The sequence below is a fragment of the Arsenicibacter sp. R0_47 genome (genome assembly GCF_057652235.1).
Genome location: NZ_JBYFCJ010000006.1, coordinates 271,503 through 329,173, shown reverse-complemented (window position 1 = coordinate 329,173; position 57,671 = coordinate 271,503). Strand labels below are relative to the sequence as shown.

44 protein-coding genes (1 of these 44 only partly in view) are annotated in these 57,671 nt (G+C 51.8%); 16 read left to right on the top strand and 28 right to left on the bottom strand.

The genetic code is table 11. The features are described 5' to 3' along the window. From AC23NW_RS14385 to AC23NW_RS14375, 3 genes are all read right to left on the bottom strand, one after another. On the bottom strand, positions 1-2,651 hold the 5' portion of the coding sequence (locus AC23NW_RS14385) for a SusC/RagA family TonB-linked outer membrane protein (RefSeq protein WP_487450350.1). 427 nt of this gene lie to the left of the window's left edge; only the first 2,651 of its 3,078 coding nucleotides appear in the window; its start codon is at positions 2,649-2,651; the stop codon falls past the left edge of the window. A 199-nt stretch (positions 2,652-2,850) separates the two neighbouring features. After that, positions 2,851-3,594, bottom strand: coding sequence for a LytR/AlgR family response regulator transcription factor (locus AC23NW_RS14380; protein ID WP_487450348.1), 744 nt, complete (start codon positions 3,592-3,594; stop codon positions 2,851-2,853). 21 nt (positions 3,595-3,615) lie between these two features. Beyond that, positions 3,616-4,644 (bottom strand): sensor histidine kinase, encoded by a 1,029-nt coding sequence (locus AC23NW_RS14375; protein WP_487450346.1) that lies wholly within the window; start codon positions 4,642-4,644, stop codon positions 3,616-3,618. 350 nt (positions 4,645-4,994) lie between these two features. Between AC23NW_RS14375 and AC23NW_RS14370 the strand changes: the two genes are divergently transcribed. After that, the gene (locus AC23NW_RS14370) at positions 4,995-5,744 is read left to right on the top strand and encodes an outer membrane beta-barrel protein (RefSeq protein WP_293845909.1); all 750 of its coding nucleotides are present in this window, start codon (positions 4,995-4,997) and stop codon (positions 5,742-5,744) included. A gap of 514 nt (positions 5,745-6,258) precedes the next feature. Then, complete coding sequence (locus tag AC23NW_RS14365; protein WP_487450344.1) at positions 6,259-8,712, top strand: outer membrane beta-barrel protein; 2,454 nt, start codon at positions 6,259-6,261, stop codon at positions 8,710-8,712. Between the two features lie 166 nt (positions 8,713-8,878). On the opposite strand, the gene AC23NW_RS14360 is transcribed toward AC23NW_RS14365, so the two are convergent. Beyond that, positions 8,879-10,066, bottom strand: coding sequence for a phosphoglycerate kinase (locus AC23NW_RS14360; protein WP_487450342.1), 1,188 nt, complete (start codon positions 10,064-10,066; stop codon positions 8,879-8,881). Positions 10,067-10,166: 100 nt separating this feature from the next. Here AC23NW_RS14360 and AC23NW_RS14355 point away from each other — a divergent pair, with 100 nt between their 5' ends. Further along, a complete protein-coding gene (locus tag AC23NW_RS14355; RefSeq protein ID WP_487450341.1) occupies positions 10,167-10,748 on the top strand; it encodes a Uma2 family endonuclease in 582 nt (193 codons plus the stop codon). Here AC23NW_RS14355 and AC23NW_RS14350 read toward each other — a convergent pair whose 3' ends face one another. The 9 genes from AC23NW_RS14350 to AC23NW_RS14310 all read right to left on the bottom strand — a co-directional run bounded on the left by AC23NW_RS14350 (position 10,749) and on the right by AC23NW_RS14310 (position 21,795). Next, positions 10,749-12,440 carry an NAD(P)-binding protein gene (locus tag AC23NW_RS14350; RefSeq protein ID WP_487450340.1) on the bottom strand — a complete coding sequence of 564 codons (1,692 nt, stop codon included), beginning with the start codon at positions 12,438-12,440 and terminating at the stop codon, positions 10,749-10,751. It lies immediately after the preceding gene. A gap of 13 nt (positions 12,441-12,453) precedes the next feature. Then, a complete protein-coding gene (locus AC23NW_RS14345; protein WP_487450338.1) occupies positions 12,454-13,980 on the bottom strand; it encodes a polyamine aminopropyltransferase in 1,527 nt (508 codons plus the stop codon). After that, positions 13,973-14,191, bottom strand: coding sequence for a DUF350 domain-containing protein (locus AC23NW_RS14340; RefSeq protein ID WP_293843131.1), 219 nt, complete (start codon positions 14,189-14,191; stop codon positions 13,973-13,975). Before AC23NW_RS14340 ends, AC23NW_RS14345 begins: the two co-directional genes overlap by 8 nt. Before the next feature lie 14 nt (positions 14,192-14,205). Next, on the bottom strand, positions 14,206-14,424 hold the full coding sequence (locus tag AC23NW_RS14335; protein ID WP_487450336.1) for a hypothetical protein: 219 nt from the start codon (positions 14,422-14,424) through the stop codon (positions 14,206-14,208). Positions 14,425-14,435: 11 nt separating this feature from the next. Beyond that, positions 14,436-15,746 (bottom strand): DUF4178 domain-containing protein, encoded by a 1,311-nt coding sequence (locus AC23NW_RS14330; RefSeq protein ID WP_487450334.1) that lies wholly within the window; start codon positions 15,744-15,746, stop codon positions 14,436-14,438. Between the two features lie 6 nt (positions 15,747-15,752). After that, positions 15,753-16,106 carry an S-adenosylmethionine decarboxylase family protein gene (locus AC23NW_RS14325; protein ID WP_487450333.1) on the bottom strand — a complete coding sequence of 118 codons (354 nt, stop codon included), beginning with the start codon at positions 16,104-16,106 and terminating at the stop codon, positions 15,753-15,755. Between the two features lie 126 nt (positions 16,107-16,232). Next, a complete protein-coding gene (infB, locus tag AC23NW_RS14320) occupies positions 16,233-19,769 on the bottom strand; it encodes a translation initiation factor IF-2 (protein ID WP_487450331.1) in 3,537 nt (1,178 codons plus the stop codon). Positions 19,770-19,949: 180 nt separating this feature from the next. After that, positions 19,950-21,194, bottom strand: coding sequence for a transcription termination factor NusA (gene nusA, locus AC23NW_RS14315; protein ID WP_487450329.1), 1,245 nt, complete (start codon positions 21,192-21,194; stop codon positions 19,950-19,952). A 79-nt stretch (positions 21,195-21,273) separates the two neighbouring features. Continuing rightward, on the bottom strand, positions 21,274-21,795 hold the full coding sequence (locus AC23NW_RS14310; RefSeq protein WP_487450328.1) for a ribosome maturation factor RimP: 522 nt from the start codon (positions 21,793-21,795) through the stop codon (positions 21,274-21,276). Between the two features lie 242 nt (positions 21,796-22,037). Here AC23NW_RS14310 and AC23NW_RS14305 point away from each other — a divergent pair, with 242 nt between their 5' ends. Continuing rightward, positions 22,038-23,147, top strand: a complete 1,110-nt coding sequence (locus tag AC23NW_RS14305) for an endonuclease/exonuclease/phosphatase family protein (RefSeq protein WP_487450326.1) — start codon at positions 22,038-22,040, stop codon at positions 23,145-23,147. Positions 23,148-23,197: 50 nt separating this feature from the next. Here the strand turns inward: AC23NW_RS14305 and AC23NW_RS14300 are convergent, their stop codons facing one another. The 3 genes from AC23NW_RS14300 to AC23NW_RS14290 all read right to left on the bottom strand — a co-directional run bounded on the left by AC23NW_RS14300 (position 23,198) and on the right by AC23NW_RS14290 (position 24,310). After that, positions 23,198-23,608, bottom strand: coding sequence for a molybdenum cofactor biosynthesis protein MoaE (locus AC23NW_RS14300; RefSeq protein ID WP_487450324.1), 411 nt, complete (start codon positions 23,606-23,608; stop codon positions 23,198-23,200). Positions 23,609-23,639: 31 nt separating this feature from the next. After that, complete coding sequence (locus tag AC23NW_RS14295) at positions 23,640-23,888, bottom strand: MoaD/ThiS family protein (protein ID WP_293838890.1); 249 nt, start codon at positions 23,886-23,888, stop codon at positions 23,640-23,642. 140 nt (positions 23,889-24,028) lie between these two features. Then, the gene (locus tag AC23NW_RS14290; protein ID WP_293838887.1) at positions 24,029-24,310 is read right to left on the bottom strand and encodes a hypothetical protein; all 282 of its coding nucleotides are present in this window, start codon (positions 24,308-24,310) and stop codon (positions 24,029-24,031) included. 111 nt (positions 24,311-24,421) lie between these two features. Between AC23NW_RS14290 and AC23NW_RS14285 the strand changes: the two genes are divergently transcribed. Further along, positions 24,422-24,895, top strand: coding sequence for a hypothetical protein (locus AC23NW_RS14285; protein ID WP_487450322.1), 474 nt, complete (start codon positions 24,422-24,424; stop codon positions 24,893-24,895). A gap of 106 nt (positions 24,896-25,001) precedes the next feature. Here the strand turns inward: AC23NW_RS14285 and AC23NW_RS14280 are convergent, their stop codons facing one another. Further along, a complete protein-coding gene (locus AC23NW_RS14280; protein ID WP_487450321.1) occupies positions 25,002-27,521 on the bottom strand; it encodes a S9 family peptidase in 2,520 nt (839 codons plus the stop codon). A 178-nt stretch (positions 27,522-27,699) separates the two neighbouring features. Here AC23NW_RS14280 and AC23NW_RS14275 point away from each other — a divergent pair, with 178 nt between their 5' ends. From AC23NW_RS14275 to AC23NW_RS14265, 3 genes are all read left to right on the top strand, one after another. Continuing rightward, entirely contained in the window at positions 27,700-28,572 is an 873-nt protein-coding gene (locus tag AC23NW_RS14275) for a PE-PGRS family protein (protein WP_487450319.1), read from the top strand. A 72-nt stretch (positions 28,573-28,644) separates the two neighbouring features. Next, entirely contained in the window at positions 28,645-30,120 is a 1,476-nt protein-coding gene (crtD, locus tag AC23NW_RS14270) for a 1-hydroxycarotenoid 3,4-desaturase CrtD (protein ID WP_487450318.1), read from the top strand. Positions 30,121-30,147: 27 nt separating this feature from the next. After that, entirely contained in the window at positions 30,148-31,329 is a 1,182-nt protein-coding gene (locus AC23NW_RS14265) for a cation:proton antiporter (protein ID WP_487450316.1), read from the top strand. Here the strand turns inward: AC23NW_RS14265 and AC23NW_RS14260 are convergent. Then, the gene (locus tag AC23NW_RS14260) at positions 31,323-31,649 is read right to left on the bottom strand and encodes a hypothetical protein (RefSeq protein ID WP_487450315.1); all 327 of its coding nucleotides are present in this window, start codon (positions 31,647-31,649) and stop codon (positions 31,323-31,325) included. The genes AC23NW_RS14265 and AC23NW_RS14260 overlap by 7 nt on opposite strands. A 235-nt stretch (positions 31,650-31,884) precedes the next feature. Here AC23NW_RS14260 and AC23NW_RS14255 point away from each other — a divergent pair, with 235 nt between their 5' ends. Beyond that, positions 31,885-33,351, top strand: a complete 1,467-nt coding sequence (locus AC23NW_RS14255) for an amidohydrolase (RefSeq protein ID WP_487450314.1) — start codon at positions 31,885-31,887, stop codon at positions 33,349-33,351. A gap of 114 nt (positions 33,352-33,465) precedes the next feature. On the opposite strand, the gene AC23NW_RS14250 is transcribed toward AC23NW_RS14255, so the two are convergent. After that, positions 33,466-33,630 carry a lmo0937 family membrane protein gene (locus tag AC23NW_RS14250; RefSeq protein WP_143092598.1) on the bottom strand — a complete coding sequence of 55 codons (165 nt, stop codon included), beginning with the start codon at positions 33,628-33,630 and terminating at the stop codon, positions 33,466-33,468. A 325-nt stretch (positions 33,631-33,955) separates the two neighbouring features. Here AC23NW_RS14250 and recG point away from each other — a divergent pair, with 325 nt between their 5' ends. Together recG and AC23NW_RS14240 are read left to right on the top strand one after the other, a co-directional pair. Continuing rightward, positions 33,956-36,130, top strand: a complete 2,175-nt coding sequence (gene recG, locus AC23NW_RS14245) for an ATP-dependent DNA helicase RecG (RefSeq protein ID WP_487450313.1) — start codon at positions 33,956-33,958, stop codon at positions 36,128-36,130. Positions 36,131-36,434: 304 nt separating this feature from the next. Then, the gene (locus AC23NW_RS14240; RefSeq protein ID WP_487450312.1) at positions 36,435-37,232 is read left to right on the top strand and encodes a transposase; all 798 of its coding nucleotides are present in this window, start codon (positions 36,435-36,437) and stop codon (positions 37,230-37,232) included. A gap of 121 nt (positions 37,233-37,353) precedes the next feature. Here AC23NW_RS14240 and dacB read toward each other — a convergent pair whose 3' ends face one another. Next, positions 37,354-38,913: a D-alanyl-D-alanine carboxypeptidase/D-alanyl-D-alanine endopeptidase gene (gene dacB / locus AC23NW_RS14235; RefSeq protein WP_487450311.1), complete on the bottom strand. Its 1,560-nt coding sequence runs from the start codon at positions 38,911-38,913 to the stop codon at positions 37,354-37,356. 142 nt (positions 38,914-39,055) lie between these two features. Between dacB and AC23NW_RS14230 the strand changes: the two genes are divergently transcribed. From AC23NW_RS14230 to AC23NW_RS14215, 4 genes are all read left to right on the top strand, one after another. Continuing rightward, positions 39,056-40,495 (top strand): MBL fold metallo-hydrolase RNA specificity domain-containing protein, encoded by a 1,440-nt coding sequence (locus AC23NW_RS14230; protein WP_487450310.1) that lies wholly within the window; start codon positions 39,056-39,058, stop codon positions 40,493-40,495. Between the two features lie 51 nt (positions 40,496-40,546). Beyond that, positions 40,547-41,500, top strand: coding sequence for an acetyl-CoA carboxylase carboxyltransferase subunit alpha (locus tag AC23NW_RS14225; protein ID WP_293845478.1), 954 nt, complete (start codon positions 40,547-40,549; stop codon positions 41,498-41,500). A gap of 163 nt (positions 41,501-41,663) precedes the next feature. Next, the gene (locus tag AC23NW_RS14220) at positions 41,664-42,311 is read left to right on the top strand and encodes an HAD family hydrolase (protein ID WP_487450309.1); all 648 of its coding nucleotides are present in this window, start codon (positions 41,664-41,666) and stop codon (positions 42,309-42,311) included. Positions 42,312-42,409: 98 nt separating this feature from the next. Further along, entirely contained in the window at positions 42,410-43,567 is a 1,158-nt protein-coding gene (locus AC23NW_RS14215; protein WP_487450308.1) for a site-2 protease family protein, read from the top strand. 2 nt (positions 43,568-43,569) lie between these two features. Here AC23NW_RS14215 and radC read toward each other — a convergent pair whose 3' ends face one another. The 3 genes from radC to AC23NW_RS14200 form a co-directional block, all read right to left on the bottom strand. Continuing rightward, positions 43,570-44,265: a RadC family protein gene (gene radC / locus AC23NW_RS14210; protein ID WP_293845469.1), complete on the bottom strand. Its 696-nt coding sequence runs from the start codon at positions 44,263-44,265 to the stop codon at positions 43,570-43,572. 124 nt (positions 44,266-44,389) lie between these two features. Next, positions 44,390-44,650 (bottom strand): 30S ribosomal protein S20, encoded by a 261-nt coding sequence (gene rpsT, locus AC23NW_RS14205; RefSeq protein ID WP_071502482.1) that lies wholly within the window; start codon positions 44,648-44,650, stop codon positions 44,390-44,392. Positions 44,651-44,830: 180 nt separating this feature from the next. After that, complete coding sequence (locus AC23NW_RS14200) at positions 44,831-45,229, bottom strand: Dabb family protein (RefSeq protein WP_487450306.1); 399 nt, start codon at positions 45,227-45,229, stop codon at positions 44,831-44,833. A gap of 90 nt (positions 45,230-45,319) precedes the next feature. Between AC23NW_RS14200 and AC23NW_RS14195 the strand changes: the two genes are divergently transcribed. Next, on the top strand, positions 45,320-46,330 hold the full coding sequence (locus AC23NW_RS14195) for a zinc dependent phospholipase C family protein (RefSeq protein WP_487450305.1): 1,011 nt from the start codon (positions 45,320-45,322) through the stop codon (positions 46,328-46,330). A gap of 56 nt (positions 46,331-46,386) precedes the next feature. Here the strand turns inward: AC23NW_RS14195 and AC23NW_RS14190 are convergent, their stop codons facing one another. The 5 genes from AC23NW_RS14190 to AC23NW_RS14170 form a co-directional block, all read right to left on the bottom strand. Next, on the bottom strand, positions 46,387-47,445 hold the full coding sequence (locus AC23NW_RS14190) for a peptidoglycan DD-metalloendopeptidase family protein (RefSeq protein ID WP_487450303.1): 1,059 nt from the start codon (positions 47,443-47,445) through the stop codon (positions 46,387-46,389). Between the two features lie 86 nt (positions 47,446-47,531). After that, the gene (trxB, locus tag AC23NW_RS14185) at positions 47,532-48,485 is read right to left on the bottom strand and encodes a thioredoxin-disulfide reductase (protein WP_293839142.1); all 954 of its coding nucleotides are present in this window, start codon (positions 48,483-48,485) and stop codon (positions 47,532-47,534) included. Between the two features lie 220 nt (positions 48,486-48,705). After that, complete coding sequence (locus AC23NW_RS14180) at positions 48,706-50,595, bottom strand: OmpA family protein (protein WP_487450302.1); 1,890 nt, start codon at positions 50,593-50,595, stop codon at positions 48,706-48,708. An 89-nt stretch (positions 50,596-50,684) separates the two neighbouring features. Further along, entirely contained in the window at positions 50,685-51,308 is a 624-nt protein-coding gene (locus AC23NW_RS14175; protein ID WP_293839148.1) for a 7-carboxy-7-deazaguanine synthase QueE, read from the bottom strand. An 80-nt stretch (positions 51,309-51,388) separates the two neighbouring features. After that, a complete protein-coding gene (locus AC23NW_RS14170) occupies positions 51,389-57,553 on the bottom strand; it encodes a fibronectin type III domain-containing protein (protein ID WP_487450300.1) in 6,165 nt (2,054 codons plus the stop codon). Positions 57,554-57,671: the final 118 nt, after the last annotated feature.

The following is a 57,671-nucleotide window of genomic DNA, read 5'->3' as shown; positions in this document are numbered from 1 at the left end:
CCAACCACGGCGTTGAAGAACACGCTCAGGTCAAAACCTTTGTAGCTGAAGGTGTTGGTGATACCACCCTGCCATTTCGGCATCGGATTACCGACAATCACACGCTGCGCCTGGCTGTATACGCTGGTCGTTGTGCGGTCAAGTGAACCATCGGTGTTCTGCGTGTTTTTGTACCAGAGGGCATTACCGTTTGCCGGATCAACACCGGCATACTCTGCCGTGAAGAACACGCCCAGCGGCTGGCCTTCAACGGCGCGGCTCATGTTGTTCAGACCACCTTCGATGATCTGGGTTTGCAGGTCCTTGATTTTGTTGCGGTTGGCAGCAAAGTTGAGGCTGGTTTTCCATTTGAACGCTCCGACGATGTTGTCGGTATTCAGCACCACTTCAATCCCCTTGTTTTCCAGTTTACCCACGTTGCGGTACTGGGTAGCAAAACCGGACGTACCCGGTACGTTTACGTTCAGAAGGAGACCCGTTGTCTGTTTGTTGTAGTAATCCAGCTCACCATTGATCCGGTTGTTCAGGATACCAAAATCAAGCCCGATATCGGCCTGGTCGGTTGTTTCCCAGCTCAGGTTGGGGTTGGCCAGCTGGGACGGGCGCTGGCCCGGCAGTGCACCGTAGCTGGCGTCACCGATGAACAGACCCAGTTGCGGGAAGTTACCGATCTCGGCGTTACCGGTCCGGCCATAGCTGGCCCGCAGTTTCAGGAAGCTGAACGTTCCGTTATTTTTCAGGAAATCTTCTTCCGTAATCACCCAGCCTACCGAGGCTGCCGGGAAGAAACCATACCGGTTTTCACGGCCGAACCGCGACGAGCCATCGACACGGGCGCTTGCACCAATCAGATACCGGTCGGCAAATTTGTAATTGGCACGGGCAAAGTACGACAGGAAGCGGTAGTCGGTCTGCGATGAGCTGCCCGATGAATATTTTGCCGCACTGGCAATCATCCGGTAAGCATCCGACGGGAAGTCACGGCCTTCGATGAAGTTGGTCTTGCTCTGCGACTGCTGATACGACAAGCCCAGCGTACCGTCGATGACACTCTTGCCAAACGACTTGTTGTAGCTGAAGAAGTTGTTGGTGTTGTAGTTCTCAACCCGTACATAGCGGTTCTGGCCAAGCCCTTGCGGGGCACCGAAGTTGCGCTGCGTTTTGCTGTTATAATACAGTTCTTCCTGCTGATTCAGCACGTCAACACCCAGTTCAGTGCGGAACGAAAGGCCCCGCGCAATTTCCAGCTGGCCGTAAATGCTGCTGATGTTCCGGTAAACAGTGGTGTTATAGTAAGCGTTACCAATGTTAATCAACGGGTTATAGTATACCGGAATGCTGATGTCGCCGGGAGGTGTACCGACCGGTAAGCCTGTTTCCGGGTCAGTAGACGGTGTCATCGGCGGCAGGGCTACCATCTGCATCGGGTTGTCAAACTGACGGTCACCCGAAATCCGCTGGTTCAGGGTGCGGCTGTTGCCGGTGTTGAAGCCAATCCGGAACTTGTCAGATACGCGGTGGTCGAGGTTAATGCGGCCCGACATCCGGCCCAGCTGGTTACCGACCAGAATCCCTTTCTGGTCCAGAATCTGGCCCGAGATGTAGAACGATGTTTTTTCGTTGCCACCGTTCAGGTTCAGGTCATACTGCTGGAACGGGGCGTCCTGATAGGCCAGATCGCCCCAGTTAGTGCTTACCTGATTAGCTGTACCGAACGTACCAAGGCTCTGTGACTCAAAGAAGCTCTTCATGTAGGACGTGTACGAATCCGGATCGTTGACGTTAATACCTTCGATACGGTCAGAATTACCAGCCGCTTTCAGGTAGAAATCAACGTATTGCTGGGTATTCAGAAACTCCAGCTTACGGCTTGGCGTGCTGGCACCGTACTGCGCACCGAAGGTCACGTTTGTACGGCCGGCCTTACCGCGTTTGGTCGTGATCAGCACAACCCCGTTGGCGGCCCGTGATCCGTAAATAGCGGCGGCCGAGGCATCTTTCAGGATTTCAATCGATTCAATGTCCTGCGGGTTGATGTCCGACAGCGGGTTTGTCGCACCGCCTGACAGGGCCAGGTTATCGGTGGTTACCGGAATCCCGTCGATGACGTACAGCGGCTGGTTCGACGCGGATACCGACGACTGGCCCCGGACGCGGATCTGAATCCCTTGACCCAGTTTACCCGAACCGGCGTTTACCTGAACCCCGGCCGCTTTACCCTGAATGGCCTGGTCGAACGTTGCCACCGGCATATCCTGAATTTCGGATGTCCGGACCTTGGCGATGTTGCCCGTTACGTCGCGCTTGATCTGCGAACCGAAGCCGGTTACGATCACCTCAGACAGGTTACGCACACTGGTTTGCAGGGTTATGTCGAGTGTTGTGCGGGAGCCCACAATTTCCTCAACCGTGTTGAAGCCGATAAAGCTGAACACAAGGGTTGATGTGGACGGAACAGCGATCCGGTAATTGCCCGAAGCGTCGGAAACAACTCCCCGTGATTGTCCTTTTACTGCAACTGAAACTCCCGGTAAACTACTGCCATCTTCAGCCGATGTAATACGGCCGGTAACGGTTTGATTCTGGGCATATGCCACCGAAGTAATCAGCCACGCAGCGATGATGAAGTAGAATCGTAAAATAACTTTCATCTTTACACGTGATTTTTAGGTTAAAAATTCAGGTAAAAATAAAGTTGTATTTTAATAAATAATTAATCTATAGTATTATTCTGTTTTTATTACAGTTATTACTTAATAATGTTTAATAAAATAATTGCCAAAGCAATTATTGGAGTCGTTCAGCGTGAAGTAGTTACCCGTAAATAAAGGGTAAAGTTAATTGTATACGTTATAGGTCAATTCGTTTATAAAAATCGTCACGGAATGTATCTCCGACCGGAATGATTGTTTTGCCGATATAGATTCGGTTTCGTTCGATAGAGTCGATTTTTTTCAGGGCAATGATGTAGGATTTATGGACGCGCATAAAACTATCCGGTGGTAACTTTTCATCCATATTTTTCATTGTTTGTAAAGCCAGAATACGTCCGGTTGTTGTGTAAATAGACAGGTAGTCTTTCAGCCCTTCGATATACAAAATATCCGGCAGGTTAATACGCTGCAACTTGTATTCGGTTTTAACAAAAATAAAGTCCGGTTGTATAGCGGGACTCTGGCCCGTTGCGGTATCCGGAAGCACCGGATTGAGAGCGGCTCCGGCCATTTGGGCAGCTTTCTGTACGGCTTTCAGGAACCGGTCAAACGAAATAGGTTTCAGCAGGTAATCGGCAACATTGTATTCGTAGCCTTCGATGGCATAATCGGCATAGGCTGTCGTCAGGATAATCTGGCAGCGATGCGGGGTCAGGCCGCTTCCGGCGAGTTTCAGAAACTGCATACCGGTCAGTTCCGGCATCTGAATATCGAGCAGAATCAGGTCGACTTCGTTGCGTTGCAGCCTGGTGAGCGCCTCAATCGGGCTGGTAGTAGCATCAGCCAGGGTTAGAAAAGGTACTTTCGACACATAATCAGTCAGAATCATGTGTGCCAGGGGTTCGTCATCGACAATCAGCGTGCGTAGCGGATTAGCCATCAGGGTAATATTAAAAATGAATTAAAGCTGGATGGTAAGATGACAGACATACGCTCCGTTTTCCTCATTAACGCGGAGGGTGTGCCGGTCAGGATACAGCAACGCTAACCGACGCTGTACATTTTGCAAACCTATACCACCAACGCCGTCTTTTTCGCGCTGTGCAATTTTATTTTTGGTAATAAACGTCAGCTGCCCCTGCTTTACCGATAACAGGATTGTCAGCGGCTGACCGGCGTTGGTAAGATCGCCGTGCTTAAAGGCATTTTCCACAAAGGTAATCAGCAGCAGCGGCTCGATGCGGTACAGATCAAGGTTACCATCGGCCTGAAAATGTACCTGCGCATTGGCGACGCGGATTTTTTCCAGGTCAATCAGGTTTGTCAGGTAGTTCACCTCCTTCGACAAGGCGACGGTCCGCGACTGGCCGTCGGGGCTGCTGCTTTCATAGAGCATGTACCGCATGAGTTCGGATAATTTAAGAACAGCTCCCGGCGCTTCCGGCGATTTGGTGTAGGTAAGGGCATAAATGTTGTTGAGCGTATTAAACAGAAAATGCGGATTCACCTGTGATTTTAAAAACGCCAGTTCGGCCGTATTGCGTTCAGAAACCAGACTGCTGCGTTCAGTCTGATAGGTAAACCAGTCTTCTATGAGTTTTACCAGCCAGCCCAGGCCCAATGTTGGTAGGGCAAAATAGAAATTGTCTTCAATATAGTAGGTCAGTGTGGTGTCTTCAGAATAATTCCGGGCATTGAACAGCAGGGGCGACATTATTTCTTCGAGTGTATACCGGGTGACGATAAAGCTGATGACGGCAAGCACTGTACCAATCAGCAGATAACTGTATTTACGGGTTGGTAAAAACCGGTTCAGTATCCAGACGTGATACATATATACACTGATCCAGCGGGCAAAGGTAAACGTAACGGTAAAGTAGGAAAGCCGTCCCGGACTGCTCGCAATGGTAAATAACTGAACAAAAAAGGCCAGTAGGTACAGGCTGTTCCGGATGAATGTGGCCGATAACCGTGGGAAAACGATGTTCATGACTGTCGGAGTTTGTTGCAAACTTAACCGGCACAAAATACCTGTCCCAAAAATCTTCGACAAACGCCCTGCTTTGGCCGACCAACTGTAAGTATGGAAAATATCCGCTTCTTAGCGGGTTGACCGATGTATCACGAGGCTTGACGAGGTATTCAGCAGATTGGTCGAATTGATGCGGCAGAGGTGGTCCGGAGGTTGCAGTTTTGATCCGTCGTTCAGGGCAGGCCCCTGTCAGGCAGGCTGACAGAAAAAAATAAAAAAAAATCTGACAGCGTGCAACCAGCCGCCGGAAAGCGTGCATCTACCCATCAGAAAACGACAAATACTAAATCATAAACTCACAAAAAGCCATGAAAACGTTCTCAGTACTTTCGCTCGCCATCGCTGCTTTTGCCACCTCAATGGCCGCTGCCCAGACACCGTCAGACAGCACAAAAACAACCACGACAACCTCGACTACTGTAACCACCATTACGATTGACACCAAAGCCGACCGCGTCGTCAAACGGGTAACCAAAGACTTCGGCCTGTACATCGGTTTCAACAACTGGAATGCAGCTGCCCCGCTCAACTATGACCTGCGCACCGGCGGTTCCCGCTTCGTAGCTTTGTCATGGCGCCGCAACATTACCCTGGCGCAGGGGAAAAACGCTAAGCTCCGGTTAGGGATCGGACCGGAGATTGCCTGGAATAACTTTATGTTTGAAGACAATCAGGTACTGGTTGAACGCAACAATGTACTGGACGTAATTCCGGCCGTGCAGCCGCTTCGTAAATCAAAGCTGGTGGTTACGCAGGTAAATGTCCCGGCCGTACTGAATGTCCGGTTCTCATCAGGCTTCTGGTTCGGTGCCGGTGCCTACATCGGAACGCGTGTGGATAGCTACACGTCGCTGAAGCGGGAAGAAACCGACGGCCGCAAAAACCGCGCTATCCGCGACCACGGTTCGTATAACCTGAGCCCTGTCCGCTGGGGAGTAACCGGCGAAATCGGCTGGAATAAAGGCAGCGCCTTCTTCTTCCGCTACGAGCCATCGCCATTGTTCCGTGCCGGTCAAGGCCCTGATCTGAATGTCTGGAGCGCCGGCCTGCGCCTGTAAGCCGTAGAGACGCAATATTTTGCGTCTCTGTTTTGCGGTAGCTAACGTGAGCGGTTTATCTTGCGTCTCTGTTTTGCGGTAGCTAACGTGAGCGGTTTATCTTGCGTCTCATTTCTGCAATATTTTGCGTCTCTGTTTTGCGGTGTCTTTAATCATTACATCGTATCCCAGCTAACCTAAGCGGTTTGATGAGACGCAAGATCTTGCGTCTCTACCCGGCTTTCTGCGATTTGGTCATTTATTTTTGCCTGTTTATGCAACGTTTGGTTGTTGACCAGCCTCTTTAAAAAGAACGTTACATCGTCGTTAAGCAGTTTTTTGCCAATTTCCTCCCCTTGAACCAGTCATCCTTCCGAATTTACCATTCGTGTAAGAAAAGGTACTATGCAATGCAAACTACCTAACTTTGCAATGTAGTTCAACGGGAACAATATCCTGCCTGAGCAGAAACAACAACACTAGCTTGAACAGTAAGCAACACTGAAGATTCGTAGACAACAAATTTCTTAACACGATGAAAGCATTTATTACCTCCACATTTGTTGCAGCCTTGCTTGCAACCACCACATGGGCCCAGAATCCTGTTCGGGGCACCGTACGTGGTACTGTCGTTGACGGAGCCGGCAAAGGGCTGGAGTTCGTTACCATGATGCTGGTAAAAGCAAAAGACTCGACGCTGGTAAAAGGCGCGGTCAGCGATGTTGCCGGTAAATATGATTTTGAAAGCATCGGAGCCGGTCAGTACCGCGTGTTAGCGCAGCAGCTCGGTTTCCGTAAAACATATAGCGAAGCCTTTACCCTTGACCAGAATCATCCGTTTGCCGAAATGCCGGCGCTGACGATGCCGGAAGAATCAAAAAGCCTGACCGAGGTGAAGGTAACGGCGAAAAAACCGTTCATCGAACAGGAAATCGACCGCACGGTGGTGAATGTCGAAAACAGCATCGTATCGAGTGGTAGTACTGCCCTGGAAGTGCTGGAAAAAGCCCCGGGCGTGACTATCGACCGGCAGACCGATCAATTGCAGCTGAAAGGTAAATCAGGCGTGATTGTCATGATTGACGGCAAACAGACCTATCTGTCGTCAGCTGATGTGGCTAACCTCCTGAAAAACACGCCAAGCGACAACATCGAGAAGATTGAGATCATCACCAATCCTTCGTCGAAATACGATGCGGCCGGTAACGTCGGGATTATCAATATCCGGATGAAGAAGAATAAAAACTTTGGTACAAACGGTACTCTCACCCTTGGGGCAGGGTATGGCCGCTTCGAAAAAGCGAATACAAACCTGAGTCTGAACCACCGTGTCGGTAAAATCAACGCATTCGGGAACTACAGCTTTTTCCACAACCGTCGTTTCCAGATCAACGAAATCACGCGGACAATTCCGAACGGTACGTCGCTGACCTATTTCGAGCAGAATTCGTACCGCCCCAACCGGTTTGACGGCCATAATGTACGGGCGGGTCTGGACTATTTCGTGAGCAAAAAAAGCACAATCGGCTTCCTGACTACAGGATTTATCAATGACTGGCAGCAGATGAATGCTTTCAATTATACCACGATTAAGGACGCTAACGGCAACATTACGCTGAAACCGACCACAAACGTAGGCGTAAAAAACAAATGGAGTAACCTGACTGGCAACGTCAACTATAAATACGATTTTAACGGTAAAGGCCGCGAGCTGACTGCCGATATGGACTACTCTTACTTTAATGGCGATTCGTATAACAACCTGAACACCACGTATCAGGATGCGAAAGGCAATACGGTTCGTCCGGCGGAAATTGTCCGGAACATTATGCCATCGGAGATCAACATCTGGGCGTTTAAGTCAGATTACGTACACCCGACAGCTAAGGGTGGTAAGTTCGAAGCCGGGGTGAAGAGCAGTTATGTGTCATCCGACAACAACATGAGCTACGATGATTATGTAGATGGCCGCTGGGTGCCGAATGCGGGTCAGTCGAACCAGTTCATCTATACGGAGAAAATTAACGCGGCGTATACCAACTATTCGGGCAAGATCGACAAGCGGACAACGTTCCAGGCAGGTGTACGGGTGGAGAATACCCAATCGCGCGGCAATTCAGTAACGCTGAATAAAGTGGTTGACCGGTCTTATACCAACCTGTTCCCGACCGTGTTCCTGTCACGTCAGCTGGATACAAACAACGTTCTGAACCTGTCGTACAGCCGCCGGATCGACCGTCCGAATTACCAGAACCTGAATCCGTTCCGTTTCTATCTGGATCCGTATACTTATAAGGAAGGTAACCCGTACCTGCGTCCGCAGTTTACAAACTCGTTCCAGCTGACACACGTATATAAGGGAACGTTCTCAACTTCGCTGGGCTACAGCCGGACAACGGATGTGATTGTGGATGAGGTGCCTGGCCAGATTCCGGAAAAAAACATCACTTACGTAATCACCGACAATTTAGCGACGCAGGATAACGTTAACCTGACAGTTAGCTTTCCGGTCCGGGTCAATAAGTGGTGGAGCATGCAGAACAACGTAACGGCATACTACAATAGGTTTAACTCACCTTATCTGGGTGCACAGTATAACGTTTCGTTTGTTGCTTATAACCTGTATACCTCAAACTCATTCGTGCTGGGCAAAGGCTTTACCGCTGAGCTGTCAGGATGGTATAATTCACCGGGCGTGTACGGGTTCTACCGCTACCAGCCGCAGGGCGCCTTCAGCATGGGTATGCAGAAATCAGTACTTAACAAGAAAGGTACGCTGAAAGTAAACATTAACGATCCGCTGTGGCTGAACCGTTTCAATGGTATTGCGCAGTACCAGGACATTAATTTCCGGGTGAAAGCAGGCTGGGAGAGCCGGATTGTGCGGGCGACCTTTACCTATCGCTTCGGTAACCAGAACGTGAAAGGAGCCCGTCAGCGTCAGTCAGCAACATCGGCCGAACAAAGCCGCGCGGGAGGAAACAATTAGCGATTGGGTGAATGAGTGATTGAGCGAATTGTAAAGGCCACTCAATCACTCACTCGCACAATCACTCAATAGATATTAGTTTAGGTTAAGAAAATGTGCCGGAAAGCCACCTTCGTATTGAAAGGTGGCTTTTTTGATTGCGGCTTGGCTAATATACTAAAAAGTATTATTTCAGCGCAGCAACACCGGGTAATTCTTTGCCTTCCATGTATTCAAGTAATGCACCGCCACCGGTTGATACGTAACTTACGCGGTCACCGTAACCGGCCTGGTTGATAGCAGAGGCAGAGTCGCCGCCACCGATCAGGGAGAATGCACCGTTTTTCTCGGTTGCTTCCACAACAGCTTCGGCAATTGCATTTGTACCTTTAGCGAAGTTCTCGAATTCAAATACACCCATCGGACCGTTCCACAGGATGGTTTTTGAGTTTTTCACGACTTCGGCAAATGCCTTGATCGATTCCGGACCGATGTCAAGACCTTCCCAGCCGTCAGGAATTTCACCGCTGGCAACTACCTGCGTGTTGGCATCGTTTGAGAACGCATCGGCGCAGAGGTTATCTACCGGGAAAATGATGTTAACGCCTTTTTCCTTTGCTTTTTTCAGGATCTCAAGCGCCAGTTCCTGCTTATCGGCTTCGAGCAGGGATTTACCGATGCTGCCACCCTGCGCTTTCACGAAGGTATAGGTCATACCGCCGCCAATGATCAGGTTGTCAACTTTGTCGAGCAGGCGCTCAATGATCAGGATTTTGTCCGAAATCTTAGCACCACCCATAATGGCGGTGAATGGTTTCTCGCCTTTTTCAAGCACCTTGTCAGCATTTTCGATTTCAGCCAGCATGACATAGCCACACACGCGGTCTTCGAAGAACTGCCCGATAACGGCTGTCGAGGCGTGGGCGCGGTGGGCCGTACCAAAAGCATCATTCACCCATACATCACCCAGTTTGGATAGTTTTTCGGCGAACTCAACGTTGCCTTTTTCTTCTTCCTTGTAGAAACGCAGGTTTTCCAGCAACAGGATTTCGCCTGGTTGCAGGGCTGCAGCCTGATCAATGGCCGACTGACCGATGCAGTCATCGGCAAATTTAACCTCACGACCGAATGTTTCAGACAGTGTCGGCACCAGGTGCTTCAGCGAGTATTTCTCTTCCGGACCCCCTTTCGGACGGCCAAGGTGTGACATCAGAATGGCCGAGCCACCGTCGTTCAGGATTTTAGAGATTGTCGGAATCGTCGCTTTAATACGCGTATCATCCGTGATCGTAAAGTTGCTGTCGAGCGGTACGTTAAAGTCCACGCGGACTAAGGCTTTTTTACCGGCGAAGTTGTACGAATCAACCGTTTTCATTGTTTGTCGTAGGTCGTTTAATTTCGGGGCGAACTTACTGAATTTGTCGCTACCAGCCGGTTATTTTCTTATTTTTGTTGGTAGCTAACCGGAGAAAGCCATGATTGTGCCGTTACACATACCTCATGTTGAGCAATTTACAGATGATGAGTTGGTCTCTTTCTGTACCGCCAACCCTGAACTGCATATCGAGCGCGATGAGCACGGCATGCTCTTTATAGATATGTCACCTACTTACTTGTTAACAAGCTCGAATAACAGCGAGTTAAATACAGAATTTGGCGTCTGGAACCGGCGTACAAAGGCCGGTAAAGTCATTGATTCAAACGGTGGTTTTTTCCTGCCCGACCGGTCGATGCGCGCTCCTGATGTTGCCTGGATTAAACGTGATCGCTGGGAGGCGCTGAGTGCCGGCGTTAAAAAGTCCATTCCGTATCTGGTTCCTGATTTTGTGCTCGAACTGGCATCTGACACAGATAACCTCAATCAGCTACACGACAAGATGACTATCTGGCTGAAAAACGGCGTACGGCTTGGCTGGCTCGTCTCACCCCGCGATGGGAAAACATTTATCTACAAGCCTGACGCACCTGTCGTCGCGAAGCTGTTTTCAGAAAAGTTAACCGGTGAGGATGTGTTGATTGGCTTTGAAACGGTACTGGCAGATATCCTCGAATTCTGATCAACGCTTCTGCCCGTGCAGTACTTCCTTTGCCGCGCGGATACCCTGATAAAACGCTTCTTCAAAAATAGACATGCCGCTCAGGTCGGAATGAGCAAAAAAGAGCTGACCGGCAACGGGTCGGGCGGCCTGTTTTCTGGCCTGACCTGAAATAAATCCTGGCTGGGGCGCAATCATGCCGTGCCCCCAAATCCATACCTGTACGTCGTTTACATAGGCCGTTACACCCGGATGTCCCTGTTCCAGCTCTGCCAGAATCATTTGTTTCCAGTCGGCATACGGCGTCTGATACGCTTTCCGGCGGGCAAGGTCCGGTGACTCTTTTGTCAGCGGCCAGTACAGGGTAATAACCTGTTGCTCGCTTTGGGGTTGCAGCGACTGATGCTGCGCCACCACGTAGCCTACCGATTCGGTGCCATAAAACACATTGTCCCAGCATGAAGGCATGCCGCGATCCTGCGGGAGCGCCCTAACGGTCAGGTTGGCCACGAGCCACGGCGCATAGTGAAATGTATCGGCCAGCGTTAGCCGTTCCGGAGCGATGGCGCTGATCAGGCGTTGGCTGATAAACTGCGGTGTCGCCAGAATCACCTGTCTGGCCCGGAAAAAGGCCGGTTGCTGCGTCTGTCCGGAAAACGCTTTTACATAAATCCGGTCGGCGTCGCGCCGGATCGAGTGGGCCAGCCAACCGGTTTCGACCGTGCTTGTCGCCTGATGGCGGAGGGCCGTTGCCAGAAAGGCGTTGCCTTCCGGCCAGGTCAGTACCGACGAGGCCGATGCGTTGGCGGCTTTACCTTTGCGGGCAGCAAAGTAGTGCAGCCCTGCCCAGGCCGAGGTGTTGGCCAGATTGGTGCCGTAATCGTCTTTACAGGCATAGTCGAGGTACCAGCGCAGGTAGGGAGAGGTAAATCCCTCCTGATCGAGATACGCCTCAAAGGAAAGGGTATCGAGCTTTTGCCACGCCGGATCGGCGGATGATTCTGCAACGGGGATAGCAAATGCATCACGGCCATCCGTTCCGACGGCTTTTTTCAGGACTTCGGTCAGGGCCAGAAACCGGCCTGTCTGCGCCTGCTCATCGGCTGATAGGCCAACAGTAGGTAGCAGGCCTTCCTGCCAATAGCCGTTGATCAGCAGCCGTTCTTCCGGATCGTGGCAGAGGTAGTAGTCGTTATAAACCGGTAAGCCTTCCGGCGATAAACCGGTAATGACGTCTGCCTGTTGCAAAAAATCCAGCAACTCGCGGTTACGGCCATCCGGTATGGGCAGGTAGTGTGCACCCAGCGGATAGGCCGAAACCGGATTCTCACCCGACTGCGCATTACCGCCTGTCTCTTCTTCCAGTTCGATCAGCAGGATATTCCGGACGCCCTGTTGTTCCAGCCAGCGGCGGGCTGATAATCCGGCTACTCCGCCGCCAATGATCAGAATCCCGACATCATGGGCCGGTTCAACCGGTGGCGGGGTAAACGGGACGTCGGGAAGCGCCCAGCGGCCGTGGCCTGCATCCCGCAGCAGATGGCCCAGCCGGTGGTTGGGCCCGTTCAGCTGACCGGTAATATGGCTGGTGTCGTTGGCCGGTGCGCACCCGTCAAGCGTTACTGTGCCGGTGAATAAGGCAGCCGTACCCAGTCCCGTTTGTGCCAGAAATTGCCGGCGGGACATCCGGTCTGTATGGTCTGAAATGGGCATATCAGGGTGTGGGTTAGTTGGCATAAGGGGCCCACTCTTCCTCAAAATACTGAACGAGTGCCTGATTGTTAAGCTTGTTTACCTCCGTTGGTACTTCGGCCATGTCGGGCGGAAAGTGGAGCATATCCCGCAGCGTCTGCTGATTCAGAAACCGCAGATCCGGCGGGAGTTTGCCGTTTAGCCGCCAGTGTTTATTCCGTAAGGCCAGCACATAACCCCATTCGCCAAACGATGGAACGTACAGGTGATAGGGAATCGTCTGAAAACCAGCAGCCTGAAGCGTGTGATTGATACACCAGTAGGACTTCGGGGCGACAAACGGCGAGGTAGACTGGACTACCACCACACCCGCCGGGCTCAACAGGTGGTCCAGCTCCTGATAGAACGTTGTTGTGTAAAGTTTCCCGATTGAATAGTTCGACGGGTCTGGAAAGTCAATGATAATGACATCGTAACGGCTGGTATCGGCGCGCACCCACGTAAACGCATCAGCGTTGATTACCTGTACTTTCGGAGACAACAGTGAATTCCTGTTGAGTTGGCGGAGGCGGGAGTTCTGCTGAAACAACTGCGTCATCCCCGCATCCAGATCGACCAGCCGGATACTGGTCAGCGAGGGATATTTGAGCAGTTCGCGCACGGCAAGACCATCGCCGCCGCCTAACACCAGCACTTTTTCAGGGGATTGGGTGCCCTGCATTACCGGATGCACCAGCGCTTCATGATAGCGGTATTCATCGGCCGAGCTGAATTGTAGATTGCCGTTGAGGTATAGCCGCATGTCGCGGCGGTTCTGAGTCAGCACGATGCGCTGGTAAAGGGTACTTTTCGCATAAATCACCCGATCCTGAAACGATTGTCCTTCCGCAAACGACATAATCTGACCGGCAAAGACAAAGCCGGTTGCCAGGACCAGCGCTGTCGCCAGAATACCCGTCAGGAGTGAGGGCCTGTACGGGCGTGTTTCCGGAAACTGATACAGCAGAATGGCCGCAATGCCTACATTCATGAGCCCGAAAAAAACGGACGTCCGGATCAGGCCCAGGTAGGGTACCAGCACGAGTGGGAAAATCAGCGATGCCAGCAGTGCACCGATGTAGTCAAAGGTAAATACCTGCGAAACCAGCTCTTTAAACGCAATCCGGTTTTCCAGAATCCGCATCAGCAACGGAATCTCCAGCCCGACCAGTATACCGGTCAGGCTGACAAACGTGTAGAGCAGGAGTCTGAACGAAGCCGTAAATTCAAACAGCACAAACAGGGTAGGCGCACTGAGGCCGCCGATGATACCGACCATCAGCTCGATGCGGATAAACCACCTGAGCAGATTGCTGTCCAGAAATTTAGACAGCCATGATCCGATGCCCATCGAAAACAGGTAGACTCCGATAATGGTCGAAAACTGCATGACCGAATCGCCTAGCAGGTAGCTTGCCAGTGTACCGGCAACCAGCTCGTAAATGAGGCCACACGTGGCAATAATGAAAACCGAAATCAGCAACAGTAACTGCCGGTGATTTGGCGATCCGGAATCAGCCATGTATGGCAGAGCTAATGATGATCGCTACAGCCAGCATAAAACCGGCGGCCATAATGGCCAGCGCAACGTTCTGTTCGTCAACAATTTTTTTCCAGAGATTCTCGGGTGCCAGCTTCTCAATAATGACAAAGGCAACGACGAGAATGACAATGCCCAGCAGGGAGTAGACAACCGAAGCGGCGATGTACTTAATGTTCAGGTATTCTTCCATACAGCAGGAGGGGGTTATTTATGGTGAAATGAGCTACGGCCGTAATAATGACGGCTACGGCCGCTGTAATGACTTCCGCCAGCCTGTCCGTGATCTTCGACCGTTTCCTTGTCGTCGCCGGTGAGTAAAGTGCCGGTCGATTCGGCCCAGATAAACAGGCCCAGTAATAAGCCTGCAAGGGCAACGTAAAACTTCACGGTTTTCAGGTGCGTAAGCATAGTGTTTAACATCATCTTCATTAGTGTTACGATTCCTCGATGTCTGAATAGTCACTGTTACTCCAGCGGCTGTAGTCAAACCAACGTTGTCTGGCATACTGGTATAACGGATAAATCAGTAACAGCCCCGCAATAAGAAACAGGTTAGCAAGCGACGTTTTCTGCCGGACAGCAAGGTGTATCGTTACCGGACTAAGACTGCCGGAATAGGGGTAAATATTCAGGTGATAACGGCCGGATGGCATACGGGACAGGTACGCATTTTCGTTCCGGTCGCCTTCTGACCAGCTTTCTCCGCCGTCAACACCATGATAGTATTCGAGCGCTTTGGTAAAGGTATACGCTTTGCCGGACCCTTCATCAATCACACTGACGGGCAGTTCAAGCCACTGATTGTCCAGAGGGGCACTAAACCGGAACTCCAGCAGGGTTGGGCCTTTAACCGTAAATTCCGGGGAAATAAACGGCTTACAGCTGTTGGCCTCTGCGTGTTTACCGGTATCCGGATAAGCTGTAAAGCTATCTTCATAAACCGTTTTGTTCCAGCTGAACAGGCTGAACAACAGCTGCAGGACAAGCAGGAGTAACAGGGCATACAGCGTTACCTGCTTCAGTGACGGCCAGCTTTGCTCAACGGGTGAGGGCTGACTGGCACCGATGCCAAAAGGAGTAGGTAGATATGCCTTATCAAGCCCGAAAGCGGTAGCAATTTCCTCAGGCTGTATGTATTCGCCTATATACCAGTCCGACTGCTTTGCTGTCTGCTCATGGGTCAGGCTGAACGGCGGATGAATATACTCAGAGACCTTTAGCTCCTTATCGTCCAGGATATTCCAGTCAAATTCACCCACTGCATACAGTGTTGCCGGGCTATAGCGGTGAAACAGGCGGTATTGACGCTCCGGGGTATCCACATAGCGGGCTTTGCCTTTGCCCGCAAATTCTTTGTATTGACCTGCTTGTGGTTTAATCAGTGTCCAGTGTCCCTGGTATTCAGCAAGCATGCTGTGGTGACCATCGCGGTCGAGCAGCACATATTCGCCCCAGTGTTCGGCAGCCTCCTGTTCTTTTTGGTACAGGTAGCCAACCACCCGTACCCACGTTTGCCGCAGAAACCCTTCCTGACCAATTTTCAGTAGTGGTAAAGCCGCCGTTGGTTTAAACACGTGCAGTTTTACCGGCGGACCTTCATTTTCATATTCAAAAAACTGACGGCAGTGCGGACAGCCGTAATAATAACTGTCAACACGATCATAATACAGTACGTCTTTTTGACAGTTAGGGCAGATAAGCGTTTCAGGCGTCTGGCCGTCGGGCGTGGTTTCAGAGTTGCTCATAAGGGCTTAACGGCTGATTTCCTGAACGTGAACGGCGGTAGCGTCAAAATACGCCAGCGTTTCAGTATAGATCCGGCGTACCTTGTCGGTGTTATCACACTGAAAGTTAGACAAAAAAACGTCAAATGTGGCAAGAGTATGCTCCGGCCAGGTATGAATAGAGAGGTGCGATTCTGTCAGAGCGATAACAGCCGTAAAGCTTTGATTTGGAAACGTGTGGTAAACCTCGCCGACTTTACACAGATCAAGCTGGTCGATCAGCTGATTAAAAAAAGCCTGGCAGCCAGCCATATCCGTCAGCTGTCCGGCAGTCGATGAAAAGGAGGCCAGTATGTGCAGACCAGGATCGTAGGGTTTCATGCTGCAAGTATACGATAAACCGGCAAGCGTCGGACAGGCATCTGTATGAGTGGTTAAACAGGGGACAAAAAAAAGCCCCGGCCGTGTTGACTGGCCGGGGACTGTATAGGATTGGTAAACGATGCCTTACAGCGTACGTTTAACTTCTTTCACTTCAAACGCTTCGATCTGGTCACCGATTTCAATATCGTTAAAGTTCTTCACGCTCAGACCACATTCGTAGCCCTGACGTACTTCACCGACATCATCCTTAAAGCGTTTCAGCGCGCTGATCTCGCCCGTATGGATAACGATGAAATCACGGATAACCCGGACTTTGTTGTTCCGTTTGATGGTACCATCGGTAACCATACAACCGGCAACCGTACCGATTTTACTGATTTTGAAGACTTCACGAACGTCGATGTTACCAGTGATAACTTCTTCGGTTGTTGGTGCCAATAAGCCTTCCATCGCGTCGCGGATCTCGTTGATTGCGTCGTAGATGATCGAGTACAGACGGATCTCGATTTGTTCCTGTTCGGCAAGACGGCGGGCGTTTACCGAAGGACGAACCTGGAAGCCGACAATGATCGCATCGGAAGCAGATGCCAGCAGGACGTCTGATTCCGAAATCTGACCCACGGCTTTTTGCAGGATGTTGACCTGTACCTCTCCGGTAGACAGTTGAAGCAGGGAGTCAGAAAGGGCTTCTACCGAACCATCCACGTCACCTTTCACAATCACGTTCAGTTCCTTGAAGCTACCGATTGCTTTCCGGCGGCCAATTTCTTCCAGTGTGATATGCTTGCGGGTACGCAGCGACTGCTCACGCAGCAATTGCTCCCGTTTGTTGGCAATCTCACGGGCTTCACGCTCAGTTTCCATCACGTTGAACTTGTCACCGGCCTGTGGTGCACCCGGCAGACCCAGAATCTGAACCGGTGTCGATGGACCCGCTTCCTTAATCCGGCTGCCAATGTCATCCGTCATGGCACGGATACGGCCGTAGTGAGCACCGACAAGCATGATGTCGCCCTGGCGGAGCGTACCGCTTTCGATCAATACGGTTGATACATAACCACGTCCTTTATCAAGTGAGGCTTCAATTACGGTACCGACAGCTTTCCGGCTTGGGTTGGCTTTCAGTTCCAGTAATTCCGCTTCGAGCAATACTTTTTCAAGCAGATCGTCGATACCAAGCCCTGATTTCGATGAAATTTCCTGTGCCTGATATTTACCACCCCAGTCTTCCACGAGCATGTTCATGTTCGCAAGCGCTTCACGGATTTTCTCCGGATTGGCCCCTGGCTTATCGACTTTAGAGAAGGCAAATACGATTGGTACACCGGCAACCTGCGCGTGGTTAATTGCTTCACGCGTTTGTGGCATGATACTGTCGTCAGCCGCGATTACGATGATAACAACGTCGGTTACTTTCGCACCACGGGCACGCATCGCCGTAAAGGCTTCGTGACCAGGGGTATCGAGGAAGGTTACCATCCGGCCGTCTTTCGTCTTCACGCTGTAGGCACCAATGTGCTGAGTGATACCACCGGCTTCTCCGGCCGCTACTTTCGCGCGGCGGATATAGTCAAGTAACGACGTTTTACCGTGGTCAACGTGACCCATAATCGTAACGATCGGGGCACGCGGTTCGAGTGTTTCAGGGGCATCCGCTTCTTCAACGATGCCTGATTCAACTTCTTCTTCTGCCGTTACAAACTGAACGTCGTATCCGAATTCATCGGCGATAACGGTAATGGCTTCCGCATCGAGACGCTGGTTGATCGAAACGAACATACCCAGGCTCATACATGTACCGATTACTTCGTTCACCGAAACATCCATCAGAGACGCCAGGTCGTTTGCCGAAACGAACTCGGTTACCTTCAGTGTTTTTGATTCCTGCTGATCGAGTTCCGCCTGTTCACGAACCCTGTCGGCCCGTTCGCGGCGACGATCACGCCGACGGTCAGCACCACGGTTCGGCTGGTTACCCGACATCCGTGCGCGGGTTTCCTGGATTGACTTTTTAACGTCAGCATCCGTCGGAGCTTCGCGGCGGTCGCGTTTGTTGCGATCATTGCGGTTGTTGCTACCCGGTGCCGGCTTTTTGTTGCCGCCACCGCCGGTGTTTGCCGGAGCACCACCGCCACCTGCGTTGGCATTCTGGTTCGGACGATTGTCGGTACGTGGTCCCTGATTCGGCCGGTTGTCAGTACGCGGTCCCTGATTCGGGCGGTCGCCGCGTGGTCCACCCTGACCCTGTTGCTGGCCGCCTCCTTGCGGGCGATCCTGCTGGTTCCGGTTACCACCATGTTCCGGACGCTGCCCCTGCGGGCGTTGTCCCTGACCCTGGCCGTGCAGACGTTGTCCCTGACCCTGACCGCCCTGGCCATGCGGACGTTGTCCCTGACCCTGACCGCCTTGTCCCTGACCCTGTCCGGCGTTTGGCTGACCCTGAGACGGGTTCACTGCTACGCCTTCCTTACCACGAATACGTTTCCGTTTCTTCTTTTTGTCACGGTCATTGTTTGATGAACGTGTTGGTTCAACCGGCAGCTCGATTTTGCCCAGAATTTTCAGACCGCCTAACTGATGGCGGCCCTCGGCGCGGATCGTTTCCGGTTCAATGTCTGAACCGTGATCAGCTCCCTGAGCAGCAGGCGTTTCCGGTTCCGGCGTACGTTGTGGCTCACTCGGGCGGGCAGCATTTCGCTGTTCGGATGGAGGAGCAGGTTTTTGGTCTTGCTGGCGACTCGGAGTGCGCTGCTCTGGTTGAGTCTGCTCAGCTTTTGGTAATACAGCTTCGATTGGCTTCGTAGGTTCCGCTTGTTTAGTCTCGTTGGATTTGTCAGCAACAACTGGTGCGGACACCCCCGCCGGTTTTGGTTCCGCTGGTTTGGGAGCCGCCACAGGCGTTGAGGGTTCTGGCTGTACAGCTTTTTCGGCCACGACAGGTGCAACAGGCTCCGGCTTAGGGGCAGGAGCCGGCTGTGATTTTTCCTGAACTGGCGCTGTTGGCTGAGCCACCTTCTCCACGGGCTTAGTGTCAGCCGGCTGTGGTTTTGGTGGTTCAGGTTGTTGTTGAACAGGTGCTTTTGCCTCAACCGGAGCCGCTGGCGGTGTAACCGGTTTAACAGGAGCAGGAGCTGCTTCCTGTACAGGAGCCTTGACAGGTTCCGGTGCCGGAGCAGCTGGTTTATGTTCGGCCGGCGGCGTCACGGGCTGAGCCGGAGCTGCCTGAGCAGGTGTTCCGGAGCTGATCGATGACGAGCCTGGTTTTGCATTCAGATCAATTTTACCCAGTACCTTAAGGCCTGGCAACACAGAACCGCTTGCCGGTTCCGGCTTTGCTTCGGCTGGTGCGGGTTTAGCGTCACCTGCCGGTTGTGGTGTAGAGGCTACCGGACGTCCGGTATCGTCCCGACGATACAATATAACGTCTTCCTGTTTACGGGTTGGTTCGGCCACCGTCTCGGCGGTCTTGCGGTTGCCTTGGTGTAACTCCGTAGATTTGAACTCTTTCGACAGATAATCAAGCTGTTCGGCGTTGATTTTGGCGTTGGGGTTACTTTCGACTTTAAAACCTTTGGCAGAAAGACGACTCACCACCGTGGACAGTCCCACGTTGAGAATTTTTGCCACCTGGTTTAGCCGCATTGATTTATCTTCTGCCATACGTTCCTTTTCTATTCAATAATCTAATTGGCAAAGTTAATGGTTGTTTGTATCCTTAGAACAACGGTTATGCTAAGAAAAATCCCTGGCTTCTTTATTTTACGTTAAACAGCGCGCACAGATATGAATGAAACAGCGGTTTCGGGTGCTTCATTCGTATCTATGCGCCTTACACACAGACTATTCGAATTCGTGACGTAAAATGTCAAGAATTTCTTCGATTGTGTCATCCTCAAGGTCAGAACGCCGGACAAGCTCTTCCTTACTCAAGGCCAGTACGCTCTTCGCGGTATCGAGTCCGACACGACGCAGTTCGTCGATGATCCACTCTTCGATCTCATCCGAGAATTCGTTCAGATCAACGTCTTCGTCATCTTCCGGTCCTTCATTTTCGCGGAACACATCGATTTCCATATCGACCAGACGGCCGGCCAGCTTGATATTCTGTCCGCCCTTACCGATAGCCAGGGATACCTGATCCGGTTTCAGGAAAACAGACACGCGGCGGTTTTCACGGTCAATGTTCGTTGTACTGATTTTCGCCGGACTAAGCGCACGGCTAATCAGCAGTTCAAGGTTATCCGTATAGTTGATAACGTCAATATTTTCGTTACCCAATTCCCGGACAATGCTATGAATCCGTGAGCCTTTCATACCCACGCAGGCACCCACCGGATCAATACGGTCGTCGTATGACTCAACGGCTACTTTTGCCCGCTCACCCGGCTCACGCACGATTTTACGGATGGAAATCAAGCCGTCATAGATTTCCGGGATTTCCGTTTCGAATAAACGCTCGAGGAATACCGGCGATGTACGGGAGAGAATAATTTTCGGCGTACCGTTGTTCATTTCTGCCCGGTGTACAACTGCTTTGACGTTCTCCCCTTTCCGGTAACGGTCTTTCGGGATCTGTTCCGTACGGGGGATACTCAGTTCATTATTCTCGCCGTCAACCAGAATAATCTCATGCTTCAGCAGCTGGTATACTTCTGCCGTGATGAGATCACCTACCTGGTCTTTGTATTTCTGATATAATAACTCTTTTTCCAGATCTTTGATTTTCTGGATGAGTGTCTGACGGGCAGTCTGAACCACCCGGCGACCGAAGTCTTCCAGTTTTACTTCCTCGGCAACCTGTTCGCCCACTTCAAAATCGTCCTGAATTTTGCGGGCTTCGGCCAGAGGAATTTTATCGTAATCCCAAATGTCTTCCGAGTTGTCATCAACGATCTCGCGGGTGCGCCACATTTCGAGGTCACCGCTTTCAGCGTTGATAATTACGTCAAAGTTTTCGTCTGTCCCGTACTTTTTGCGAATCATAGTCCGGAAGACTTCTTCCAGGATCGCAATCATGGTGGGCCGGTCAATATTTTTCGACCGGGCAAAATCAGCAAATGATTCTATCAGTGCTCCACTGGTCATAAACTTGAATAAGTCTACGGCTTACGGATCAGGGTCCCGACAAGAAGAACGTCTTCAGATCAGGGCATTGACCGGTAAACTATTTAAAGGAAATTTCTACCTGTGCTTTTTGTATCTGTTCGAACTGAATAGGGGTAGGCCCCTCAGGTTGAGCTGCCTCGTCGGTACCCGCCTTCTTTTTACTTTTAGCCTTTTTCGCCGGAACAATGTCCAGCACGATATGATCGTCGGCCAAGTCATCTAATTTACCGTGCAGCACGCTGCCGTCGGCAAGCGTAACCTGTAATTGACGACCGATATTTTTGCGGAACTGCCAGGGCTGTGTCAACGGAAAGTCAACACCCGGCGATGAAACTTCAAGGGTGAATGCACGGCCGTCGAAGAGATCTGTTTCGTCTAACTGATTACCCAACTGACGACTGACGCTGGCACACTGATCAATGGTAATGCCTGTGTCGCTGTCGAGCAGAATCGTTACCTTTAAACGGCCTCCCTGCTTACCCGCCACCTGAATGTCAACAACGTGAACTGCAGAACCATTCGTTGCATCGACTGGCAAGTAAGGCTGAATAAGTTCTGCTAATTTTTCCTTTGTATCCATTCCCTTTACTGTAACAAAAAAGGGAGTTTACCTCCCTTTGCCGATCACCTCAATACTTAATAAACGGTGCAAATATAGCAGATTATAAATGAAATAGCAAATTGCGACCAGACCAGCAATACCGCTAAAGCGGCCGGTAGCGGGCAGAAACAGGCCCCGAACATAAAAAACGGCCTGATTTATGCGGTAAGCCATCCGGTGTCTGCTATTTTTGACACTTTACAGGTCGCTTATCCAATTACATGCCGACGTCATTTTCTGCTAAAGCGCTTATCCGATCATTTTTCCGGTCCGTTTTCTGGTCGGTAAATACGGGGTTAGCCATCTATACACTGGTCGTTTATTACCTGCTTTACAAGCTGCCGCTCGAACACTGGTCGGCCAGTATGCTGATGCTGAGCCTGCCCGTTGCCTGGGTGTGCCACCTGCTTTTTATGCTGGGCTGGGCTATTAACCGTTCGCTGAAAATAATGCTGTCGCTGATGGTAATGCTGGCCGGCTTCTGGCTGTGGCCCCGCACGTTTTCCCTGCACTGGGGTCAGCAGAACGCTCCTGAACCGGCAAAGTCACTGTCTGTCTTCAGTTATAATGTCATGGGATTTAATGTATCGGACCGCGACAAGCGGGATACTGCCAAAATCCGTGAAATGACCGATTGGGTAGTCGGGCTGGATGCCGACGTAAAGTGCTTTCAGGAATTTCAGAGCCATACCAACAGGGGGCCGCTCAACATGGTAGAACGGTTTCGTCAGACGGGCTACCGCTATCAGGTCCTGATGAATCCGGGCCATAATGACTATCCGGGTACAGCTCTGTTTTCGCGCTATCCGATTCTGGATTCCGGACGTGAGGCATTTGGCCGTGAAATGAACGGCCTGGTGTGGGCTGATCTGCAGACAGGCCGCAAACGGGTGCGTGTTATCTGCATTCATTTACAGTCGATGGGCATCCGGGTTGGCCGTGTCATCCGGCAGGATGAAATGGCCGGTGTGCGGCACGAAACCAAAGGCATTCTCGGGGCACTGAAGTCCGGATTTATCGACCGGCGGGAGCAGTTAACCCTCGTCGAAAAATACATCGACGAAAGTCCGTATCCGGTCATTGTCACCGGAGATTTTAACGAAACGCCATACAGTGTAGTCTACACGCTGCTGCGCCGGAAGCTGTCGAATGCCTTTGAAGAGGCAGGGCACGGGTTTGGTTTTACACTCAACCGGTCGCCCCGGTTTATCCGGATTGATAATCAGTTCTTCAATCCCGCCATCAAGGCAGTGGATTTTCAAACGTTCCGTTCTGTTCCCTTTTCCGACCATTATCCGATCATGGGTAATTATGCGGTTCCGCAGGACTGACACATCAAAGCCTTCCGGGAAGCTTTTAACTCCCCGGAAGGCTTTGCTACCTACGGGTGTGCATTGACCCAGACTTCGCCGTCGGTCAGTACTTCTTTTTTCCAGATCGGCACCGTCTGCTTGATGGTATCAATGACATACCGGCAGGCATCAAACGAATCTCCCCGGTGTGGGGTAGATACCCCGATCAGGACGGCAGTTTCGCCGACACGCAGCACCCCGGTCCGGTGAATAATAACGTAACGCAGAATGGTCCAGCGGCGACAGGCTTCATCGGCAATTTTCTGCATTTCGCTGATGGCCATCCGGTCATAGGCTTCGTATTCGAGCCGGTCAACGGCCCGGTTTGCGGTATTGTCGCGTACGGCGCCCAGAAAAAAATTGATGGCTCCGGCCTGATCGGATTGTAAATACTTGTGTGCTGAACCCAAATCGATAGGATCAGAAGTTAAGGCAACCATATAGTTAAAAAAGAGGATACTGGATTGACGACTAACCCCCGCTTACGGGAGGAATGATGGCTACTTCGTCGGTAGCAGTCAGCGACGTGGCTGGTTCCGCATATTCGCCGTTAACGGCCACCAGCAGTGAGCTGATACCGGCCATGGGCGGATAGGCCTGTTTCAGATAGTCCAGCAGATCAGAAACGGTAGCCATGCCGGAAAGTGGAAAAGGAACAACAGACTTCCCCGCAATGTCGCGGGTAATCCCGAAAAGTAATACGTTCAACGATTGATGCATAGTCAGAGAAAAGCAGGATTTACCGGCAAATCAATGTAAAAACAGGAGAACGCGGCTGCGGGTTCTGCCCATAGCCATGTCCTCCTGCAAAATAAGCGCAAATCAGATACCAACAAGCGCTCCGGTTTGTTTTTGAAAACCTATCTTGACTCGTCTAGCTTCTTTTCAGCCTTTTTGAGTCCTTTTTTCGTTTTTTTCAATGCCTTGTCTGTGCCCCGTTTCACGTCGGCCTTTACTTCGCGGCTTTCTTCCTTAATGTCCTGACCGGCTTCGCGGGTTTCGCGTTTGATTTTATTGCCGGCGGCATTAGCGGTACGTTTAGCCTGACGGCCAGTTTCTTTGGCTGATTCTTTAACGTCCTGGGCGGTGGCCAGTGACAGGGTCGCTACCACGAGGGCAGCCATGCATACGATCTTTTTCATTGAGTTGAGTTGTTAAATGCATCACCTTAACACGGCCGCCGGCAGTTTGTTTATTAAAATGATTTGGCAGGGAATCATTAATTTGGCCGTCTAAATAAATGTCAACGTTATATGCAGTTTGTTAAGTATTGTTTTGGCCTGTTAGTGGCAGGGGTATTCGTGACGGGGTGTAGTAAGGACAAAACAGATCCTGATCTGGCCGCAATTGTAGAGGGGAATTATCAGGTATATGCCTACTCGCTGGGGCAGGACTCAGTTAACCTGCCGACGCCGCCTTCATCGACCGTGGTGTCAGGCGTGTCAACGTTTATTGTTAACAGCTCCCTTTCGTTTAAAAAATCGACCAACACGCAGTCTGCTGTTAATTTTCTGTTTTCGGCCGCTAAGCAGCAGAATATCAACGGCGCGCAGTTTACCACAACAACCAGCCGCAGTCAGACCGGAACGGTTGATCTGGCAGGTGGTCCGAACAGCTCGGTGGTCATTTCATCGGGTGGATCACAGCTTGGTGTGGGCGACAGCCAAACGGTTCGTCTGACGCTCGAAACGTCGAACGGGACGCTGCGGGTATATGCGAAGCGGTAAAAAATGTAAAATGGATAATGAAATAGCCGTAGGTTGCTGTGAAAGACTAACTGTTTCGTAGCGACAAACGCATGATTCATTATCCATTTTACATTTAAGCCTGCGCTTACTTATCTCCGCCGCCCGCTTTGCCCGGCTGTTGTTTGCCGGCCTGAAGCGGCGGGGCATTTTTGACGTATTTGTCAAGCCAGCCGTTCATTTCATGCAGCATGTGCATTAGTGATTCCTGTCCGGTGTAGCCGTGGCTTTCATAGGGCAGGAAGACCAGTTTGGTGGTGGCGCCGAAGCCTTTCAGGGCGTTGTAGTACCGCTCCGACTGAATCGGGAACGTACCGGTGTTGTTGTCGGCTTCACCGTGAATCAGCAACAGCGGTGTTTTCATTTTATCCGCATTCATAAACGGCGACATCCGGTTGTAGACATCCGGTGCCTGCCAGTACGTACGTTGTTCGTTCTGGAAACCGAACGGTGTCAGTGTACGGTTGTAGGCACCGGAACGCGCGATACCGGCACGGAACAGGTTTGAATGCGTCAGCAGGTTGGCCGTCATAAAGGCGCCGTAGGAGTGGCCGCCCACGCCGACTTTTGTCGGATCAACAACGCCCAGCCGAACGCCTTCGTCGATAGCAGCCTTAGCACTCGCCACCAGTTGCTCGACATAAGTATCGTTTGGCTCCTTGTCGCCTTCACCGATAATCGGGATACTGGCATTATCGAGAACGGCGTAACCCATAGTGGCAAAAATAGCCGCTCCTGTAACCGCGATGCGGTTGAAACGGTACGGTGAACCCGAGACCTGACCAGCTGCATCCTTGCTCTTGAATTCAGCTGGGTAGGCCCACATAAACGTTGGCAGCGGTCCGTCTTCTTTCTTATAGCCAGCCGGTAAGTAGAGTGTAGCCGTCAGGTCGACGCCGTCCGGACGTTTGTAGCGAAGCTGTTGTTTCTGAATACCTTTCAGTTGGGCGTATGGGTGCGGGAATGCCGTTATCTGTGTCAGTGCCGGCTGCTTTTTGGCCGGTTTCAGGTTCCGGATAAAGTAGTTCGGGTTTTCTTCGGGCGTCTCGCGGGTAGTCAGTATCAGGCCTTTGGCTGCATCCAGTACCGTAACCGGCTGCTCGAACACGGTAGCGTCGGCTCCGGTACCACCCGAGCGCCACAGCTCACGGGTTTGTTTGGTGTTCAGGTTCAGCACACCCACAAACGGGCGGTCGCCTTCCGGTGATGAGCCTATGCTGTTGACCATCATGATCTCGTTGTTTGGCAGAATATTCAGCACTTCACGGCCAAACTGATTGCGGCGTGTATCGGGTTGGCCCGGATTGCCGTACCGGTCTTCCGAAGAACGGTCGAACAGGACGGTTGATTCGCCGGTTTTCGGATTGTAGATTTTCGTAAGCGATTTCCGCGTCTGCCGCCAGCGCTCATACACAAAGGCTACCGTTTCCGTACCCCAGTTGAAGCCACCGAAGCGGTAAGTTGACGCATAGATTTCTTTCGGGCTCGCAAACGGCGCTTCCAGCTGATAAACGCGGTCGCGGATGTCGGCTTTCTGCTTAGGATCGCCGTTGTCCTGAGCGACGGTGTAATAGATCGATGCCGGTACATCCGGACGCCAGTCAAAGTTGCGCGGACCTGTTGGTGCCCCGTCGCTCGCCCAGGCAATATTCTCCTGCAAAGGCGCATCATTCAGCGTTTTTACCAGTGCACCCTGTACGTCGAAAATGTCCGTACGAACCGGGAAGCTATTGACTGGTACCAGGTAAGAGAACGGCTTGTGAATCGTCTCCATCATCACAAATTTACCGTCCGGCGACGGGTCAGCGCTGGCAATCAGGCCGGGCTGGCCGATTTTCTGTACACTGCCGTCAATACCTAACCGAACCGTCTGGGCGGTAGCATAGTAGGCAAACTGCTGTTCGTCAGACGGGTTTTTCAGCAAGTCCTGATACGTAGCGGCCTGTGCTTTTTTGCCGAGGTTTTCCTGAACGGTCGGGCCCGACGGTACACGGCTGATGGCCGGAGCGGCTCCGCGGTCGGTCGGAATGGCTTTAACGATCAGAGACTTGCTGTCGGACAGCCACCGGTAAGGTGTTCCCAATACGGCATTCAGCGCCAGATCAGATACCTTACGGGCCGAAGCGGTTGCCACATCAATGATGTACAATTCAATTTTGCTGTCGGTCGAGTTGGCAAAGGCAATCTTTGTTTCGTCGGGCGACCACTGTACATAGCTGATCTGAGCCGGCGACGGCAGACCGCTGATGGCTTTCTCAGCACCTGCCGGAATCTGCTTCAGTTTCAGGCCGGTCAGGTACGTCGCGCGGCTCGGGCCGTTGTTCGCGGGGTTCAGCCGCAGACCTGCCAGCCGGAATTCCGGCTGTGAGAGTTCGGCAATGGTCGGGTTGGCTGCCCGGTCCATAATTAACAGGTAATCGCCTTTCGACGAAATCGCCACGCCCGGCGTCGGGACAGCAGTTACGAGGTCAGCAAGGGCTTTCGGCGGCGTTTGATAGCCGGAGGCATCCTGCGCCTGAAGAGGAAGGTTGATCAGCAGCCCCGCGCCAAGCAGAAAAAAGAGATGGCTGGCACGAAAACGTTTGCTGATTGGTGATGAAGCACACATAAAACGCTTGGGTTAGTTTACCAAAACAAAATTATTAACGACTTATCGTTTATTTATCAAAATATAAAATTAATCTTAAAAAAAAGCGTTGAAGCGGGATTAGAGCCAAAGGATAAAGGTTTTCAGCTTTTTTAGGGCTGGTTTTCGTTACTTTGTCGGTATCAATCAATCTTCGTCAATGCGTAATTTTGTTTCTATTGTTGTTCTTGCCGGGCTGGCTGCGTGTGATCCTAAGACCAATCCGGTTGACGGAGCTCAGTTTGTGACTGAACCAAAGGCCGTTGCTATTACTCCCGGACAGATTGATGAAGCGTCGGGTATGGTGGCCAGCCGGAGTATGCCCGGTAACCTGTGGGTACAACAGGACAGCGGAAACCCGACCGATATAGCGCTGCTGAATCAGGATGGTACGGTAAAAGGCAAAATGTCGCTGCCGGCACCGGTTGATAACCGCGACTGGGAAGACATGGGCATCGGTCCCGGACCACAGGACGGCACGAATTATATTTATCTGGCCGATACCGGCGATAACAACCTGCAATATCCCTTTTACCTGATCTACCGGTTTCCGGAGCCTAAAAGCCTGACTGAGCCTGTCACAAAGGCTGAGCGGATGTTTTTCAAATATCCGGATGGCTCGCATGATGCGGAGGCGATCCTTGTTGACCCGCAGACCAAAGATATCTGGATCATTACGAAACGGGAGGCGAAAGTCCGGTTATACCGGTTTGCCTATCCGCAGAATATCAATGATGTAACAACCGTGCAGGACTATGGCGAACTGCCGTTCTCCGTGGTGACCGGTGCGGCCATTTCGTCGGACGGAAACGAAATTCTGGTCCGGACCTATACCAACATTTACTACTGGAAGCGGCAAAACAACGAGCCGATCGCCGAAACGCTGCAGCGTCGGGAAGGCCGTGCCGTACCGTACAGGCTGGAGCCACAGGGCGAGGCGGTGTGTTTTGACAAGGACGATAAAGGCTATTTTACGCTGAGTGAGCGGAACAATGCCGCCTCTGTTTCGTTGTATTACTACGCGAAAAAGTAAGGATCAGCGTAGGGGCAACACAAGTTCTATGCCGTTTCCAGTCTGTTTCGCGCCATCGTTCACGAAACCTACATGAAATCTGCTGTAGTTATCGGTGCCGGTATCGCGGGCATCGCTGCCGCCATCCGCCTGGCTGTCAAAGGGTATGCGGTTGACGTTTTTGAAGCCAATACCTATCCGGGCGGTAAGCTGACGACCATTGACTTGCTAAATCCGGCCGGTGATCAATACCGGTTCGATGCCGGTCCGTCCCTGTTTACACTTCCCGAACTGGTCAATGACCTGTTCCGGCTCGCCGGCGAAAACCCCGCTGATTATTTTGACTATATCCGGCTGCCCGAAATATGCCGGTATTTCTGGGATGACGGTACGCGGCTGACGGCCTGGAGCGATACTGAAGCCTTTGCGCAGGCAGTGGAGGAGACCCTCGGAGAACCCGCCGCACACGTCCGCGATTTTCTGGCTGACAGTGCGTTTAAGTACGGGATTACCGAAAGCCTTTTTTTGCAGGACTCACTGCACAAAGCCGGTACATGGCTTAATCGCCGGGCGTTCAAAGGGTACCTTACTATACCGCGCCTTGGTCTTTTCGGTACGATGAATGGCGCAAACCGGCGAACGTTTTCGAATCCAAAGCTGGTACAGCTCTTTAACCGGTATGCCACTTACAACGGCTCAGACCCGTACCAGACCCCGGCATTGCTCAACATCATCCCGCATCTGGAGTACAACATCGGCGCGTACTTCCCGAAAAAGGGTATGGTTGACATCACCAATGCCCTGACCGCCCTGGCCCGCCGTCTGGGCGTGAGGTTTCAGTTCGGAACGCCGGTGCAGCGGATTCTGGTTGATAACGGGAAAGCCGTTGGCGTGCAGGTTGCCGGTGTGGAGAAACGGTATGGAGTCGTGGTATCGAACATGGATGTAACACCGACTTACCGGAAGTTACTGGCCGATCAGCCGGCACCGGAGCGGACACTGAAGCAGCCACGGTCATCGTCGGGCCTGATTTTTTACTGGGGCATCCGCCGGACGTTTCCGGAACTGGATATGCATAATATCTTTTTCTCGAACGACTACCGGACGGAGTTCGACTACCTCTTCAACCGGCGCGACCGGATATACGACGATCCGACGATTTACCTGAACGTAACCAGTAAACACAAACCGGACGATGCGCCGGCGGGGTGCGAAAACTGGTTTATCCTGCTGAACGCTCCCGCCAACGAAGGGCAGGACTGGGATACAATCATTGCCGAAACCCGGCAGCAGGTGATCCGGAAACTAAGCCATAACCTGGGCGTGGATGTCGGAGCGCTGATCGAATGCGAGGCCATTCTTGATCCGCGGACCATCGAATCGCGCACGTCGTCGGCGCAGGGGGCTTTGTACGGCACGGCCTCAAACAACCGGTTTGCGGCGTTTCTGCGGCATCCGAACTTCTCGTCCCGCATCGGTAATCTCTATTTTGTGGGGGGGAGTGTGCACCCCGGCGGCGGCATTCCGCTCTGTCTGCTGTCGGCGAAAATCGCCACGCAGTGGGCATAAAGACGGCTATATTGCTATCTTTACCGCATGGATTCATCGTCGTTGATTATTGGCCTGAGTCTGGCTGTACTGATTTCCTACGCGTTTGACTTTCTGAGTAGCCGCTTTAAAACGCCGTCGGTGGTGTTGCTGCTGGGTCTTGGTATGACCATCCGGCAGATTACAGCGTACTTCGATGTGCAGATTCCGTACGTAACGCCAACGCTCTCTACATTAGGTACTATCGGGTTGATTATGATCGTGCTGGAAGGCGGTCTGGATCTGGAATTAAGGCCCGAGAAGTACGGCCTCCTGCGGCGAACGGCACTCATGGCGCTGGTATCCATTGTGCTGACCACCTTACTTATTGCCGGTACGCTGTTTCTGTTACTCGAGGAATCCTTTTACCGTTGTCTGGTGAATGCCCTGCCGTTTTCAGTGATCAGCAGCGCCGTGGCCATCCCCAGCGTCCGGAACCTGTCCTACGGGCAGCGGGAGTTTGTTACCTATGAAACGGCGTTCTCGGACATTATCGGGATCATGCTGTTTAACTTCCTGCTACTGGCCCAGACATCAGTCCTGGGCGCAACGTTTACGTTTGTCCGCGATACCATCCTGATGGCGCTGATTTCGCTCATCTGCTGTTTCGGATTGTTATACCTCATCGGCCGGATCAACCACCAGGTAAAGTTTCTGCCCATCATTTCGGTGCTGATTCTGGTTTATGCCATTGCCGAAAGCTATCACCTGTCTTCTCTGCTGCTGATTCTGGTATTCGGGTTGTTTCTCAACAACACGGAACTGTTTATCCGCGGCCGCCTCGATAAAATCCTGAAAAACGACCTGTTCGAGAAAGAGCTTGAGCAACTCAAAAACCTGACTGCCGAAGGGTCGTTTGTTGTCCGTACATTCTTCTTTCTTCTTTTTGGCTACGCTGCCAACCTGCCCGACCTGATTGATCCCGACACGCTGATTGTCAGCCTGATTTTTATAGTGATCATTCTGGGTGTCCGGCTGCTTTCGCTGCGGCTTACGTTTACCGGCCCGCTTACGCCCTTGTTCTGGATTGCGCCGAGAGGGTTGATTACTATTTTGTTATACCTCAGTATTCCGGACAGCATTAAACTGACAGGCTTTCGCGAGGGTGTGCTGATGATGGTAGTCATTTTCTCAGCATTGGTAATGATGGGCGGGGTAATCGGCTACAAAGGCCGGAGCGAAGATCAATAGGTTTTTTCTGTCCGCAGGTATCGTACAAAGCCAAACCAGGGCCTTTGCTGCCGGTAGCTGAGATTGTGATCATGAGCAAAGGCTTCGCGCTCGAAGCTGATGTTGCGGTAGGCCCGATAATGGTTTTTGTACTGTAGCCGCCGGATCAGGTATTCCCCGAAGTACCACACATAAAAAAGCACCAGCCCCAGTTCAAGCTGCTGGCGCAGGTGAATCCGTTCATGATTGATCAGAAACGGATCGGTTACGGCTTCTTTCACCAGGACAAACGGCCAGAGCGCCATGCCGTCAACCCATAAAAACGACACACGGATTATCATCTGCCTTATAACAGTTCTTTACGCCTGCGGATTCCCGTTGTACGACCGGAAAAAGTACGTGTACCATTCCGCTCCTGGAACAGGGTAACTTTTGTCAAATCGCTGGATAAAGCTATATTATTTGTATAAAGTGATTATCGACTGATGCTTTGTTTGGGTATAATGTCTTATTTTGGGATAATATTACGCTGTTTTCCGGATTCGGAAACCTGCGGGATTTTAACTTAATCTAAACATGAAACTTTTTCAGAAACCAGGGTCAGTGTCGATAATGATGCTGGCGGCGACGACGTTAACCTTCGGGCAAGCCAAAGTTACGAAAGAGCAGCAGGAAGTGATAGCAGGACTGGATGCGAAAAAAGCGCATTATGGCACCATTGCCCATCAGATCTGGGACTGGGCCGAAGTTGGCTATCAGGAATATAAAAGCTCGAATCTGCTGCAGGACGAACTGAAAAAAGAAGGTTTTACCGTTCAGCCGGGTGTTGCTGAGATTCCGACAGCGTTTGTGGCTTCTTACGGCAGCGGTAAGCCGGTTATCGCGATTCTGGCGGAGTATGATGCCTTGCCGGGCATTAACCAGGATGCCTCGCCGGAACGTAAACCGGTTGAGGGCAAAAAAGCCGGTCATGCCTGCGGGCATCACCTGTTTGGTACGGGGTCGTCGGCAGCGGCCATTGCGGTGAAAAACTGGATGCAGAAAACCGGTCAGAAAGGTACGATCCGTCTTTATGGGACACCGGCCGAAGAAGGTGGCTCCGGCAAAGTATACATGGTTCGCGCCGGGCTGTTCAGTGATGTGGATGTGGTGCTGCACTGGCACCCGGCCGATTCGAACGGGGCCGACGGGTCAACGTCGCTGGCTAATATCGCCGGTAAATTCCGGTTCCGGGGCATTTCGGCCCATGCCGCAGCCTCGCCGGAGCGCGGCCGTTCGGCGCTCGATGGCGTCGAATCGATGAACTACATGGTAAACATGATGCGCGAGCACATCCCGTCGGATACGCGGGTGCATTATGTGATTACCAAAGGCGGTGAGGCCCCGAATGTGGTTCCGGATTTTGCCGAGGTCTATTACTATGCCCGGAACAAGGATCGCGCTATCGTGCAGGATGTCTGGAAGCGCATTGTGAAGGCGGCAGAAGGAGCGGCGCTGGGTACAGAGACCAAAATGGATTACGAAATCATTGGCGGTGTATATAACCTGCTGCCGATTGAAACCCTCGGGCAGCTGATGCACAAAAACCTGTCGGTAGTAGGTGGTGTCAGCTATACGCCGGAAGAAGAGAAGTTTGCCGAAAAAATCGGGGAGTCGTTTGGCGCCACGTTCGGCTCGATCAAAAAGCCGGGTGAAGCGGCTACGGTGTCGCCGTTTGCCATGCGGAACGATGCCGGCGGCGGATCAACCGACGTAGGCGACGTCAGCTGGGCTGTTCCGACGGTCGGGATGCGTGCGGCTACGTGGGTACCGGGCACGGCTGCGCACAGCTGGCAGGCAATCGCTGCCGGTGGCACAGACATTGGCACCAAAGGCATGATGGTGGCCGCCAAGTCGCTGGCCCTGACGGCAATTGATCTTTACAAAGAGCCTGCCCTGATTCAGAAAGCCCGCGAGGAATGGATTAAAGCCCGTGGTGGTCTGGAATACAAATACGAAGCCTTACTGGGTAACCGCAAACCGGCGCTGGATTACCGGAAATAAACCCTGTATCGGGTCGTGGCATGCTTTTGCTGGCCGCGCCGGAAATTGTAAAAGCCCCTGAATGCCGGTCAAATCCGGTATTCAGGGGCTTTTGAATGTTGTCAGGTAGTGCGTTTATACCGGTGAATTCCCGCGAATCACACGTAACAGAATCATGATGATGGCAATGACCAGCAATGCATGGATCAAATTACCTAAACCGAAGCCGCCGAAGCCCAAAAATCCAATGAGCCAAACGATGATCAGAATCACGGCGATAGTATACAGAAGATTTCCCATAACGTTGATAATGTACGGTTGGATAGCCCGTTGCTAACTTCTTAGAAAAATCTGTGCCAATCTGCAAAAAGCTTGTTTTGACGCTGTAATCGCTGTTTTTTGTATAAACACTGTCCTAAATTCACAACGAACGCACCACAATGTTGGGGAAGTTTTTACGCAATCATATCAGGAGCTGTCAATTTGTGTAAAACCGGCAGCAAGGGATGGCAAAAATCCGTGTCACCTCATCAGAAGCCTTGCTGACGACATAGGATCAGTAGATAGAATCGCCCTGAAAAACCAAAAAATGCTGTAAATTTGACAAAAACAGCAGGCAATACGCATGAACGAAACAGGCCCGAATGACGCGAATCAGCCTGGTGCTGCATCGACAGAGGCAGGCCGGTTGCCGGAGCGTACGCCTAATTTTTTTGATACACGCATTGAGTTTCTCCGGGGAGTGGGGCCGCAACGTGCCGAACTGCTCAACAAGGAACTGTCTATTTTTACATACGGGGATTTGCTGCAACACTACCCGTTCCGGTTTGATGACCGGACCCGCTTTTATACCATCAGCGAACTCGACGAGAGTCTGCCCGCGGCACAGGTACGCGGCCGGTTACGGGACTGGTATACTGAAGGCGAAGGGTCTAAAAAACGGGTTGTAGGTACCTTCACCGACGGTACCGGCAGCATGAGCCTGGTTTGGTTTCAGGGACTGACCTGGCTCGAAAAAACACTCCGGCGGGAGGGCGAGTATGTCGTCTACGGCAAACCGCAGCCGTTTAACGGGCGTTACAGCATTGTGCATCCCGAACTGGACAATGTCCATCCGGATAATCAGCTCGAAACGGGCATGGTACCGGTCTATAACCTGACCGAAAAGCTGCGGAAACGCCACCTCGACAGCAAGGCCATCGGCAAGATTATGCGGACGCTGCTGGAAGGCGCCTGGCCGCATATCCGTGAAACTTTACCCGACGAACTGATTCAGAAATACCGGCTGATCGGCAAGCGGGAAGCACTCTGGAACATTCATTTGCCGCAAAGTGCGGCGTGGCTGCGACAGGCCGAGCGCCGCTTGAAGTTTGAGGAGCTGTTTTACAATCAGCTCCGGCTGATTTCTAACAAGCTGCTCCAGAAAGAAGAATATCCCGGTCAGGTATTTGCCAATACGCAGCTGCTCAAACATTTTTACGAGCACCTGCTGCCCTTCCCGTTGACCGGTGCGCAGAAACGGGTGTTGAAAGAGGTCCGGACTGATTTTATGAGCGGTAAGCAGATGAACCGTCTGTTACAGGGGGATGTGGGGAGCGGTAAGACCATTGTTGCGTTTATCGCCATGCTGATGGCCATCGACAACGGGGCACAGGCCTGTCTGATGGCGCCAACCGAAATTCTGGCCGACCAGCATTACAATGGCCTGAAGCCGTTTGCCGATGCTATGGGGCTGAATATTTCTATTCTGACGGGCTCTACCACCACGAAACGACGCAAAACCCTGCATCCGGACTTACAGGAAGGTAAAACGCATATCATTGTAGGTACGCATGCCTTGCTGGAGGATTCGGTTCAGTTTAAGAACCTCGGGCTTTGCATTATCGACGAGCAACACCGGTTCGGGGTGGCCCAGCGCGCAAAGATGTGGGCCAAAAATCCGGTGATTCCGCCGCATATTCTGGTGATGACCGCCACGCCGATTCCGCGTACACTGGCGATGACCTTGTATGGCAACCTCGATATTTCGGTGATTGACGAGCTGCCGGCCGGTCGTAAACCCATTAAGACGGTGCATAAATACGATAAGCACCGGTCGGAAGTATTCGGGTTTATGCGGCAGGAAATTGAAAAAGGCCGTCAGGTGTATGTGGTTTACCCGCTCATTGAAGAATCCGAAAAGCTGGACTATAAAGACCTGATGGATGGTTTCGAGAGTATCCAGCGGGCATTCCCGCGGCCGAAATATGAGATTGGTATGCTGCACGGGAAAATGTTGCCTTATGAGAAAGACGACGAAATGCAGCGTTTTCTGCGTCATGAAACGCACATTATGGTTGCCACGACGGTAATTGAAGTCGGGGTAAACGTGCCGAATGCCAGTGTGATGGTTATTGAAAGCGCCGAACGCTTCGGTCTGTCGCAGCTGCATCAGCTGCGCGGACGGGTAGGCCGGGGCAGCGAGCAATCATACTGCGTGCTGATGACCGGCTACAAACTGAGTTCAGATACAAAGACGCGGATTGAGACCATGGTGCGTACCAACAACGGCTTCGAAATTGCCGATGTTGATCTTCAGCTACGCGGTCCCGGTGATCTGACCGGTACCCAGCAAAGCGGTCTGATGGACCTGATGATTGCCGACCTTGCCAAAGACGGTCCGATTCTGAACGCCGCGCGTGAATCTGCCCAGAAAATTCTGGACGAAGATCCGCATTTTGTCTTGCCGCAAAACGCGCCCATACGGAATCACATCGACGCCCTCGGCAAAAAAGAAAGCAACTGGAGCCGCATATCGTAGGGGCGACCCCACGTGGTCGCCCGCTTTTAATGGAATATGATGGTCGTCCGGCGTTGATGAAATATGATGGTCGCCCGCTTTTAATGGAATATGATGGTCATCCGACGTTGATGAAACGCGTGGTCGCCCGCTTTTGATAGAATATGATGGTCGCCCGACTTTGATGGAATATGATGGTCGCCCTCTTTTGATAAAATATTGGTCGCTTGGTTTTAACAAAAAAATCATGGCGAACTTTTCATGCTTACGTATCTGTCTTCAACATGTCCCGTCAAAATGCAGGTTTAGTTAACACCTGCATTTTATGTCTTATCGCCGTTCCATTCGTCTTCCCGATTATGATTACGCCCAGCAAGGAGCATATTTCATAACGATTTGTATTCAACATCATGAACATCGGTTAGGGCATATTGCTAACGATGAAATGCATCGGTCGCCAGCCGGAGAAATGGTGACGGCATGGTGGCAAAAGTTGCCCGAAAAATTTCCGGATATCGAACTTGGCGAATACGTTGTCATGCCCAACCATTTCCACGGCATCATCATAAACGTCGGGGTGACCACACGTAGTCGCCCGCAAGACAATTCCCAAAACGATGTAGGGGCGACCCCACGTGGTCGCCCGCAAGACGATTCCCAAAATGATGTAGGGGCGACCCCACGTAGTCGCCCGCAAGACGATTCCCAAAATGATGTAGGGGCGACCCCACGTGGTCGCCCGACCGATGAAGTCCGGTGCCACAATATGATGCATATTGATTTGGGCGATCCCGTGGGGTTGGATATGGCACGTGATTTGGGCGATCCCGTGGGGTTGGATATGGCACGTGATTTGGGCGATCCCTTGGGGTTGGATATGGCACGTGATTTGGGCGACCACGTGGGGTCGCCCCTACGGGACATTGTTGGTTGGTTTAAGATAATGACAACCAACGACTATATCCGGAATGTAAAACATAATGGATGGCCAAGGTTTGACAAACGACTCTGGCAACGGAATTATTATGAACACATTATCCGGACCGATCGGGCATTTAAGAATATCACAACATATATCATGGAAAACCCACAACGCTGGAGATCTGACCGGTTATTCTCGTAGGGGCGACCCCACGTGGTCGCCCTGATTATGCGTACGCCATCCCCCACGTGGTCGCCCTGATCCCCAACAAGCCACGTGGCGGGATAATGCGTATGACTTGGGCGGCCACGTGGGGCCGCCCCTACAGGTCAACCAGCAAGGCCATCAGGCGTTCCAGCTGATTGCCCACGGCGCGGCTCTGGCCGGGGGTATATTTGTTGATCATGACCGAGAACGACATCAACTCGCCGTTTTTGGCCGTGAAATAACCGGCATAGGCACGGACGCCTTCTATGGTGCCGCTTTTCGCCCGGACATTACCGGCAGCAGGCGTATTGCGCGCCATATTCCGCACGGTACCTGTCTGGCCGACAACCGGAATGGTTTCATAAAACTGCGGAAATACCCGCTCACGGCCCATCGCGGCCAGAATGCCAGTCATGTTATCGGCCGTCAGTGCACCGACTGTCGACAGACCGCTTCCGTCGCGGATGCGGAAACCATCAAGGTTAGCGCCTTTCCCCCGCCAGAAACGTTCAACTGCATCAACCGCATCGCCAACCGACTGCGTTTTCGGGTCGATCTGCCGGGCGGCGGTCCGGAGTAGAGCTTCGGCGTACAGGTTGATGCTCTGGAAATTGGTTTGCTGCGCCAGTTCCAGCAGTACCGGCGATTTATACTGGTGCAACAAAATCCGTTTAGGAACCGCTTTCGCTTCCGGCCGGCCGGTTTTTACCGCGTCAGGCCAAGGCTGATCAGGGCGCACAGCAACGGGCGGATTCACTATCCGGACACTGTCCCGGCGCAATTGCTCTGTCAGGGCGAAGGCAACATAGTGGGCAGGATCCGGTAAGGACCCTTTCACCGCAAATTCAGAAACGCCCATCGGCACCTTGCCGGTAAGCCACTGCTGCCCGGCAAAGGGGGCGCCGTAAATATTGACCTGGTCGCCGGTGCCGGCCTTGTCAGTCGTCACACGGTTGTTCAGCGTAAGATAGGGCAGAGCCGGATCGGTACGGAGGACACTGGCGGGGCTGCCGGCAGTTTTGCCGGGCCGGAAAATAACACGGTACAGGTTTTCATTGAAATTCAGCGCACTGAGTCCCGCACCGTAATAATTGCCCAAGTCGCCCCATGGCCAGGTATCGGGGGTAGGCAGGTCGTCGTACAGGGCCGCATCACCAATTACAACGCCGTCAATCCGCCGGATACCGGCCTTCCGGACGGCATCTGACCAGATCAGCAACAGCGCGTTAGCGTCCGGATAACCCGTGTAGCGCCAGGTACCCAACGACGGATCACCGGAGCCGCGCAGGTAGAGATTGCCGGTCAGCACACTGTCTTTAATGACCCCGTCGTATTCCAGCGTTGTTGCATACGTAAAGTTAGGCCCGAGGGTGGCGAGCGCCGTAGCGGTTGTGATCAGCTTCAGGGTAGAGGCCGACGACAGGCTTTGGCGGCTGTTGTAGCCAATCAGGCTTTCGCCGTCACGGACACGCCGCACGGATAACGCCACGGTGCCATGGCGGGCAAGCGGCCCGTTCTGAAACTGATCCAGAAAGGTTAATAACCGTTGGGTAGCCGTTGAGTCACTGGTTGTAACCTGATTTTGGGTGTTCGATAAATTTTGTGCGCTGACCTGGCCACATAACCAACAGCTTAACAACCAATAGGCAAGAGATTTAACTTTTCGTGCGTGCATTTGGAATAAAACAGGGGTTAGGAAATCGCCCCGTTAGTCGTAACTTTGCAAAAGTAGCGGTTTTTCGCACGCCGGACTTGTGTTTAATCAATCTCATTAACGCGACACATTGACGATAGATTACGACGTTTAAGCTGAACGCATGAAGTTATCATTTTTGGGGGCAGCCCGGCAGGTTACCGGCAGCATGTACCTGTTGGAAACTGAGGATGACTACCGCATTCTGATTGACTGCGGGTCTGATTTAGAGCGTTCCAACGGTCAAACGCCTCCAACTGCACCAATTACCGGTGGACATGCCACGGGATTTTTCCCGTTTGAGCCCTCCGGTATTCACCTGGTCCTGCTGACCCACGCCCACGTGGATCACTCAGGCAACTTGCCAAACCTGTATCGGGAAGGATACGAAGGGCAGATTCTGTGTACGGAGGCAACTTATTCATTGACCGAACTGCTGCTTAAAGACGCAGCTTCGCTGAACCAGAAGCGGATCAACGAGCTGAACGCCAGCAAAAAAAAGCGCGTCAAAGACCGACAGCAGCAGTTACAGAAAGATTTATACCTCGATAAACAGGTTCGGGAAACCATGGAGAACGTGGTTCCTATCCAGTTTAACCGGCGCTTTCGGGTAAACGATAGTGTAGACGTAACCTTTATTCCGGCAGGTCACCTGCTGGGGGCGGCCCATATTGTCATTAACGTCCGGGAAAACGGCGAACGGAAAAGTATTTGTTTCTCCGGCGATATCGGCCGGAAAAATTACCCGTTGCTGACCGATCCGGCACCTGTTCCGCAGGTTGACTATCTGGTCTGTGAAAGTACATACGGCAACCGCCTGCATGAAGACCGTAAAAAACCGGAAGAAGCGCTGGCTGATGTGATTAAACGCACCTGTATCGATATTCCGGGACGTTTGATTATTCCGTCGTTTTCGGTAGGCCGTACGCAGGCCCTGCTGTATACACTTAATAAGCTGTATACAGACTATAACTTCCCGCCCATCAAGGTTTTTTCAGATAGTCCGCTGGCGCTGGAAAGCACACGGGTGTATGAAAAAAATATCCGGTTACTGAACGCCGATGCGCGTGAGTTTTACGAAGAAAATGAAAGCCTTTTCGACTTCGAAAATTTTCAGTATCTGGAATCGGCCAAGGCAAGTAAGGCCATCTCGAATCATTATGAGCCGTGCATCATTATCTCGTCATCGGGTATGGTGCAGGGCGGACGGGTGGAATATCACGTAGCGAATAACATCAGCAATCCGTATTGCACGATTCTGATGATCGGCTACTGTGCAGAAGGAACGTTAGGCTGGCGGTTGCTGAACGGGCAATCAACCCTGACCATCAAAGGCAAAGAACACGCCGTTATGGCGAACATTGAAAAAGTGGACGTATTCAGCGGACACGGTGACCGCGATGACCTGATGCGTTTTGTCGGGATGCAGCCGGCCGCAACGCTGAAACAGGTATTTCTGGTCCACGGAGAATACGCAAGTATGGAAGCCTTTCAGCAGGCGCTGACCGAAGCAGGTTATGCGAACGTCACGATCCCGAAAAAAGGCGACAGTTTTGACTTATAAGTGAGTGACAGGCTCCGGTCTGACACAACATCACTGACTATTTACCAAACGATGAGAACGTACTTAGATTTTGAAAAACCGATTGCAGATCTGGAAGCGCGGTTGTCTGAAACAAAAAAACTGGCCCAGACTTCGGGCGTCGACGTGAGCGATGCGGTTGATATACTGGAGCAAAGTATCGATAAGCTCCGGCGGGAGATTTTTGACAACCTGACCCGCTGGCAGCGTGTTCAGTTATCGCGTCACCCGGACCGGCCATATACGCTGGATTATATTTCCCTGCTGTGTGACCAGTTTATTGAGCTGCACGGCGACCGTACCGTTCGGGATGATCCGGCGATGGTTGGCGGCTTCTGCGATATTGAGGGACAGACAGTGATGATCATCGGCCAGCAGAAAGGCCGTAATACCAAGCAACGCCAGCACCGGAATTTTGGCATGCCAAACCCGGAAGGCTATCGAAAAGCCCTCCGCTTGATGGAGATGGCTGAGAAATTCCGCAAGCCGATTGTAACGTTCATTGATACACCGGGTGCATTCCCGGGGCTGGAAGCCGAAGAACGCGGTCAGGGCGAGGCCATTGCCCGTAACCTGCGCGACATGATGACCCTGAAGGTACCTGTCATCTGCATCGTTATCGGTGAAGGTGCATCGGGTGGTGCGCTGGGCATTGGCATCGGCGACCGCGTGATGATGCTCGAAAACACCTGGTATTCGGTGATTTCGCCGGAAAACTGCTCGACCATCCTCTGGCGCAGCTGGGATTACAAGGAGCAGGCTGCTGAAGCGATGAAACTGACCGCCCGCGATATGAAAGAAGCCGGACTGATTGACGGCATTATTGAAGAACCGGTTGGCGGAGCACACAACGACCATCAGGGAATGGCCGACATTCTGAAAGGCGTGATTCTGGCGACACTGGACGAATTGAACGCGTTGAGCCCGCAGGAGCGGATTAACCAGCGGATCGATAAATTCTGCTCGATGGGTGTTGTTCTGGAATAAACAGGAGGATACCGAATCGTGTTGTACGAACGTGGCACAACCGGCAGCATAGGCGCCTGTTGTGCCATTCTCATTTTATAGCGTATCCGCGATTTAACCGGTAATCATACCGAAAAACTAAACTTTGCCTTACCTTAGGGGCGATTCTCAACATCTTTTAACAATGGCCTCAATACTGACACAGCCCAATCTCCGGAATATTATTTTTGACCTTGGCGATGTAATCATCCCGATTGACCTGAGTGCTCCCATCCGCAATTTTGCCACGCTGGCAAACCTGTCTGAAGCTGAGGTAACAGCTCTCTGGAAAGAGCATAATCAGATACTGGCCTATGAAACAGGCCTGATCGACGATCAGGATTTCCGGCAGCATGTCAGGGAGTTGTTGAAACAGCGGGGTGTTGCGTCGGAGGACTGGGCAGATGAAGTGATCGATACGGCGTGGAATACCATCCTGCTGGACCTGCCGGTGGAGCGCGTCAGGCGCATTCAGGAGCTACAGGGCAATTACCGGTTGTTTTTGCTGAGTAATACCAGCCCGATTCATATCCGGCGGGTCAATCAGATACTGGCCGGACTGGGACTTCCCGTGCTCGAAGACTTGTTTGAGCGTGTGTTCTACTCCTATGAGGTACGGCTGGCAAAGCCATCGCCTGAAATTTACAGCTATGTGCTGGAGCAGGCAGGCCTGAAGGCGGATGAGACCGCCTTCCTTGACGATAATTATGCTAACATTCAGGGTGCGCTGTCGGTTGGTATACAGGCTGTGCATGTTCAGAAACCACTGACGATTCTGGATTACCTGGCCTAGTTAGCGGCCGGACATACGGCAGTTTAATGGAGCTACAGCGCATATAGGTGGTATCCTGTGCGTTATGTACGCAGATTCTTTTTCCGGCATTTCGAATTATGAACCCCAACGTAAAGAAAGTACTCATACACGGCGGATTATTTTTAGTAACTCTCCTCACCACTACCTTAGCCGGTGCCGAATGGATATACGGCCGCTTTCTGAGTATGCCGAAAGGGTTACCCTCACTGACATGGGATGAAGTTAAAACCGGCTTTCAGTTTTCGATTCCGTTTCTGACTGTGCTGACGGTGCATGAGTTCGGGCATTATTTCACCGCAAAAGCCAATAAGGTAAGGGTTACACTGCCGTTTTACCTGCCGTTCTGGCTGGGCATGTTGTTAATTAACAGTATTGGTACATTCGGGGCGTTTATCCGCATTCAGGATTATATCAACAGCCGCAGAAAGTATTTCGACATCGGGATTGCCGGGCCGCTGGCAGGCTTCGTTGTGGCACTGGGGCTGATCTGGTACGGCTTTACGCATCTGCCGCCAATCGATTATATCTTTACCATTCATCCGGAGTATAAAAAATACGGCCTGCGTTACGGAGAATATGTGTACCTGAATCTCTCGGAAGGGATGGCGATGAAGTTGGGTGATAACCTGATATTCTGGTTTTTCAAAACGTATGTGGCCGATCCGTCGCGGTTGCCGCATCCGTACGAGATGGTGCATTACCCGTATTTACTGGCCGGTTATCTCTCGCTGTTTTTCACATCGCTGAACCTGCTGCCGATCGGGCAACTGGATGGCGGGCATGTGCTGTATGCGCTGATCGGGTCGAAACGGCACCGGATGGTGGCGCCTGTGTTATACGTGCTGTTTATATTCTATGCCGGCTTAGGCATGTATACGGTAGAAACGTTTTCCACGGCTAGCGACGAAAACTTTTACAATGAGCTGATGAATCTGGGTATTTATATTTTGTTCCTGTACGTCTGCTTTTACCGGCTGACCGAAGATCGCGGAACAACCTGGATTCTGGCATTAGGCATGGTGTTGGCCCAGTTCGGGTTCGCATGGTTTTTCCCTGCCATTAAGGGGTATTCCGGATTTCTGGCGTTCGGCTTTTTACTGGGCCGGTTTATTGGTGTGTATCATCCCGAAACCGAATTACAGGAACCGCTGGATACCAAGCGTAAGGTCCTGGGCTGGCTGGCACTGATTGTCTTTCTGATCAGCTTCAGCCCCGCCCCGTTCGATTTTTCGTAGCATTAAAGAATACCTTCATCGGCAAAGCTGAAATAAGCTTTGTCGGTGAAGATCAGGTGATCAAGGACCGGAATGTCCAGCAGCTTGCCGGCATCCCGCAACCGGCGGGTTAGGTCTTTATCTGCCTGCGAGGGCGTCAGGTTGCCCGACGGATGATTGTGGCTCAGAATCATACCGCTGGCCAGTTGTTCGAGGGCAAATTTGAAAATCATTTTCGGGTCGGCTACGGTCCCTGAAACGCCGCCTGCCGAAACCTGAACGGGCCGCAGCACCTCATTCGCCCGGTTGAGCAGCAGAATCCAGAATTCTTCATGAGGCTTATCAAGCAAATGGGGCACCAGTTCCTCGTAGGCATCGCGTGAGCAGGTAATGCGCCGGCGTTGCAGCCGGTCCTGTTCTTTGCGCCGCCGGCCAAGTTCGAGGGCTGCCACAATGGTTATGGCTTTCGCTTCGCCGATACCCCTGAATTTAGACAGATCTTTCACGCTGAGGCGGGCAAGCTCATTCAGGTTATTACTGACGCTATGCATAATAATGCGCGAGACATCAACGGCTGACAGATCGGTTGTTCCTGATCCGATCAGAATCGCAATGAGTTCGGCTTCTGACAGGGCTGCTTTTCCCTTATACATCAGTTTTTCACGCGGGCGGTCTTCTTCGGCCCAGCTCTTAATGGTTCCCGGATTTTCGTAAGGCATCGTACTGTATTGTCAAGTCGTTTGCTTCTGACGGATACCTTCCGGAAAGGGCACAAAAAAACCGGTCACTAACGAGTTAATGACCGGTTTTATATGAATGTGAAAAGCGTTGCCGCTGATCAGATTAAGCTGTAGCCAGTTTATTCACGTAACGAGCTAATTTCGATTTGTTATTAGCTGCTTTGTTTTTGTGAATTACATTGCGTTTCGCCAGTTTGTCCAGAGCTGAAGCTACTGTTTTGAACAGCTCAACTGCCATTGCATGATCGTGTGTTTCACGCAGTTTTTTTACCAGATTCCGGGTTGTTTTGTGCTGGTAACGGTTCAACAACCGTTTCTTGGCACTAGACCGGATCGCTTTTTTTGCCGATTTATGATTTGCCATTGTGTATTATAACGAATTTCCTGATTTCGCGAAAAGGTTTGCAAAATTACTTTTTCCTGATGGAATTGCCAACTATTCGCGAGAAATTCTTTGGCAAGTTGCTGATTCTATTCAGGATATTCATCCGCTACACTGTTTTGGGCAGGCGGAAAAATCTCCTTGTGAAGCAATAACCTGTTATTAGGGTTGAATTTCTGCGTTTACGACCAGGACTTTATCCCAGTTCTCCTGATTGTCCTGAACGAATTCTTTATAGGCTGCACTTTTTTCAAAATTTTTCATGTCAGCCTCACTCTGGAATGTCAGATAATGCATGACATCGTAACCTTCAGCGGCCTTTGCCGTCTGAATAGTGCGTCCGGCAGAGTAGTTTACAATCTCCTTGATTTCATGCTTTAAACCGGCAAAATCATGCATATGCCGTTCAACAGCCCGATTTTCAATCCCGTTTTTGAACTTTATGCAAAAAATCTGCTGTTTTTGGGCTTTTCTCGCAGGAGAGTAGGCACCGTAGATTAATAATGCTAATACACTGAAAAGTACTAAAACGAGTGCGTAGCCTTTGGTTTCGCGTTTCATTGCTTTGGTATTTTTTATGTTTTTCAAAATATTGTTCTGTTTGTCACAGTACTTTATTTTAATAGTCTAATTTTCTCTTAGTAAAGTACTATGTTGCTTCAAAGGTATTTGTTTTTTATTTGGTTGTATGCATCTGCACAAAATATTTTTTTAGTGGCCCGCGCTGAGACCCTGAAAAAACCGCAGATTATTTGGGGATTTTACGCACACCAGCAGATTAACCGGTTGGCCGTTTTTACGCTCCCGCCGGAAATGATGCCTTTTTTTAAGAAACATATCGGCTTTCTGACAGACAATGCCGTTAATCCGGATAAACGCCGGTATGCGGTAGTCGGGGAGGCGCCCCGGCATTTTATCGATCTGGATATGTATCCTGATACATCGGCTGAAGCATTACCGCGTTTCTACAAAACGGCTGCTGAACGGTTTGGTGAGGATACGCTGGCCATGCACGGGATTGTCCCCTGGCATATACAACTGGCGAAGTACCAGCTGACCGAGGCTTTCCGGCAGAAGAATATACGGCGTATCCTGCGGCTGGCTGCTGATTTGGGGCATTATATTGCGGATGCCAATGTGCCCCTGCACACTACCCGCAACTATAACGGACAGCTAACCGGTCAGCATGGCATTCATGGCTTTTGGGAAAGTCGGTTGCCGGAATTATTCAGTACAGACTATGATTTCTGGGTCGGGCAGGCGGTATATGTGTATTCTCCGCAAAAAGCGGCCTGGCGGGCTGTGTTTACTGCGCATGCGGCCCTGGACTCCGTGCTCTGTTACGAAGATGAACTGACGAAGAAACTGGGAGACCGCAAGAAATTTGGTTTTGAGGACCGGAATGGCATTTCGACTAAGGTATACAGCGCAGATTTCTCACAGCGATATCATCAATACCTGAGCGGACAGGTTGAACGGCAGATGCGGGCATCGGTGAAAATGACCGGCGATTTCTGGTTCACTTGCTGGGTCGATGCCGGACAACCGGATTTACGTAAACTGGCCGAAAAGGACTTGTCTGCCGACGAAAAAGGAGAGGAAGAAACCGAAAAGCGGAGCTGGATTAAACGGCTGCTGAATATCCGGAGCGAAGACGAATAAAAAAGCCTCTGTGCATAGCTGCGCACAGAGGCTGTATAATGCGATTGATAGGTCTGTTAGTTTACCCGCAGCTTTTGGCCCGGGCGTAGCCGTGAGCGCGATGATAAATGATTTTTGCGGGCCAGCGTTGATACTGACAAACCGTACCGGCCGGCAATCGACGATAAGGTCTCTCCCGGACGCACACGGTGAAGTACCGTACGCTTAAAACGGGTTGGGGTTCCGCCGCTGCCCGAACGGCCGCCGCGTAAATAATCCCAGGCACTGCTGGTCAGCAGGAAATGTTCGCCAACCACCTGGTTATCCGGAAACCGGAAAATGTTCAGCGGACTGAACGGATTGCCCTCATAGCGGGTCTCGAAATGCAGGTGAGCCCCGTAGCTGCGGCCGGTATTGCCGCCCAGACCAATCTGATCCCCCGCTTTCACCAGCTGGCCCTGTTCAACCAGCTGTTTTGACAGGTGACCGTACAAGGTTTCAAGGCCGTTATAATGCCGGACAACGACAAAACGGCCGTAACCGCCGCCGTTCCAGCCAACGACACGCACAATGCCGTCAAAGGCTGAATAAACCGGATCACCGGTTTCAAGGTCAAGGTCAGCTCCTGTATGCCAGCGGCCCCAGCGATAACCGAAGTTAGACGTTAGTTTGCCCTCCTGTAAGGGCGCAGACCAGAAATGGTTGGCCGGCGGATCGTACAGCTTGATGTCGATAGTTTCGTCGAACTCCAGCGGGTCAAGACCATACGGGTTAATGATGTTCGAATCCCAGACCTGATAGTACTCGGCGATTTTTACCCATTCGTCACCTACCTGAACGGAATCAACTACTTCGACAACTTCAATTTCGCCCTGGTCGATCATGCTGGTGTCTTCTGCAACAACGGGATTGACCTCTTTCTTTGGCTCGAACTGATTGTTGAAACGTAAGTTGGTTGTTTCCTGCTCAAATACTTCGACTGGCTTTGCCGGTGTTTGTACCGTCGGGAAATTCGGGTTGTTTTTGGGTTTAATGTTAGGCGTTTTTTTGAACAGGCCGCGTTCCTGTGCCTGCACGTTGGCGGTAACGCAGCAACCGCCAGCGGCCAGAAGGCAAAATAGAATTAGTTTTCTCATCCTCGTCAGATGGGTTTACAGGTGGCTGTCGGGGCTGGCAGACAAATCAGTCAGGGGAAACAGCCACCTGCAAACGGAGTTTGGGGTTAATGTACAAGCTGCTCCTGAAACTCAAGCGTCACCAGATACCGTTCGGCATCCAGCGCCGCCATACAACCCGTACCGGCAGCTGTAACAGCCTGACGGTAAACATGGTCCTGCGCGTCACCACAGGCAAATACACCCGGAATATTAGTCCGTGTGCTGCCTTTTTCTGTAATAATATAGCCGTTTTCGTCAAGCGTCAGGTAATCCCCGAAGATTTCTGTATTCGGCTTATGACCAATGGCAACAAAGAAACCTGTTGCATCGATATCTGATTCTTCGTTGGTTACAATATTGCGTACCCGTACGCCGGTCACTTCTTCGTCACCCAGTACCTCAACGGTTTCCGTATTCCAGTGAATATGGATGTTTGACTTAGCCATTACCCGTTGCTGCATGAACTTCGAGGCACGCATTTCGCCGCGGCGAACGAGCATGTGTACGTTACGGCACATGTTCGACAGGTAGTGCGCTTCTTCGGCAGCGGTATCACCGGCACCAACAATCACTACGTCCTGGCCACGGAAAAAGAATCCGTCACAGACTGCACAGGCCGATACGCCGCGACCGTTCAGCCGCATTTCCGACGGCAGGCCGAGCCATTTGGCCGAAGCACCAGTCGAAATAATAATGGTATCCGCTGTAATTTCGTGCTGATCGTCGACAATAGCACGAAGCGGACGTTCTGAGAAATCAACTTTTGTAACTAAACCATACCGGACATCCGTCCCGAAACGGCGTGCCTGCGATTCCAGATCCTGCATCATCACAGGGCCCTGAACGCCATCCGGATAACCCGGAAAATTCTCAACGTCGTTAGTAATGGTTAACTGGCCGCCAGGCTGCGGACCCTGATACAGAATAGGACTCAGGTTCGCGCGGGCTGCGTAAATTGCTGCTGTATAACCAGCCGGACCTGAACCAATAATAAGGCACTTAACGTGTTCTGGAGTCATGGTAGGTAAGTTGTCTGCCATTTGATAAACTATTTGTTCACTTATTTACAGTGATGTACTCCGACAACATATGCAAAGTTGAAAAAATTTCATTGAGAAACCAAGCAGTTTGGTGGAGTGATGGACCCTGAACAGGTGGATTTGTACAAATCAATGAATTATACGAAAAAGCCGCAGCCCCCGCCCGAAAAAGTTTTCCGGACGGGGGCTGCAGCCTCAATTAAAGCACACGCCACTCAATCCGGCGGTTGAGACGGCGATTTTCTTCGGTAGTGTTCGGCGCCAGCGGCCTGGCCTCGCCGTAACCGGCGGCCTGTATCCGGGCGGCGTCAATACCGGCTTTAGCAAGGTAGTCAACAACGGCCTGCGCCCGCTTTTTCGACAAATTCAGATTAGTAGCCGCTTCGCCCTGATCGTCGGTATGGCCGGCAATTTCAATCTTAACGGTCGGGTTGGTTTTCAGGAAATCAGCCAGCCGGTCAAGCTCCGTGCGGGATTTATCGGCCAGGTCATACCGGCCGGACTCAAAGAAGATGTTATTCAGGGTTTCGCGGGCAGCGTCTTTTCCCGTGGTAATGGGTTCGAGCGGCACGCTTAGCGTCAGTCCGTCGCCTTTGGTTTTCTGCGTAAAATCAAACGAAAGACTTTTGAAGAGATACCCCGGCACGCTGACGTACAACGCATATTCTCCGCCACTTGGCAGCACGGAGGTGTATTGCCCGGTTTGCGCATCAGCCGTAAAGCGGTTGATGACCTGTTTCGTGGCCAGGTCGATAAGTTCGATGGTAGCAGGCAGCGGTTTTTTCGTCCGTGCATCCACGATGGTGCCTTTCAGATAGCTGACCGGCTTTACCCGTTCGCGCAGGGATTCCGGCAGGTCGAACATATATAGGCGTGATTTCTGCGAAACGCCTTCTTTCTGCTCCTCATACGAGTAATAGGCACGGGTGCCGTTGGCGGTCACAAACAACGATGCCTGATCATCGGCATTGTTGATGGGGTAGCCCAGGTTAACCGGCTGCGACCAGCTTTTCGGCGCATCGGTTGCGGTTGGGTTATCGGAAACAAACAGGTCATATCCTCCCATGCCCACATGCCCGTCAGACGCAAAAAACAAACTGCGGCCGTTGGCATGAATAAACGGTGAGGCTTCGTTGAACGGTGTATTTACCGGTGCCCCTACATTTACCGGCGTTTGCCAGTTGCCGTCCGGATCGAGATCTGTCCGCCAGATGTCGCGCTTACCAAGCCCTCCCGGCCGGTCCGATACAAAATACAGGCGACGGCCATCGGCTGAAAGCGACGGCTGCGATTCATAAAAACGACTGTTTACAATCGGGCCTAAATTCTGCGGTGCCGACCACTCGCTGCCGGTTTTGCGGCTGACATACAGATCGCAACCGCCAAGGCCGGCGCGGTTCTGGCAGGCCGTATAGACCAGCATCCGCCCATCGGCCGATAAACTGGCCGTCCCTTCGTTGTCCGGTGTATTGATCGACTGCGAGATAGAGACCGGTGCGTTCCAGGTTTCACCGGTAAACGTAGAGACTTGTAAATCTTCGTCGCCCTCGGCTTTAAGCGCCGTAAACACCAGCGTTTGTTCGTCGGCAGTCAGTACCGGGAAATACTGGGAAAGTGTTGTTTGCAGGGTAGGGGATACCGGCCTTGGCGTAACCGACTGCGGGTTCTGCATAGCCTCCTGGCCGAACTTAGCCGTCGCGATGAGGCGCTGAATCCGCGAGGCCTGGGCCGATTGCGGCGCGAAGGCGGTCAGGTAGCGCTCCAGCACTGGCAGCGCTTCGGCATAGCGTCCCTGCCGCATCAGCAGCGACGAAACCGACTGAAAAGCCACACCCGACAGCGTCGGATCGGGTTGCAGACGCATGGCGTTCTGGAATGAAGCAAGGGCCGCATCATACCGTTTCCGGAATTCGTAGAGCTGACCCAGTTTGATATGCGCGTCCAGAAAATCGGGGGATCGTTTGACGGCCTCCTGCATAAAGGTAATGGCCTCCTCCGGCTTTCGCTCGGTAAACAGCTTATTGCCCTGATTGTAGAGATCACGGGCTTTCGAATCCTGCGCCTGGATTGGGCAGGGAGCATAGAGCATGGTGCATAAGGCCAGTATCCTCAGCCCGCTACGCCATGCCCTGTGCCCTATGCGCTTAGCCCTAAGCACTACACCCTCAGCCTCACCTGTCAGGGAATATCCATGTACTTGTGTGTTTGCAACGAAACCTGCCATTGCGGATTACTTTTTACGTATTCAACGATGAGGGGCAGCATTTCGTTTGTCCGGCTCCATTCCGGTTGCAAAAAGAGGCGGCAGTCGGGCCGTAAATGCGGAACGAACGACTCGGCAAACGCAAAGTCTGATTTATTATAGATGATGACTTTCAGCTCGTTGGCCTGTGCGTAGATGCCCGGATGCGGCTCCTTGAATTTTTTGGGCGAAAAGCAGATCCAGTCCCACGTACCCGTTACGGGATACACGCCGGAAGTCTCGATGTTGGTCCGGAAGCCGGCCGTTTGCAGCGCGTTTGTGAGGTCGGTGAGGTCGTGCATAAGCGGTTCGCCGCCGGTGATCACGGCCATGCGGCCGGGGTATTGCAGCGCTCCGTCCAGAATGGTATCAATCGACAGTTGCGGGTGGAGCGCGGCGTCCCACGATTCCTTTACGTCGCACCAGTGGCAGCCCACATCGCAGCCGCCGAGGCGGATGAAGTATGCCGCGCGGCCCGTGTGTGCGCCTTCACCCTGCAGGGTGTAGAACGCCTCCATGACCGGCAGTGCATGCGTAGTTGTTTGTTGTTCAGTAACCATGCCGCAAAGATACGACATTCCGGCGGGTTGCTGATTAAAAGCACAGGCGGCCCTCCCCACGGGCCGCCTGTAGTGCTGATTTAGAAGCCGAGTTGTAGCCTGGCGCCGCTGCCGGTGCTGATCCGGCCTTCCGGCCGGTAGATGATTCGTTTACCGTAGCCGGTTGTGTTGGCCGGGACGGTCACGGTATGTCGGATTTCGAGCACATCGCTGCTGTTTGGTACCCGCCGCTCCGACCACGTATCCGGGTTATCCCAGTTGCCGGAGGTAATGGTGTACATGGTGTAGGTAGCTGGCGGGGTAAGAATGTAAATGCTGTATCCGCTACCATATCCGGGAAGACAAATACCCGTAAAGTCAACGGAGTATATAGTATTTGGCTGAAGTCCTGTTATTGTAATAAATGGGGTGTTTTCCGGGTAAACTCTGGTTGATGAACTACTGAAAAGACTTCTGTAATAGATTTCTGTAGCACGCAGTTGAGGATTATTGCCATCTAAGCTTAACCGTAAAGTCACACTTTCAGGCGTTATTGCACTGATCGCCAGGTTTGTATTGACGTACGAACAGACACTGTTGGTCTGCTTCAAAAAGCTTGATGTCCACGGGGCTGAATCACAAATAAACCGAACCTGAAATTCATACATTGTGCTGGCAATCAGGTTTGAAACGGTGTAGTGATTGGTCGTTGCTGTTGCGCTACCCGTCCAGGCTGTTGTTCCATACTGCCGCCACCGGATTTCGTACTGAGCTCCCTGAACAGGCCCGCCCCAGTAGAGATCAATAGCCGTCTGACCTGTCCAGTACTGGTCAACGAAACCAATAGAACCGCATTGCGTCGTAAACACGCGTGACGAAGAATAGCCTGAGAGTGTGCCGTCTGAGCAAATTACCTGTATCTGCCATTCATAGGCCACGCCGGCAGTCAGCGACGGGAATGTATAGAACATATAACCTGGAATGGATGAAACAGGGGTAGGTGAAGTAGCCCATGTTGAGGTCCCGACCCGTCTCCAGCGCAGTTGGTATTGCACACCAAGCTGGCTATACCAATACACTTCTGCCTGAGTATTGGTTATGTAAGATTCTCCTCTGGAGATACTGCTGTTACAGTACGTAGAGAATGTTTTTATTGCGGAGAATGGGGCTGTAAAATCCAAACTACAAGTAGTCTGTACCCGCCATTCGTACGTTGATCCGGAAGAAAGCCCCGTAATCCGGTATTTGCTTTGGGTAGTTGTGAAACTTGTCCATTCGGAGATGCCAAGTGGCCGCCACTGTACGGTGGAAAACAGGCTAGTATTATTGGAATACCATTCCAGCACAGCCGATCCGCCCTCAAGGTTGCTTACATACATATTGTTCGAAGTTACCGAAGCACAGGTGCTTGTTGTGAAGCTGTAAACCGATGACCATGGGGATTCGCTGCCGGGGCTACAGAGTGTCCGGACCTGCCATTCGTAGCCGGTTTGCTGCGTTAGGCCGGTCAGGCTTGCTGTATTTGACGCCACGGTGAGGCTATAAGGCCAGGTACTTGAGCCTTTAGGTCTGTATTGCACCGCATAGGTTATGTTTGTCCCCAATGATTCCCAGTAAATACTGCCAAATGAATTATTGGTACCGCCATAGGTTGGCGCAGTGCAGGTAATGGTAAATGTTCTTGGAGAGGAAAGGGATGCCGTAATCCCGTCCTGACAAATCGTTTGAATCTGAGCGGTGTAGACTTCCCCGTTTGTTAGTCCTGTCAACGAATAGGGAGACCCTGTTAAGCTGTTTATCGTTGTAGACGTTGGTGAAGAAACATTTCGGTAAATGAGTCGGTATTGTGTACCATTTCCGTACGTATACCAGGACAATGTGGCCCGATTACCAGCGGTTAAGACATTGTCTATGTAGGACGACGAACAATAGGTAGTGAAACTATTAGTGACCGAAAAAGGTGAACTGTCCTGTGCGGAGCATATTTTTTGCACCTGCCATTCGTACGTTGTATTGCCTGATAACCCGGTCAGGTTGCAGGAACTGCCAACTATACCCGGGACGGATGTCCAGTCACTGGTACCGCGAACCCGGTAGCGGACGCTATAATTGACTCCCGACTGCCCATTCCAGGAAACAGTTATTCCTGTTGATGTACCACTTCCCCAACCCAAACCAACAGGAACACCACAGGTAGCTGTGAACTGACGGGGAGCTGTAAAGGCAGATGTGCTACCGTCGGGGCAAATGGTCTGAATCTGCCATTCATACGCTTGTTCTTTCGTCAGGTTCTGCAGCGTATACGAGCTGCAGCATATATTCGTAAGCGACGTCCAGGCGGTAGCTCCGACGGCCCGCCAACGGATATTGTAGGTAAGCGAATTGCCGGCTGGCGTAGAGAAATAACTCCAGTTCAGCGTCGCTTTATCAGCGGCTAGTTGTTCCGACAGATATAAAGGTATCGGGCAGACCATGGTAAATGTCCGTTCTGCTGACCACTCAGAGTAGCTACCGTCTCCGCAAACCGACCGGATTCGCCATTGATACGTTTTGCCGTTTTGCAGATTGTTTACGTAGTAGGATGAACAGCAATGATTGCCCGACTCGTTCCAGGTGGCCGCCCCGGTTTCCCGCCATTGAATCCGATAACTGTTACCAAATACCGAAGTCCACCTCAGATAAACTGAGGTATAGCTTTGGTCAGACTCGGTCAGGCTGGCAGGAGTTGTGCAGGGAACATAAACGGCTAAACTACCTGTGGTTTCCATGGTGCCGCAACTGTTCGTGGCACTGCCAATGGTATAGGTAGCTGATTGGTACGTTGTTGAGGTGACTGTGTAGGGGGACGAGCTCATCCCTACAAAGGTCCACCATGAGGAACCATTGCGGTAAACTGTAAAATTCCATGGGGATTGCCCGGTTAAGGAAACCGAAATCGGCAAGGTTTGGCCCGCTGTCAGGCTAAGCGGGGTCGAGGAAATCGTGGCTACTCCACAATTCTGTGTCTGGAAGGTGGCCGTAACTGCCCATTCAGAGGATTGATTATTCCCACAGTTTGTCTGCACCTGCCATTCATAAGTTTTATTGCCGGTCAGGCCGGTTAGCAAATACTGTGTGTCCGTCACCGGTACCGGTGATGACCAGGCCGAACTCCCCTGAATCCGCCACCGTACCAGAAAACTGTTAACCGAAGCATCACACTGCCAGGTAAGTAGATACTGGCTACTGGCAGTAGGATTGGTTGTAGAGGTTAAGGCCGTTGGCACCGGACAGCTACACGTCGATTCAATCGTCAGCGGTGTTGCCGGGGTATCGGTCAGCGCCGGACTGGACGAAACAACGCGCAGTTGATAATCAGCACTGGCCGGTATGCTGGCCGGAACCGTAACCGTTAATGACCCGCCACTGGTCCCCGTAACTGAACCCAGATTGGTAGGCGAGGTGAACGAGCCGTTATTGTCAGATAATTGCAGCGAAAAGATGTTGGCCTGGCTAAATGGAATGGTGGTCGCAAAACTGACCGCCAACGGTGCATTATAACAGACCGGCTGCGTGCGTTGGGTAATCTGGACAGTATTGGTGCTGTATACATTCAGTAAAAAATCTTCCGTTTCACTATAGCTATAGTTGCCACACGGATCATAAGGTATTGTGCCAAAAGCGACAATGACGCGCATTGGTAGCAGCCCTGCCGTTGTGGATGCCGGGATAGTCAGGCTGCCGGAAAAGGAAGTAGTTACCGGCGAAGGGGTAGCAAAAACCCGTTCGCTGGTTTCATAAATTCCGTTCCGGTTAACGTCCAGCCAGATACAGATTCCTTCATAGTATGATGAACTGAGCAACGTTCCGCTGAATGAATAAGGGCGTCCGGCTGTAACGGGTACATTGATTCGTGTATTGGTGCGATAGCCGGCAGGTGAACAGCCCTGGCTTTGGGTGATTGTCTGGTTATTAAACGTAAAGCTATTAAGCCCGTCATTATCGAAACAACCATACGTTGTAATGGGGCGGCAGGTTCCCTGCGTTTTAAAACTAACCGGGCTCACATACGTCTGGCTTCCGGTAGGTGTGCACAGGCTGCGGACCTGCCATACATAACCTATTCCCTCGCGCAGACCTGTCAATGAATACGTATTGGTGCTAATTCCGTCAACCAGATTCCATGTACTGCTGCTCTCGGGTCTCCACGCCAGATCATACGTCCGGCCTTCGCCGGCAGACGACCAGCTCAGTAACGCTGATGATGCCGTGATCTGACTGGTGGTCAGAGCGGTGGGAGCCGAACAGACCGTAGCAAAAGCAGATCCGGCATAAACAGATGTTCCGTCGGCACAAACCGCTCTGACCTGCCACTGATAACCGGTGCCGGCAGCGAGGTTAGTAAGCTGAAAACGGGTCGCCGATAGACCGGATATGATTGTCCAATCGCTGGCATCCTGTGTTTTCCAGCGGAGTTCATACGAAAAAGCTTCTGAGGTCGCATTCCAGCTCAGTTGCGCCGATGATGTCGTAAGGCTGGTTGTGTTAAGCCCGCTTATGGTTGGGCAGGCATTTGCCGGGGCAACCTGTATAGTATAATCTTCGGTTTCACCGTAGGTGTAGCTATCACAGCTGCCCGCCGGGGAATACCCTCTTACACCGGCGATCCGTATGGCAAGCGGCCCGGCTGCCAGACCGGCCGGTATCGTAAAGCTGGCCGAAAAGTTTCCGGTTCCGCCGGTTCCGACGAGGCGCTCGTTGCTCCCAAACTGTCCGTCGCGGTTCAGGTCCAGCCAGACCGATACGCCTGTGTACAACAATCCATTCAGAAATTGCCCGGTAATCGAACAGGTTTGTCCCGGTACCACCGAAACAGAGGTGGTCGGGAACTCCTGATACGCATTCGGTGAGCAACCTGACTGAACACTTAAGGTGGCACCGTTGAGCTGGATGCTGTTGAGGCCATCGCCGAGCGCACAGCCAATGCCGGGAGTCAGCGTACAGGCGGGGGCCGCGCTGATGGTTGCAACGGCCACGTTACTCAGAGCACCGAGGGTGGTATTCGATGGGCGGATACGGTAGTAATAGGTACCTGCCCGGCCAGTTCTGGCATCGGTGAAGCTGGTCACGTTCGGGGCAGTTCCGCCAATCTGAATAAACGGTCCTTCCGGCGATGAGGCCCGTTCGACAAAAAAGCCCATTTCGTTGGTGCTGTTATCCCGCCAACTCAGGATGACATTCCCGGTCATACCTGCGAGAGCCGTCAGCTGATTCGGGGCGGTGACCGGCGACGGCGGGAAGTCGAGTGTGTAGGCGGAATGGCTGAGCCGGAGGGCTAGCCCGGCCTCTATGCGGTCATATTGGCCCTGTGTGAAATCATGCGTACAGGAGTTGTAATATGACATGAGGTTGGTCATCGACGGAGAGTACGTCAAGCCTTTCGGGTCGGTGGCCGTTCCGGTATATACGAGGCAGTTATTTGTTGATGTGAACGTAGATCCGGAGCGGCCATAAGGATCTGCCGGGGTATCGCACAGTAAATCACCGGCAGTTGTACAGTTGGCACTATCGCCTCTGGTCACCAGCTCGGGCGTAGAACTAGTACTCCCCTGAAAGGTATGGTACAGGTTAAAATTATGCCCCAGCTCGTGCGGAATCAGGAAGTTCCCCAGCGTGTTTTCGGTTGTTGGCGTGGCTAGAATAAATGAACGCGTTGTCAATAGGGTGTTATCCGGGAAATAGGCATATCCCTGAAGGCCACCGGTGGTAAAGGCGTTAACAAAATACATGTTCAGGGCGTTCGTCGCATCCCGCCCGTCGACGCCACCTTCATTGAAGTCAGTGAAAACCTGAAACATGGCATCGTTGTCGATATAATCGGGCGACGTACCCGCCAGATAGAATTGTATCCCAACCCCGTTTTTCTGGTAATAACTATTCGTCAGGGCGATAGCATTGTTCATCCGGGCGAGATCAAAACCGTCCTTGCCGGCTGCCGTACGGAAAATATGCGGCCTGATTGGTACATAATGAATACCGGTAAACGCTTTGTCGGTGGTTTTCCTGAGCTGAAAGGCTAGTTTCGCCATTTTGTCCAGTTCCTTTCGCTGATAGTCACTCAGATCAGGTGAGGCGCAGAACGTACTGTCTTTGCCTTTTATGGTATGAAGCTGGGCAGACGCCGGTGTTATGAAGCCAGCAAGGAGCAGCAGACAGCCATAACCGAACACAAAAAAGGGCTTGGCAATACGGAAAAACCGTATGCTTGTACGTGTAGACGTGGGCATGTAGAGGAGATAAGTATAGGTGGTTTAATCAAATTTGTTCGCTGGTAGTGGATGGACAGAAACAGATATATGTTTTTTAAAAAATGATATGGTAGATGAATATTCAACCGTAGTTAAC

What these genes read in the sequence shown, in the direction of transcription:
- AC23NW_RS14365 (WP_487450344.1), top strand. Translation starts at nt 6,259, where the DNA reads ATGAAAGCATTTATTACCTCCACATTTGTTGCAGCCTTGCTTGCAACC.
- AC23NW_RS14310 (WP_487450328.1), bottom strand. Translation starts at nt 21,795, where the DNA reads ATGGATACAAAGGAAAAATTAGCAGAACTTATTCAGCCTTACTTGCCA.
- AC23NW_RS14345 (WP_487450338.1), bottom strand. Translation starts at nt 13,980, where the DNA reads ATGGCTGATTCCGGATCGCCAAATCACCGGCAGTTACTGTTGCTGATT.
- AC23NW_RS14325 (WP_487450333.1), bottom strand. Translation starts at nt 16,106, where the DNA reads ATGAAACCCTACGATCCTGGTCTGCACATACTGGCCTCCTTTTCATCG.
- AC23NW_RS14180 (WP_487450302.1), bottom strand. Translation starts at nt 50,595, where the DNA reads ATGCTCTATGCTCCCTGCCCAATCCAGGCGCAGGATTCGAAAGCCCGT.
- AC23NW_RS14230 (WP_487450310.1), top strand. Translation starts at nt 39,056, where the DNA reads ATGAAGTTATCATTTTTGGGGGCAGCCCGGCAGGTTACCGGCAGCATG.
- AC23NW_RS14260 (WP_487450315.1), bottom strand. Translation starts at nt 31,649, where the DNA reads ATGATAATCCGTGTGTCGTTTTTATGGGTTGACGGCATGGCGCTCTGG.
- AC23NW_RS14240 (WP_487450312.1), top strand. Translation starts at nt 36,435, where the DNA reads ATGTCTTATCGCCGTTCCATTCGTCTTCCCGATTATGATTACGCCCAG.
- AC23NW_RS14340 (WP_293843131.1), bottom strand. Translation starts at nt 14,191, where the DNA reads ATGGAAGAATACCTGAACATTAAGTACATCGCCGCTTCGGTTGTCTAC.
- AC23NW_RS14220 (WP_487450309.1), top strand. Translation starts at nt 41,664, where the DNA reads ATGGCCTCAATACTGACACAGCCCAATCTCCGGAATATTATTTTTGAC.
- AC23NW_RS14355 (WP_487450341.1), top strand. Translation starts at nt 10,167, where the DNA reads ATGATTGTGCCGTTACACATACCTCATGTTGAGCAATTTACAGATGAT.
- AC23NW_RS14370 (WP_293845909.1), top strand. Translation starts at nt 4,995, where the DNA reads ATGAAAACGTTCTCAGTACTTTCGCTCGCCATCGCTGCTTTTGCCACC.
- AC23NW_RS14360 (WP_487450342.1), bottom strand. Translation starts at nt 10,066, where the DNA reads ATGAAAACGGTTGATTCGTACAACTTCGCCGGTAAAAAAGCCTTAGTC.
- AC23NW_RS14295 (WP_293838890.1), bottom strand. Translation starts at nt 23,888, where the DNA reads ATGCATCAATCGTTGAACGTATTACTTTTCGGGATTACCCGCGACATT.
- AC23NW_RS14170 (WP_487450300.1), bottom strand. Translation starts at nt 57,553, where the DNA reads ATGCCCACGTCTACACGTACAAGCATACGGTTTTTCCGTATTGCCAAG.
- AC23NW_RS14175 (WP_293839148.1), bottom strand. Translation starts at nt 51,308, where the DNA reads ATGGTTACTGAACAACAAACAACTACGCATGCACTGCCGGTCATGGAG.
- AC23NW_RS14330 (WP_487450334.1), bottom strand. Translation starts at nt 15,746, where the DNA reads ATGAGCAACTCTGAAACCACGCCCGACGGCCAGACGCCTGAAACGCTT.
- AC23NW_RS14215 (WP_487450308.1), top strand. Translation starts at nt 42,410, where the DNA reads ATGAACCCCAACGTAAAGAAAGTACTCATACACGGCGGATTATTTTTA.
- crtD (WP_487450318.1), top strand. Translation starts at nt 28,645, where the DNA reads ATGAAATCTGCTGTAGTTATCGGTGCCGGTATCGCGGGCATCGCTGCC.
- nusA (WP_487450329.1), bottom strand. Translation starts at nt 21,194, where the DNA reads ATGACCAGTGGAGCACTGATAGAATCATTTGCTGATTTTGCCCGGTCG.
- recG (WP_487450313.1), top strand. Translation starts at nt 33,956, where the DNA reads ATGAACGAAACAGGCCCGAATGACGCGAATCAGCCTGGTGCTGCATCG.
- AC23NW_RS14290 (WP_293838887.1), bottom strand. Translation starts at nt 24,310, where the DNA reads ATGAAAAAGATCGTATGCATGGCTGCCCTCGTGGTAGCGACCCTGTCA.
- AC23NW_RS14225 (WP_293845478.1), top strand. Translation starts at nt 40,547, where the DNA reads ATGAGAACGTACTTAGATTTTGAAAAACCGATTGCAGATCTGGAAGCG.
- radC (WP_293845469.1), bottom strand. Translation starts at nt 44,265, where the DNA reads ATGCCTTACGAAAATCCGGGAACCATTAAGAGCTGGGCCGAAGAAGAC.
- AC23NW_RS14375 (WP_487450346.1), bottom strand. Translation starts at nt 4,644, where the DNA reads ATGAACATCGTTTTCCCACGGTTATCGGCCACATTCATCCGGAACAGC.
- trxB (WP_293839142.1), bottom strand. Translation starts at nt 48,485, where the DNA reads ATGACTCCAGAACACGTTAAGTGCCTTATTATTGGTTCAGGTCCGGCT.
- AC23NW_RS14265 (WP_487450316.1), top strand. Translation starts at nt 30,148, where the DNA reads ATGGATTCATCGTCGTTGATTATTGGCCTGAGTCTGGCTGTACTGATT.
- AC23NW_RS14380 (WP_487450348.1), bottom strand. Translation starts at nt 3,594, where the DNA reads ATGGCTAATCCGCTACGCACGCTGATTGTCGATGACGAACCCCTGGCA.
- AC23NW_RS14285 (WP_487450322.1), top strand. Translation starts at nt 24,422, where the DNA reads ATGCAGTTTGTTAAGTATTGTTTTGGCCTGTTAGTGGCAGGGGTATTC.
- infB (WP_487450331.1), bottom strand. Translation starts at nt 19,769, where the DNA reads ATGGCAGAAGATAAATCAATGCGGCTAAACCAGGTGGCAAAAATTCTC.
- rpsT (WP_071502482.1), bottom strand. Translation starts at nt 44,650, where the DNA reads ATGGCAAATCATAAATCGGCAAAAAAAGCGATCCGGTCTAGTGCCAAG.
- AC23NW_RS14335 (WP_487450336.1), bottom strand. Translation starts at nt 14,424, where the DNA reads ATGATGTTAAACACTATGCTTACGCACCTGAAAACCGTGAAGTTTTAC.
- AC23NW_RS14305 (WP_487450326.1), top strand. Translation starts at nt 22,038, where the DNA reads ATGCCGACGTCATTTTCTGCTAAAGCGCTTATCCGATCATTTTTCCGG.
- AC23NW_RS14255 (WP_487450314.1), top strand. Translation starts at nt 31,885, where the DNA reads ATGAAACTTTTTCAGAAACCAGGGTCAGTGTCGATAATGATGCTGGCG.
- AC23NW_RS14280 (WP_487450321.1), bottom strand. Translation starts at nt 27,521, where the DNA reads ATGTGTGCTTCATCACCAATCAGCAAACGTTTTCGTGCCAGCCATCTC.
- dacB (WP_487450311.1), bottom strand. Translation starts at nt 38,913, where the DNA reads ATGCACGCACGAAAAGTTAAATCTCTTGCCTATTGGTTGTTAAGCTGT.
- AC23NW_RS14250 (WP_143092598.1), bottom strand. Translation starts at nt 33,630, where the DNA reads ATGGGAAATCTTCTGTATACTATCGCCGTGATTCTGATCATCGTTTGG.
- AC23NW_RS14350 (WP_487450340.1), bottom strand. Translation starts at nt 12,440, where the DNA reads ATGCCCATTTCAGACCATACAGACCGGATGTCCCGCCGGCAATTTCTG.
- AC23NW_RS14195 (WP_487450305.1), top strand. Translation starts at nt 45,320, where the DNA reads ATGTTGCTTCAAAGGTATTTGTTTTTTATTTGGTTGTATGCATCTGCA.
- AC23NW_RS14300 (WP_487450324.1), bottom strand. Translation starts at nt 23,608, where the DNA reads ATGGTTGCCTTAACTTCTGATCCTATCGATTTGGGTTCAGCACACAAG.
- AC23NW_RS14275 (WP_487450319.1), top strand. Translation starts at nt 27,700, where the DNA reads ATGCGTAATTTTGTTTCTATTGTTGTTCTTGCCGGGCTGGCTGCGTGT.
- AC23NW_RS14200 (WP_487450306.1), bottom strand. Translation starts at nt 45,229, where the DNA reads ATGAAACGCGAAACCAAAGGCTACGCACTCGTTTTAGTACTTTTCAGT.
- AC23NW_RS14190 (WP_487450303.1), bottom strand. Translation starts at nt 47,445, where the DNA reads ATGAGAAAACTAATTCTATTTTGCCTTCTGGCCGCTGGCGGTTGCTGC.